Raw genomic sequence first — 56974 nt, forward strand, 5'->3', positions numbered from 1 at the left:
CTGCACCATGTCATCACGGTGGTGGCCCAGCGCGATCTTGGTACAACCCAGCTCGGTGGCGGTGCGGTAAAGAATGCCGCGACGCAGGCGCGAGCAGAGCGAGCAGGTGGTCTTGCCTTCCGGGATCTTCTCTTTGACGATGCCGTAGGTGTTCTCTTCCACAATCTTGTACTCGACGCCCAACTGCTCCAGATAGGCGGGCAGCACATGCTCCGGGAAGCCCGGCTGTTTCTGGTCGAGGTTGACCGCCACCAGCGAGAAGTTCACTGGCGCGCTCTGTTGCAGGTTCATCAGGATTTCCAGCATGGTGTAGCTGTCTTTGCCGCCGGAGAGGCACACCATGATGCGGTCACCCTCTTCAATCATATTGAAGTCGGCGATGGCCTGGCCCACGTTGCGGCGCAGGCGTTTCTGCAACTTGTTCAGGTTGTACTGTTCTTTTTGATTAACCACGTGTTTCTCTTGCATAGTTGTCACGCTCAGCCGCCACAATGCGGGCCAGTGAGCCGGGAGAGTCTGAAAGTGTCTAATGCGCTGTATGGTACGGATTGCCACGGCGAATGCCAGCGCGTTTTTGCTCTGGCAGGGAGGAAAATGGGCGATTGCGCCGGTCATTCGACAATTAATTACAACATACTATAAATTGAACGGCTTTGTCATGATGCCCGGTTCAGGGAAAGGAGACCCCATAAGGTGGCGGTACAGGCGAAAAGGGCGTTCAAAGGTGGGGTTGTCGAACAGGTAAACCCCGGCGGGCAGGCCAATTGGATAACCATAAAAGGGCGACGGGGAAAAAAGTCCGGCGAAAGGATCAGGTTTCGCCGGCAGAAAAACAGTCAGTATTTAACTGAAAAACAGTGGATGCTAATTACTTAGCTCAGGAACTATATAAAAGCGGATAATTACCGCAACTAAAATAAATGCCTGCACGGGCGTCCGGCTTAGTCAGCGGAAATAAAATGTTACCACAAGCCGCGCGTGACGCCGCTTCCAGGGCGACGCCCCGAAAATAGCTGGCAATGCTTTTCGGACATTCCTCACACCAGATTCCGCATCGGCTAAGCGCTTGATCTTGGGTGGGTAGCTCGCATGTCTGGCGGGTAGGGTGTTAGCGGGTTGTCAGGGGACGTAACTATTTTTAAGAGCAGGGAGAATTGATTATTCTTTTTTATCGCCGTTTGCATATTTACTCCCGCCGTAAAGGGCGCTAAAAATAGCGCTGGCGTATCCCTGTCATGCCGTCGGGGCGCCGCCCATTCCTTTACCCCGATGCAGGAGCAGGCCAATGAAATTCGCCGCCGGTCTATTATTCGCAGGCACTTTACTCGCACTGACTGGATGCAGCAGTCATGAAGATGATATGCAGTATGCCGATGAGCCGGCGCAGCAGGGCACCAGTGCCCACCTTAACCGGGCAAACCCGGCCTCGCTGAACTGTGGCCGGGTGGGAGGCCAACTGACGCTGGCGCGCCAGTTGGATGGCAGCACCATCGGCATGTGCCAACTGCCGAACGGCAAGCAGTGCGAAGAGTGGGCGCTGATGCGCGGCGGCTGCCCGGCTAATTAAGGCTCCTTGGTCAGCAAATTGGGGCAGGGCTGGCCGCTCGCGAGCTGCGCCACATTTTGCAATGTGGTCTCCGCGATGCTGGTCAGCGCCTCCTCGGTCAGGAACGCCTGATGGCCGGTAAACAGCACATTGTGGCAGGCGGAGAGACGGCGGAAGACGTCGTCCTGAATCACGTCATTGGACTTGTCCTCGAAAAACAGATCGCGCTCGTTCTCATACACATCCATTCCCAGCGCGCCAATCTTCTGCTGCTTGAGCGCCTCAATGGCGGCAGTGGAGTCAATCAGCCCACCGCGGCTGGTATTGATGATCATCACGCCGTTTTTCATCTTGCGGAAGGCATTGGCATTCAGCAGGTGGTGGTTCTCCGGCGTCATTGGGCAGTGCAGGGTGATAACGTCCGACTGAGCGTAGAGCGTATCGAGATCGACATACTCCGCGCCAATTTCCAGCGCCTGCGGCGTCGGGTAGGGATCATAGGCCAGAAGCTTCATGCCGAACCCCTTCAGAATGCGCATGGTTGCCAGCCCAATCTTGCCCGTGCCGATAACACCGGCGGTGCGGTTGTGCATATTGAAACCGATCAGCCCATCCAGCGCGAAATTGGCGTCGCGGGTGCGCTGGTAGGCACGGTGGATGCGGCGGTTGAGGGTCATCATCAGCCCGACGGCGTGCTCGGCCACCGCCTCCGGGGAGTAGGCTGGCACCCGCACCACCTGGATGCCCAGCTCGCGGGCGGCATCAAGATCGACGTTATTGAAGCCAGCACAGCGCAACGCCAGCACCTTCACCCCCTGGGATGCCAAATCCTCCAGCACCTCGCGGCTGGCGTCATCATTAACGAAAATACAGACTGCCTCACAGCCCACGGCGTTCTTGGCCGTCACCGGCGTCAGCAGAAAGTCAAAAAATGCCAGTTCAAAGTGAAAGCGCTGGTTCACCAGCTCCATATATTTGCGGTCGTAGTGTTTGGTACTGTAGATCGCCATCTTCATCGCTGCTCTCCTACCGTAAGCCAATAATAAAAGTCTACTGTGAAACTACCAGATGCGGCCGGTTGCCACCATCGGTTGCTGCCTTTTCGGCATCGTCGCCGTGCGCTGGCAGAGGAATGGTGTTAAGTATGGTATCTTGCAGCGTTTTTGGGAAAAAACAGGACAGGTGATGGGAAAAGGATGGAGGGCGCTGGCGTTGGGGGTGACTGGGCTGGCAGTGACAGGCGCGACGGGTTGGATGACCCTGCCTCAGTGGCTGCCGCGCGTGGCGCAGAACTGGTTGCCGGCTGGCACGCAACTGGTGTTTGACGCCCCGCTGGGCCTTGGCCGGCACGGATTGCGGCTCCCGGCCGCCCGGTTTATGGCGCAGGGCTGCACGCTGGCCTCCCTCTCTGGCTTGCGCGTGCGCCATCAGGCGCAGCGCTGGATCATCACAGCGCGGCAACTGACCCTCGACAGCGCCTGCTTCAGCCGCCTGCCAGCCAGTGGCGGGCAGGGCGCACCCTTCTCGTTGGCGGCCTGGCAGCAACGCCTGCCAGCGCTGGAGCTGGCGATTGACCGCTTCTCCCTGACCCCCTGGCAGCCCTACGCCGGTCGTTTGACCTTCAGCAGTGACGCGCGCGGCCAGCACCTGCACTTCCGGGCCGGCACCCGGCTGGCGCTGGCAGCCGATCTACAGGGGCCGCGCCTGACCCTCTCCCAGTTCGCCGTGACCCTGGCTGGCATGGCGGAACCCGTCGCCCTGACAGGCAGTATCACGTTGCCGGTTGCCTTTGACCGCCTGCCGCAACAGGGGCAAATCACCGCGCGGCTGAAGGTCGCGCAGGTGCCCACGCCGCTCAACGCCCGGCTGGCGTGGCAGGATGAGCAAGGGACGCTACAGGTCACGGCCAGTGACGACCAGCCACCGCTGCTGGCACTGCCGTGGCAACAACTCTCCGCCCGTCGCCTGACTGTCGAAGGGGGCAGCTGGCGCTGGCCCTACGCCGCCCAGCCGCTACAGGGTGGGCTGAGTTTTGCCCTCTCAGGGTGGGATGCCGCTACGCTGCGTACTGGTTTTGCAGGGCGGCTGAACATGGTGACCGCTGGCCACAATGGCCGCGCCAATGTGGTGCTCTCGGCCGGGCCGGGCACGTTAGGGCTGGCGGAGAGCGATCTGCACCTGCAACTCACCGGGCAGGCCAATGCCGCACAGCTTTCGGCGGCGGTCTCCATTCCGGCCGATCTCAGCGGCTCGGTACTCAGTCCGTCGCTGGCGTTGCGCAGTGGGGCGCTGGCCCGCGCGTGGGGCAATCTCTCGGCACAGCAACGGCTGGAGGAGGCGCGCTGGCCACTGGCGGGTGTGACACTGTCACTGGCAGGCGTCAGTGGCCCGTTGCAGGCGATCGTGCGGCTACGCGATCGCTACTGGGGCGCGGTGAAGTTGCATCTGGACGGCAAGGCGCAGCACTTCTGGCCCGACAGCGGCCGCTGGCAGTTCAACTTCTGGGGCAATGGCACCCTGCCGCCGTTGCAGGCGCGCTGGGACATGCGCGGTAAAGGGCGCTGGGAGGAGCAACGTCTGGGCATCGACACCCTCTCCACCGGTTTTAACCAGCTGCACTACGGGCTGATGACGCTGCACGCGCCGCGCCTGACGCTGGCGGAACCGCTGGTGTGGCAGCGCCCGGCTGACGCCTTGAGCGGGCGGCTGGCGCTCGCCACCGGCCAGATCCAGTTGGGCAGCGGTGGTTTCTTGCCGCCAGCTACGCTGGATCTGGCGTTGAAGGGGCAGTCGCCGCAGGCATTTCTCTGGCAGGGCGCGCTGGCGGCTGACCCGATTGGGCCGATACGGCTGCGCGGCCGTTGGGATGGCGAGCGGTTGCGCGGCGAAGGGTGGTGGCCGGAGCAACCAATGACCGCCTTCCAATCGCTGCTCGATCCGGCGCTGAAGATTGTGCTGCGTGAGGGGCGGTTCCGCGCCCAGACTGCCTTCTCCGCCGCGCGCGGTCAGGGACTGGTGGCTGGCGGCCACTGGGCGGTGGAACAGGGCGGTGCCTGGCTGAAGGATGGGCAGGTCAGCGATGTCGATTTTGTCCTGCCTTACCGGCTGGAGAACCACCGCTGGCAATTTGGCGCGCAGCAACCGGTGAGCCTGCACATTGGCCGGCTCGACAATCTGGTGACGGTGCGCGACATCCATGCCGAGCTACAGGGCAACTATCCCTACAGCGAGCATCTGCCGCTGACCCTGCGTAACGTCAGCATGGCGCTGCTGGGCGGGCAGGTCAGCCTGTCGGCCCTGCGCCTGCCACAGCACCAGCCAGCGATACTCACGTTGGAGCAGATTGATTTGAGCGAACTGTTTACCGCGCTGAAACCCAAGCAGTTCGCCATGTCCGGCAAGGTGGATGGCGAACTGCCGCTCTACCTGGAGGATCCGCGCTGGCTGGTGCACGGCGGCTGGGTACGCAACCACGGCCTGCTGACCCTTCGGCTGGCTCCCGAAATGGCACGGGCGCTGGCCAGCGGCAACTTCACCAACCGGCTGGTGGTGGACTGGTTACGCTACCTGGAGATCAGCCGCACCTCGGCTGACGTCAGCCTGGACAACCTTGGCCTGCTGACGCTTGCGGCCCGCATCGACGGCATCAGCCCCAGCGAAACCCAGCGGCGTAACATCATCCTGAACTACCACCATCAGGAGAATATCTTCCAGCTGTGGCGCAGCCTGCGCTTCGGCGACAATTTACAGGAGTGGCTCTCCGAACGGCTCTCCCAACCTGCGAGGACGCAACCATGATCACCCTGACCGGGCGTTTGCTGCCCCTGCTGTTGCTGGCCGGCTGTGTGCCGCGCATTGAACTGGCGACGCCGGCCCAACCGATCACCATCAACATGAATGTAAAAATCGAACATGAGATCCATATCCAGCTCGACAAGGATGTGGAGAATTTGCTGAAGAGCCAGAGCGATCTCTTTTAAGGAGCGGGGATGAGAACGTTTTTGATGGCGCTGTGCCTGCTGTGCAGCGGCGCGGCCCACGCCCTGACGCTGGATGAGGCGCGGGCGCAGGGGCGGCTGGGTGAGACGTTGGGCGGTTACGTGGCCGCCGTGGCACCAGACGCAGAGGCGGAGGCGCTGGCGGCACAGATTAACGCGGCGCGCCGTGAGCGTTACCAGCAACTGGCGGCGCGCAATCATGTATCACTGGAGAGCGTTGCGGGGCTGGCAGGGCAGAAGCTGGTGGAGCGCGCGCCCGCTGGCCAGTATGTGCGCGGCCTCAATGGCCTGTGGCTGAAGAAATAAAAAAGCGCGCCCTTGGGCGCGCTCTGCATCACGAAGCCGTGAATCAGGCGGAGATCAGCTGGGCAATCTCGCCCTTGGCCGCTTCCTGGGATTTGCTGGCGACTTCCGGGCCGTAACCCATGCCTTCTGCAAACACGTACTCGATATCGGTGATGCCGATGAAGCCGAGGAACAGGCTCAGGTAAGGCTTGAGCAGGTCAGCCGGGGTATCTTTGTGCATCCCGCCACGGGTGGTCAGGATCACCGCGCGCTTGCCTTTCACCAGACCTTCCGGGCCATTTTCGGTGTAACGGAAGGTGACGCCAGCACGGGCAATCAGGTCAAAGTAGTTTTTCAGCTGGGTCGGGATATTGAAATTGTACATCGGCGCCGCCATAACCACGATGTCATGGGCCTGCAACTCTTCAATCAGTTTGTTGGAGAGAGCCAGTGCCTCCTCCTGACGCGGGGAGAGCGGGGCGTCAGACGGACGCAGCGCACCCACCAGTTCGCCATCCAGTACCGGAATCGGCTCTGCTGCCAGGTCACGCACGGTGATTTCGTCACCTGCATGGGCCGCTTTCCACTCTTCGACAAAGAAGTCAGCCAGCTGATTTGATTGGGAGTAGGTCGCCAGGATGCTTGATTTCAGTACCAGAACTTTGCTCATTGTCTCTTCCTTCGTTTGTCAGGTCAGGGCAGCGCGCCCTTTGATGGTTCACACTGTAGGGGCAAACGCCCATCAGTAAAAGCGCAATATTTCGAGATCTATGTTCGATTTTATTGAACAAGCGCCCGTCCGCGTGAAGGGTGCCAGAGATCCGCCGCCCTGTGCTACCATAGGGTCAGCATGGCCCGCAAGGCTAACTTCTTCAGAATCAAGCGCCTGTCTGGCGCTTGCCAGCAACAAGGAACACCATGGTGAAATCTCCGCTCGCGGCACTGGCCCAGCAACTGCCGGACCTGATGCTCCGTGACCAACAACGCCTGCAGCGCCGCCTGCACGGCGCCCGCGGCGTCAACAACCCGCAGGCGCTGGAGGCCATCGCCGCTGAAATCGGCCAGGACATCGAGGCCGCGCGCCAGCGCGTCAGCCAGCGGGAAGCGGCGCGCCCGGCCATCACCTACCCGGACAACCTGCCGGTCAGCCAGAAGAAACAGGCCATTCTGGAGGCGGTGCGTGACCATCAGGTGGTGATTGTCGCCGGTGAGACCGGCTCCGGCAAAACCACCCAGCTGCCGAAGATCTGCCTGGAGCTGGGGCGCGGCATCAAGGGGCTGATTGGCCACACCCAGCCACGCCGGCTGGCGGCGCGTACCGTCGCCAACCGCATCGCCGATGAGCTGGAGACCAGCCTCGGCGGGGCGATCGGCTACAAGGTGCGCTTTAACGATCAGGTCAGCGACACCACACAGGTGAAGCTGATGACCGACGGCATCCTGCTGGCCGAGATCCAGCAAGACCGGATGCTGATGCAGTATGACACCCTGATCATCGATGAGGCGCACGAACGCAGCCTGAACATCGACTTCATCCTCGGCTATTTGCGCCAGTTGCTGCCGAAGCGCCCCGATCTGAAGGTGATCATCACCTCGGCGACCATCGATCCGCAGCGCTTCTCACGCCACTTCAACAATGCGCCGATCATTGAAGTCTCTGGCCGCACCTATCCGGTGGAGGTGCGCTACCGCCCGGTGGTGGATGACGCCGATGACAGCGAACGCGACCAGTTACAGGCGATCTTTGACGCGGTGGATGAGCTGGGCCGCGAGGGGCCGGGCGATATTTTGATCTTCATGAGCGGCGAGCGCGAAATCCGTGACACGGCGGACGCCCTCAACCGCCTCAATTTGCCGCATACCGAGATTTTGCCGCTCTACGCGCGCCTCTCCAACAGTGAGCAGAACCGGGTGTTCCAGTCCCACGCTGGCCGCCGCATCGTGCTGGCGACCAACGTGGCGGAGACCTCGCTCACCGTGCCGGGCATCAAGTATGTGATTGACCCCGGCACCGCGCGCATCAGCCGCTACAGCTACCGCACCAAGGTGCAGCGGCTGCCGATCGAGCCGGTCTCACAGGCGTCGGCCAACCAGCGCAAGGGGCGCTGTGGCCGTGTCTCCGAGGGCATCTGTATCCGGCTGTATGACGAGCAGGATTTCCTGTCGCGCCCGGCCTTTACCGACCCGGAGATTCTGCGCACCAACCTGGCCTCGGTGATTTTGCAGATGACCTCGCTGGGGCTGGGCGACATCGCCGCCTTCCCGTTTGTCGAGGCACCGGACAAGCGCAACATCCAGGATGGCGTGCGCCTGCTGGAGGAGCTGGGTGCCATCAGCACCAAGGAGAATGGCCACTACCAGCTGACGCCGCTCGGCCGCCAACTGGCGCAACTGCCCATCGACCCGCGGCTGGCGCGCATGGTGCTGGAGGCGCAGAAAAATGGCTGCGTGCGTGAGGTGATGATCATCACCTCGGCGCTATCGATCCAGGATCCGCGCGAACGCCCGCTCGACAAACAGCAGGCTTCCGATGAGAAGCACCGCCGCTTTGCGGACAAAGAGTCGGACTTCCTGGCCTTCGTCAACCTGTGGGACTACCTCAAGGAGCAGCAGAAGGCGCTCTCCTCGTCGCAATTCCGCAAGCTGTGCCGCAGCGATTACCTCAACTACCTGCGGGTGCGCGAGTGGCAGGACATCTACACCCAGTTGCGCCAGGTGGTGAAGGAGCTGGGACTGCCGGTGAACAGCGTACCGGCGGAGTACCGCGAGGTGCACTGCGCGCTGCTGACCGGCCTGCTCTCGCACATCGGCCAGAAGGACGCCGACAAACAGGAGTTCACCGGCGCGCGCAACGCCCGCTTTGTGGTCTTCCCCGGTTCGGGCCTGTTCAAGAAGCCGCCGAAGTGGGTGATGGTGGCGGAGCTGGTGGAGACCAGCCGACTGTGGGGGCGCATCGCCGCGCGCATCGATCCCGAGTGGATTGAGCCGCTGGCCCAGCACCTGATCAAGCGCAGCTACAGCGATCCGCACTGGGAGAAGGGGCAGGGCGCGGTGATGGCGACCGAGAAGGTGACGCTGTTTGGCCTGCCGATTGTCGCGGCACGGCCGGTCAACTACAGCAAGATTGACCCGGCGCTCAGTCGCGAGCTGTTCATCCGCCATGCGCTGGTGGAGGGGGATTGGCAGACGCGCCACGCCTTCTTCCGCGCCAACCTGAAGTTGCTGGCAGAAGTGGAAGAGCTGGAGCACAAATCCCGCCGCCGCGACATCCTGGTGGATGATGAGACGCTGTTCAACTTCTATGACCAGCGCATCAGCCATGAGGTGGTGTCAGCGCGCCACTTTGACAGCTGGTGGAAAAAGCAGCCGGCGGACAGCCTCAACTTTGAGAAGGAGATGCTGATCAAGGAGGGCGCGGCGAGCATCAGCGCGCTCGACTACCCCAACTTCTGGCATCAGGGCAACCTCAAGCTGCGCCTTAGCTACCAGTTTGAGCCGGGCGCGGATGCGGATGGCGTGACGGTGCACATCCCGCTACCGCTGCTGAACCAGGTGGAGGAGACCGGCTTTGAGTGGCAGATCCCGGGCGTGCGCCGCGAGCTGGTGATCGCGCTGATCAAGTCGCTGCCGAAACCGGTGCGCCGCAACTTCGTACCTGCGCCCAACTATGCCGAGGCGGTACTGGGGCGCGTAACGCCTCTGGCCATGCCGCTGCTGGATGCGCTGGAGAAAGAGCTGCGCAAAATGACCGGCGTGACGGTGTCACGCGAGGCATGGCAGTGGGATCAGGTGCCCGATCACCTGAAAATCACCTTCCGGGTGGTGGATGAGAAGAACCGCACGCTGCGCGAGGGCAAAGACCTGACGGCGCTGAAGCAGCAGCTGAAAGAGAAGGTGCAGGAGACGCTCTCCGCGGTGGCGGATGACGGCATCGAGCAGAGCGGCCTGCACATCTGGAGCTTTGGCGCGCTGCCAGAGCGCTATGAGCAGAAGCGCGGCGGCTATCAGGTCAAGGCGTTCCCGGCGCTGGTGGATGAGAAAGAGAGCATCGGCATCCGGCTGTTTGACAGCGAGCAGGAGCAACAGCAGGCAATGTGGGAGGGCACCCGCCGCCTGTTGCTGCTCAACATCCCCTCGCCGATCAAATACCTGCATGAGAAGCTGCCGAACAAGGCCAAGCTGGGGCTTTACTTCAACCCCTACGGCAAGGTGCTGGATCTGATCGATGACTGCATCGCCTGTGGCGTGGACAAGCTGATCGCGGACTTTGGCGGCCCGGCTTGGGATGAGGCCAGCTTCACCCGGTTGCATGAGTGGGTGCGCGCGCACCTCAATGAAACGGTGGTGGAGATCGCCAAGCAGGTGGAGCAGATCCTGACGGCGGTATTCAACATCAACAAACGCTTGAAGGGGCGGGTGGACATGTCGATGGCGCTGGCGCTGTCAGACATCAAGAGCCAGATGTCCGGGCTGGTCTACCGAGGTTTCGTGACCCGCAACGGCTGGAAAAAGTTGCCGGACACACTGCGCTACCTGAACGCCATTGAGCGGCGCATGGAGAAGCTGGCGACCGATCCGCACCGCGATCGTGCGCAGATGCTGAAGGTGGAGCAGGTGCAGCAGGCGTGGCAGCAGTGGGTCAACAAACTGCCGCCAGCGCGGGTCAATGACCCGGACGTGCGCGAGATCCGCTGGATGATTGAGGAGCTGCGCGTCAGTTACTTCGCGCAGCAGCTTGGTACGCCTTACCCGATCTCGGACAAACGGATCCTACAGGCTATGGAGCAGGTGGCGTAAAGCCCGCATTGGGGGCCAGCGCCGCCAATCGCGCCCGGATGGTGGTAACCGCCAGGGCGCGGTTATCAGCGCGGTAGCGATCGGCGGCCGAGGGGGCGGAGCTTTGCACCGCCACCAGCGACCAGCTGGCGTCCCCCTGTTTCAGCAGCAGCGGCGAGCCGCTGTCGCCGGGCAGGGTGTCGCACTGGTGCGAGAGCACGCCGCTCTGTGCCCAGCCGGTGACCAGACAGTTACGGTGGCTGTAGAGCGTATCCAAATGATCCTCCGGGTAGCCCGCCTGCGTCACCTGACGGCCAGCCGCTTTCAGCGCGGCGGTCAATTCCGCCTCGCTGCCTTGCCACAAAGGCAACGGCTTTAACGGCACGGAGACGCTCTCCGGCAGCCGGATCAACGCAAAATCCCACGACGCCGCCTTGGGCGGCACAATCCAGCCTTCGCCATCGGCCTTTAATCGCTTACCCAGCTGTTTGTCGACCAGCGTCTCCAATTTGGTGTACTCATAGCGCCATTTGCTGTTGCGGCTGATAAAACGGAGCGCCACCGCCTTGTCGATCACGCCCGGCGGGGCCAGCACGCAGTGGCCAGCCGTCAATGCCAGATGGGGGGAGATCAGGGTCGCGCTGCACAGGTTGCCGCTCAACGTCTCCACCTGACCAATCGCCTGCCACGGCCAGTTGGCAGGGCGGGGTGGGCGGGTGCGGTCATCATGCCCGAAGAACAGTTGCGTTTTTTCACTTGCCGAGGAATCGGCGTGCGCCAGTGGCGCAGATAACCCCAACCAACAGACGATGACTAACGACTTGCGCATAAGGATCTGGCCTTGAAAAAGGAAATTTTTAACATTTTTATAAAATAACTATAGCGGCATTCAGCCGGAGTATGAATTGGCGGCGGTTGATTTTGCGGGAAATTTTACCGGCTGGCTCACAAATAGCAGCAGGCGGCAATCAGGCCACAGAGGATCAGGGCGGCCAGGATGATCTCGAACAAGTAACGGCGCAGCATATCTCGCGAACCTTTTCACGCCTATGGCAGGTCTGAAGATAGTAAGGGCAGGGCAAAACAGCGTCCGTGAGTGATTGGTGTCGGCGTGTAACTGAATGTACAGGCAGGAAAAACCGAGGTTATCTCCTCTTTACCATTAGTAGTTACAACATACTTTTTATTTCATTATCGACTACATAAACCACATAGAAAGGGCCAGCAAGCTGGCCCCTCATCAACTACAGATAACGGCTTTCCAGATGTTGACGGAAATAGGCCGGATTCAACGGCTCACCGGTGGCATTGGTGATCAGTGCCGCCGTTGGGAAACGGCTGCCATGCTGCCAGATATTCTGGCGCAGCCACTCAAACAGCGCGCTCAGATCGCCCTCGGCAATGTCACGTTGCAAGGTTGGAATGGCACGGTTGGCGGTCTGGAACAGCTGCGCGGCATACATCGCCCCAAGGGTATAGGTCGGGAAGTAGCCAAATGCGCCATCGGTCCAGTGGATGTCCTGCATACAGCCATCGCGGTAGTTACCACGGGTATCCAGCCCCAGATAGGCCTGCATCTTCTCATCCCACAGGGCAGGGATGTCATCCACCTCAATCTCGCCCTCGACCAACGCCTTCTCAATCTCATAGCGCAGGATGACGTGCGCCGGGTAGCTCACCTCATCGGCATCCACCCGGATCAGCCCCGGCTGCACGCGCTGGTTAAGGCGCACGAAGTTTTCCACCTCCAGTGCCGGCTGGTTGCCAAACATGTGGGTCGCCAGCGGCTGCAACACCTTCAGGAAGGGTTCGCTACGGGAGAGCTGCATCTCGAACAGCAGGCTCTGGGACTCATGCACCGCCGTTGAGCGGGCAAGGGCGACCGGCTGGCCCAGCCACTCGCGCGGCAGGTTCTGCTCGTAACGCGCATGGCCGGTCTCGTGGATCACGCCCATCATTGCGCTCAGGAACTCCTGCTCATTGTAGCGGGTGGTGATACGCACATCTTCCGGCACGCCGCCGCAGAACGGGTGGGTGCTGACATCCAAACGGCCGCCGTCAAAGTTGAAGCCCAGCAGCGACATCACCTGCAACCCAAGCTGGCGCTGCTTCTCGAGATCAAACGGGCCGGTTGGCGTCAGGCAGGGTTCCGCTTGCTGCTTCGCCACCACTTTTTGCAGCAGGTCGGGCAGCCACTGCTTCAGATCGCCAAACAGGCCGTCGAGCTGGGCGCTGGTCATGCCCGGCTCAAACACCGCCAGCAGCGCGTCGTAACGGCTGGTGCCGCCCGCCTGCGCGCGAATCTCCGCCTCTTCGCGGGTCAGCCTGACCACCTCTTTCAGGTTGGCGGCAAATCCCTGCCAGTCATTGGCCGGGCGTTGGCTGCGCCAGGCATGCTCGCAGCGCGCCCCCGCCAGCGATTTGGCCTCAACCAGCGAAGCTGGCAGCAGCACCGCATTCTGGTAGGCGACCTGCATTTCGCGCAGGTTGGCCTGCTCCACATCGTTCAGCGTCTCCTGGTGCGCCTGTGCCAGCCACTGGCCCACCTCCGGCGCGGTCAGGATGCCGTGACACAGTACGCTCATCTCCGCCAGCGCCTCGGAGCGGGCTTGGTTGCCCTGCGGCGGCATCATGGTCTGCATATCCCAGCCCGCGATGGCGGACAGGTGGCCGAAACGCGACAGCCGGCTAAAGGTACGGTGCAAATGCTGGTAAGCAGAGGTCATGTCACTCTCCATAGTTAGTCAAAAAGGGCCGGGCGCTCACTGCGCGCCAGCCGTCATCAGGGGAAGGGCTGGCTTGATGGGCCAGCAGAAGCGGAAACTGGCACCGCCCAGCGGGCTGGTCTCCACCAGCACCCGGCCCCGAAAGGCCTGGGCAATGGAAAACACAATCGCCAGCCCAAGGCCGCAGCCGCCGGTGGCGCGATCGCGGCTGGGGTCGAGGCGCACGAACGGCTCGAAAATGCGCTGACGCTCCTCCAGCGGAATGCCGGGGCCGTCATCCTCTACCTGCAAACAGGCCTCATCGCCGTTCATCCACAGCGCGATGCGCAGGCGCTGGTTGGCATAACGCAGCGCGTTATTCACCAGATTGTCCAGCACGCGCTCCATCAGCCGCTGGTCAATCGCGCCATAGTCGCCCTGATGGGGAATATCCAGCGTCACCTCCCGCAGGGGGTTCACCAGCTGAATATCCTCCACCTTATCCGCCAGCCAGGCGGGCAGGTCGACGGCGTCAAGCTTCAGCGCCACCTGTGGCCGGTCGAGACGCGCATAGGTCAGCAGTTCATCAATCAGCGACTCCAGCTGGCCGATGTCGCGGTTCAGCGCCAGCTGCTCGCTCTCCTCCAGGTTCTCACTCATCGCCAGCCGGTAGCGCAAACGCACCAGCGGCGTGCGCAGTTCATGGGCGATGCCGTCAATCAGCTGTTTCTTGCTGGCGATCAGCGTGCTGATGTTATCGGCCATCTGGTTGAAGGCGACGCCCAGCCGGTTCAGGCTGGAGGTGGCGTCAAAATGGGTGCGCTCACTCAGGTGGCCGGCCCCGAGCCGCTGCGCCGCTTTCTCCAGCTGCATCAGGTCGCGCCAGTGCGGCCGCATCCAGAGAAACACCGGCAACGCCAGCGACAGACCGATAAACAGCAGCAGCGCCAGATCCAGCAGCCGCATCTCATGCAGATAGAAGAGATAGGGGATCGGCCCGACGACCAGCACATAGTGGCTGCGCGGCACCCGTTGCATAAAGGTGTACTCATCATCCAGCGCCACAATCTCCCCCAACCGCAGCCGGCGGTCGAGATCTTCCCCCAGCTTGCGCTTGCCCAGTGGCTCAATGTGCAGCTTGAAGGAGAGGTTCAGGTCGAGGGTATTGATGGTTTTGTTCCAGTCACGCAACGGGATTTCGCGTAGCTCGCTGCGCATCAGGTAGAGCGAGCTTTTCATCAGGTCATCCATCGACTGGCGGCCAGCGCGCTCTGCCGTGACTTTGTAGACCAGCCCCACCAGCATCGCCATCACCAAAAAGCAGACGAACAGCAGCAAGAAAAACTGGATAAAGAGCTTTCTCATTGCTGCGCCGTCTCCCAGGCGTTGGGGGCGAACAGGTAACCCTTGTTGCGCACGGTCTTGATGCGGAACGGGTCGAGCGCATTGTCATACAGCTTGCGCCGCAGGCGCGAGATGGCCACGTCAATGCTGCGATCCATGCCGTCATAGCTGACGCCGCGCAGCGTCTTCAATAGCGCCTCGCGATCCATAATCTGCCCGGCATGGGTGGCCAGTTCCCACAGCAGGTCGAAATCCGAGGTGGAGAGCGGGATATCCTCCGCGCCGAGCGTCACCTGCCGGTTGACCGGGTCAATGCACAGCAGGCCGAAATGCAGCGCATTGCGGGTCAGCAGCATGGGCGACTCCTCGCGTGCCGGTTGCTGGCTGTGCTGGCGCAGGTGCAGCCGCAAGCGGGCCAGCAGCACCGCCGGGGGCGTGGTCTTGAGGATATAGTCATTGGCGCCCATCTCCAGCGACAGGATATGGTTCATGTCGCTGTCGAGCGAGGTGAGCAGCACAATCGGGCCGGGATAGGTGGGGCGCAGGTCACGGCACAGCGTCATGCCATCCTTACCGGGCAGCATGATGTCCAGCAGCACCAGATCGGGCTTTTCATGCGCGATCACCGCCTGGGCGGTATCCCCGCGCGGCTCAACCACTACTTCAAAGTCATGTTTGCTCAAGTAGGCCGCGATCAGTTTGCCGACGTCCTGGTCATCTTCGACGTATACAATTTTATTCATGGTGTCATGGAAAGGGGGAAGCCCGGAATCATGGCCCCAGCATAGCGCGAGCCACCGGGGTATGCCATGCGTCAATGGTAATAGGGTATGAGTGGTTTAGGTTCTATTTCCAGTGCCAATATATAGTGACAATGAATCATTACAGTTAATCCAATTTATTGCGCTGACTGTTGCTAGCAAAAACCCGCGTAATTATGCCATTATAAGCGCCATAGCGTATGAAACGTCTTTTCAATGAACCATTTCAGAATGCCAAAACGGGCCAGGAGAGGAACAGGGGATGACGACCGATCGCCTTGCACCCGATGCGCGCAGTGAAAGAGTCTGCTTCAACTATATGGAGTATCTCTCAGCGTCATGCAAGAAACAGTGGCGTTTCGTGGATGCGATTTATGGCGTGATGCCGATCTTCGGTCTGGTACTGAAATCCAAAACGCCCAATGCCCAGTCGCGGCAGGAGCAACTCAAGGAGCTGGCACTGCAAGTGGTCTCCACGCAGGTGAGTGACGAGGTCAATATCGCGCGGCTGATCCTGCTGGCCAAACAGCAGGGCCTGACGCTGATCGATATCTGCCTGCCTTACGCGCTGACGCCAGAACAGCTGGCGGTGGTACGTGAGGAGTGCGAGCAGGATGTGGGCTTCGAGCAGCATGGCGAGTGCCTGACGGTGAGCCTCAACGCCGCCACCCACTAGCCAGTGCCGATAAAAAAAGGCCGTATCGTGAGATACGGCCTTTTTTGTTGGCGTGGATGACGCGATCAGTGCGCCATAAACCAGCCAGCCGGCACGCTTGCCAGCAGCAGCAGGGCGACGGCGGAAAGTTCCAGCCGATTCAGCGCGGTACGGTTCGGCTGTTCGCGGCGGGCGTAGAGGAACACCAGCAGGCCCGGCGCATAGAGCAGCACCGACAGCAGCAAGTGCACCAGCCCGGAGGCGTAGAGCATCCACAGCCCATACAGGCAGGCGCCGCTGGCCGCCAGGGTCAGGCCCCATGCGCGTTGCTGGCGCGCCAGCTTGAACAGGAAGGCACCCACCAGGAAGTAGGGCACCAGAATCATCTCGGAGGCGATGGTCAGCAGGTTGTTATAGTCGCTGCCGGTCAGCCAGATCAGCACCAGCGCCAGCTGTACCGAGCCATTGGTGATCCAGAGCGAAGGCGCGGGCGCGTCATACTGGTTCTGGCCGTGGAAGATGCGCGGGAACGCCCCTTGTGCCGCGGCCAGCAACGGCACTTCGGCGGCCATGATAGTCCAGCTCAGGTAGGCGCCGCAGACGGAGATGATAAGCCCAGCCGCGATGATCCAGCGGCCTGTCGGCCCCATCAAATCCACCATCAGGCCAGCCATCGAAGGGTTGCGCATCTCCGCCAGCTCCGCACGCGGCAGCACGCCGAGGGAGAGCAGGGTAATCAGCAGGTAGACGCCCAGCGCGCTCAGCACCGCCAGCATGGTGGCGCGGCCGACATCACGCTTGTTCTTCGCGCGGGCGGAGACCACCACCGCCCCCTCAACGCCAATAAACACCCACAGGGTAAACAGCATGGTGTCTTTCACCTGCTCCCACACCGGCTTGCCCAGCGCCAGTCCCGTGAAGTCCAGCTTAAAGGTCTCCAGCTTAAAGGCGAGGGCGGCCAGCACCACAAACAGCCCGAGCGGCAGCAGCTTCGCCAGCGTGGCGGCCATATTGATGCCCGCCGCGGTCTGGACGCCGCGCAGCACCAGCGCATGTACGCCCCACAGCAGCAACGACTCGCCAATCAGCGCTTGCCAGGTGTTGCCATCGCCAAAGATGACGTGCCCTGGTGAGTCAGTGAAGAAGCTGATCGCCGCAAACACGATCACCAGATAGGAGACGTTGGCGATCACCGCGCAGAGCCAGTAACCCCAGGCGGAGCAGAAGCCGACCAGCTCGCCGAAGCCCTCTTTGGCATAGGTGAAGATGCCGCCATCCAGATCTGGCCTCAATCTTGAGATCAGCAGCATGGCGAATGCGAGGAACAGAATGCCGACGCCCGTGATGCCCCAGCCCACCAGCAGGGCGGCGGGACTGGCCACGGCGGCCATATTTTGTGGCAGGCTGAAGACACCCGCGCCCAGCATGGAGCTGAGCACCAGCGCGGTCAGTGCGGTTAACCCTAATTTTTTTTCCAATGTCCTATTCCAATGCAGAATATATGACCAAGTGTTTAATCATCGCCAGCATAAATACTTATGCCTGCGGACTTATCTCGGGGGATTGCCCTGAAAAAGTGGGGCGATTCTACGGAGTGACGGCGGGTGATGCAATGACTGCCACCTAAAATTATGCATAAGAAGCGCATAAATAAACAATTTATGCAGTGCGTGGCAGAGGGGGCAGAAAAAAGGCAGCCCGTGGGCTGCCTGATCGCAGTGTGGCAGGGTTACTTGTAGAGGTCGGCGCTGATGGTCAGGTTGCCGCCGCTCTGGTTCTGCTCCCACTGGCGCGTGATGTGGTAGAACTTCGCGCCCTTGTCGGCGGCGCGCTTGGCCACCTCGGAGGAGATGTCCGTCATGCTGCCGAAGTGGCCGGTAAAGGTCACGGAGTCAAACGGCACCATCTGCGCGGCAGTGGCGTTGTTCAGCTCCTGGATTTTGGTGCCGTTCGGCAGGGTCACGGTGTAACGCTCGCCGGTGGAGCTTTGCGTCTCGAAGAAACGGCCAACGTTGCGGCTCGGGGTCTCGGAGGAGGCCACGCCGGGGATCTCAACCTGCTTCGCCGCCGCGCCGCCTGCGGCCAGTGCCGCCTTGCCCGCCTCGGAGTTAGCCGGGATCACGTTCGGGCTTTGCACCTTGCGCTCTGGCGCATCTTTTTTATAGACGTAGGCGGTGATGAACTGGTTGCCACCTTGGTTGGCGTCAATTTGGCGAATGATAAAGAAGGCGTAGGCACCTTTCTTCACGGCCGCCTTGGAGATGGCGTCGCTGATGTCCGGCTGGCTGCGGAAGAAACCGCTGACCGTCACGGTATCGTACGGCTCCAGGCGGTACGCTTCGGTTTTCGGCAGTTCGCGCACGCCATTGAATTCACGGTAGGTGCGGCCGTCGCTGGCCGGCTCCGGGGCAGTGGTGGTTTTGTAGAGATCGGCCGTGACCCGCCAGTTGCCGCCGTTGTTGCTGTTGCTGATGTCCTGGATATAGAAGGCATCCATCCCCGCCTTGTCCGCCCGCTTGGAGACAGCTTCCGCCGCTTCATTGATGGCGTTGAAACGGCCAGAGACGACAATGCGATCGCTGGCTTGCAGGGTCGCGGCTTTCTCAGGGGATAGCTCCTGCGCGGCATGGGCAGCGGACAGCGCAGACATTGAAAACAGGGCTGATGCGATGATCGTGTTCTTCAGCTTCATAAATAAATCCTTTCGCCTCGCGCATTGACTTAAGTCACGTGCTGACTTCTTGTTATGTAACAGTGATGTATAACAAAACGGCGTCAATTATTACATGTAAGTCAAGAAGTGTCTCAGCTATTTATGTTACAGGCCAGTGTGCGCCGGGCAAATTGGTTAAAAAACGCCATGCGCCAGGTTGGCAATAAGTTTGCAAAGATTTTGAGTAATTGTTGTTTTTTCTTGTAATTCACGAGGCAAAAAAGCGCGCTGCCTTCCAGTTTTTACAAATACCTGCCGCGTGGCGGGGGCATTTATAGATCAGCGGTCACAACTTCAGTAGCTTAAACCGGCTCTGCCGCAGGGAATTTCATAACCGGACGCGGGCTTTTCCGCCGGGCGCTGCACAGAGGCATCACCTTATAACCACCTTTCACAGGTAAAAGGATCATTATGCGCATTGGTGTACCTAAAGAGCGGACGACCAACGAAGCCAGGGTGGCTGCGACGCCGAAAACGGTGGAGCAGCTGCTGAAACTGGGGTTCAGCGTCGCCATTGAACAGGGGGCCGGACAGGCGGCCAGCTTTGAGGATAGCGCTTACCAGCGGGCAGGCGCCCAGACGGTTGCAGGCCAGGACGTCTGGCAGTCGGACATTATCCTGAAGGTTAACGCCCCGGACGAGCAGGAGGTGGCGTTGCTGCAACCGGGCACCACGCTGGTCAGCTTTATCTGGCCAGCGCAGAACCCGGAACTGCTGCAACGGCTGGCGGAGCGGCAGGTGACGGTGCTGGCGATGGACTCTGTGCCGCGCATCTCGCGTGCGCAATCCCTCGATGCCCTCAGCTCGATGGCCAACATCGCGGGTTACCGGGCGATTGTGGAGGCGGCGCATGAGTTTGGCCGCTTCTTTACCGGGCAAATTACCGCCGCTGGCAAGGTGCCACCCGCCAAGGTGCTGGTGATTGGCGCGGGCGTGGCCGGGCTGGCCGCCATCGGTGCTGCCGGTAGCCTGGGCGCGATTGTGCGCGCCTTCGACACCCGCCCGGAGGTGAAGGAGCAGGTGCAGAGCATGGGCGCGCAGTTCCTCGAACTGGATCTGCAAGAAGAGGCGGGCAGTGGCGACGGCTATGCCAAAGTGATGTCCGAGGCGTTCATTAAGGCGGAGATGGCGCTGTTTGCCGCGCAGGCGGAAGAGGTGGACATCATCGTCACCACTGCATTGATCCCCGGCCGTCCGGCGCCCAAGCTGATCACCCGTGAGATGGTGGCCGCGATGCAGCCCGGCAGCGTGATTGTCGATCTGGCGGCGCAGACCGGCGGCAACTGTGAACTGACGGTGGCGGATCAGGTGGTGGTGACCGAGAACGGCGTGCGCATCATTGGCTATACCGATCTGCCGAGCCGCCTGCCGACCCAATCCTCCCAGCTCTACGGCACCAATTTGGTTAACCTGCTGAAACTGCTGTGCAAACAGAAAGATGGCAACATTGAGATCGATTTCGAGGATACCGTGGTGCGCGGCGTGACCGTGGTGCGCAGCGGTGAACTCACCTGGCCGGCCCCGCCGATCCAGGTCTCCGCCCAGCCCAAACCAGCCGCCAGCCCGGCACCGGTCGCGCCAGTGGAGAAAGCGCCCCTGCCGCTATGGAAAAAGCTGCTGCTGCCGGGGGTGGCGCTGGTGCTGTTCGGCTGGCTGGCAGATGCCGCGCCGCGTGACTTCCTCTCGCACTTCACCGTGTTCGCGCTCGCCTGCGTGGTGGGGTATTACGTGGTGTGGAACGTGAGCCACGCGCTGCATACGCCGCTGATGTCCGTCACCAACGCCATCTCCGGGATTATCGTGGTGGGGGCGCTGTTGCAGATTGACCACGGCGGCTGGGTGAGCTTCTTCTCATTCATCGCGGTGCTGATCGCCAGCATTAATATCTTTGGCGGGTTTACCGTCACGCAGCGCATGTTGAAGATGTTCCGCAAACACTAAGGGGTCGCAGATGTCTGAGGGATTGGTTACGGCAGCATACATTGTTGCGGCGATTTTATTTATTTTCAGCCTGGCCGGCTTGTCGAAGCATGAGACATCCCGCCAGGGCAATATTTTCGGCATGACCGGGATGGCGATTGCGCTGATTGCCACCATTCTTGGCCCGGACAGCGGCAGCGTCGGCTGGATCATCCTGGCGATGATCATTGGCGGTGCCATCGGTGTCCATCTGGCGCGCAAGGTCGAAATGACCGAGATGCCGGAGCTGGTCGCCATCCTGCACAGCTTTGTCGGGCTGGCGGCGGTGCTGGTGGGCTTCAACAGCTTCCTCGATCACGGCGATGCGCCGATGATGCCAGTGATGGAGAACATCCACCTGACGGAGGTGTTCCTGGGGATCTTCATCGGGGCCGTGACCTTCACCGGCTCACTGGTGGCGTTTGGCAAATTGCGCGGCAAAATCTCGTCGCGCCCGCTGATGCTGCCGAACCGGCACAAGCTCAATCTGGCGGCGCTGGTGGTGTCGCTGGCGATGCTGATTATCTTTGTGCGCACCGACAGCGTCGGCTGGCAGGTGTTCGCACTGCTGGTGATGACCCTGATCGCGCTGGCCTTCGGCTGGCATCTGGTGGCCTCGATTGGCGGCGCGGACATGCCGGTGGTGGTCTCAATGCTCAACTCTTACTCCGGTTGGGCGGCAGCGGCAGCGGGCTTCATGCTCAGCAATGACCTGCTGATCGTCACCGGTGCGCTGGTGGGGTCGTCGGGTGCCATCCTCTCCTACATCATGTGCAAAGCGATGAACCGCTCGTTCATCAGCGTGATCGCCGGCGGCTTTGGCAGTGATGGTGCCTCGACCGGCGATGCCGAGGAGATGGGCGAGTACCGCGAAACCACGGCGGAAGAGGTGGCGGAGCTGCTGAAAGGCTCCTCCTCGGTGATCATCACCCCCGGCTACGGCATGGCGGTGGCGCAGGCGCAGTACCCGGTGCATGACATCACCGCCAAACTGCGCGCGCGTGGCATCCAGGTGCGCTTTGGCATCCACCCGGTGGCGGGCCGCTTGCCGGGGCACATGAACGTGTTGCTGGCGGAGGCCAAAGTGCCGTATGACATCGTGCTGGAGATGGATGAGATCAATGACGACTTCAGCGACACCGATACGGTGCTGGTGATTGGTGCCAATGATACCGTCAACCCGGCCGCGCAGGAGGATCCGCGCAGCCCCATCGCCGGGATGCCGGTGCTGGAGGTGTGGAAGGCGCGCAATGTGATCGTCTTCAAGCGCTCGATGAATACCGGCTACGCTGGCGTGCAGAATCCGCTGTTCTTCAAAGAGAACACCCAGATGCTGTTCGGCGATGCCAAAGAGAGCGTGGACGCCATCCTGCGCGCGCTGTAAGGGCAGGGCAAACGCAAAAAAGCAAAAGGGTCGCCGAGGCGACCCTTTTTTTATGGCCCGGCGCGTCAGCGCACCGGGTTATTCTCATTGGGCGGGGTGGGTTCCGCCGTTGGCATCGCCGGTTCCTGCGACTCCAGCACCATCGGACAGACAAAATCATCGGGCTTGATCGCCAGCAGGTCACACTTCAGGTGGTCAATCACATGCTCCGTGGTGTTGCCGATAAAGGCGGCGGAGATGCCGGTGCGGCCAATGGTGCCAAGCACCACCACGCCAGCCTGCAAGTGCTCGGCCAGATCCGGGATCACCTCCTCCGGCAATCCCTTCTCCACATGGGTCAGCTCCTCGCCCATCATGAACTTCTGCCGCAGGCTCTTCATCGCCAGCAGGTGCTGGCCGCGAATGGCGTCGTTGTAGACGCTGGGGTCAAAGTCGGGCAGCTCAATGGCAATATTGATTGGCGTGACCGGGTACGCACCCACCAGATGCACTTCGGTCTGGTTGACATTGCGCGCCAACTCCAGCGTCTCTTGCACCAGTTTCAAGTTAAGTGGATCGTGGTACGGCTCCTCGCTGGAGAGGTTGACCGCCACCAGCGCCTTGCCGTTCTCCGGCCACGGTTGGTCTTTCACCATCCAGACGGCGCAAGGGCATTTGCGCAGCAGGTTCCAGTCGGTGGGGGTAAAGATCACGGACTCCAGCCGGTCGTGCTGGTGGGTCATCTTCAGCACCAGATCATGGTGCTCAGCCAGCACTTCCTGAATGATCGCCTCATAGGGGCGGTTGTGCCAGACCACTTTGATCTCAATCGGGATGCCGGTCTCCACGTAGTAGCGGCACTGCTCCTTGATCCAGGCGGCGCGCTGGCCGATCACATCCTGGCGCATGGCAGCCCGTTCGTCTGGCGAAAGCAAGGTGGTCATTTCATATGAGAAATCATAGATAGACAGGAAGGCTTTGATCCTCCCGCCGTTGCGCTGCACCAGGTAGACCGCGCGCCGCAGGGCGGGCTGGTCATCCTGGTTGGGGTCAATTGCCACCAGCAGGTTCTGATACTTCGCCATAACTCCTCCTCACAGAGCTGTAAAACACAGACTGTCAGATCAAGAGTAACTCAACATTGGCGAACAGGACAGACGGAGAAGTGTGACGGATCAATAAATTGCTGGAATTTATCGATCCGTCAAAATGCATGACTTACAGGATTAAACGAAGGGCGGTTATGCCACTTTACGCGGGTTGCCAGCCATCTGCGCCAGCGCCTCGCCATTTTCAATGGTGATGTATTTGCCCTTGACGCTCAGGATGCCGCTCTTCTGGAAACGGCCAAGCAGGCGGCTGATGGTTTCGACCGTCAGGCCGAGGTAGTTGCCGATGTCGCCGCGGGTCATGGTGAGGCGGAATTCGCGTGGCGAGAAGCCGCGTTGGGCAAAGCGGCGGGAGAGATTATTGATAAAGGCCGCCAGCCGCTCCTCGGCATTTTTCTTCGACAGCAACAGGATCATATCCTGGTCGCCCTTAATCTCACCGCTCATCAGGCGCATCATCTGCTGGCGCAGGTTGGGCATTTTGCCGGAGAGGTCGTCGAGGGTATCGAAGGGGATTTCACACACCATTGAGGTCTCCAGCGCCTGCGCAAAGCTGGGGTGTTGCAGGTTGCTGATGGCGTCGAAGCCGACCAGATCGCCCGCCAGGTGGAAGCCGGTGATCTGCTCATCGCCCTGTTCGGTGATGGTGTAGCTTTTGATGGTCCCGGAGCGAATGGCATACAGCGACTTCAGTTCATCGCCCGCCTTGAACAGGGCCTGGCCTTTCTGGATCGGCTTTTTCCGCTCAATGATATTGTCGAGCTGGTCCAGCTCATGCTCATTCAGGGTAAAGGGGATACATAATTGGCTGATGCTGCAATCCTGGCAGTGGATGGCACAACCGCCAGACTGGATACGTCGAATGATGCGCTGTTTTTCCGGGATCATAATATTGGCTCAGTCGTGGTTTGATATTGGTCAATTTTACCAGCTTTTAAGGACACTGATAAGCCACACCAACTTTGTGCCATGTCAAAATATCGATACATAACCGAGGTTTAGCTATAGGCACATGAAAATTAAGACTTATTTTGCGTAGGGAGATTGCGCGGCGCTGTAATTGGCGTTTTTTTGTGCAAAAAATTCGTGACAGCCCGCACAAAAAAAAGAAAAAAGCGGCGTTATTCAGCAAAATTATTGCTTATTAAGGCCGCCATTAAAGCTTTAAATTTATTTAAATTAAATTTAACTGTTGCTGATTTTGCCTCAGGCTGGCGCCCTCGTGGCGCAATAGCCATGCCTTGCGCGTCACGCCACCGGCATAGCCGGTCAACACGCCCGCGCTGCCAATCACCCGGTGGCAGGGCACCACGATGCTGATCGGGTTGGCGCCGTTGGCCGCTCCCACCGCCCGCGAGGCTCCCGGTCGGCCAAGCCGTTGTGCCAGCGCGCCATAGCTAAGGGTCTCGCCGCAGGGAATGGTGCGCAACGCCGCCCACACCTGGCGCTGGAATTCGGTGCCGCCGGTGGCGGTGGGCAGGGTATCAATGATGCCCAGATTGCCATCGAAGTAATCGGCCAGCGCACGGGTAAGGCCATGCGGATCGCGCGCCTCGCGCAGCTCAACCCCCTGTCGGCCATAATGCAGGCCCAGCAGCCGATCCATCCGCTCCTTAAACTCCAGCCACTCAACGCTACGCAAATTGCCCTGTTCGTCCGCCACCAGCAGCAGATCGCCCAGCGGGGTCGCCAGCTTATCCATGAATAGTGTCAGCATGTGTGCTCTCCTGAAAAGGTCGGCCCAGCGTAGCACAACGTGCTTTGCAGTGCAGGGTTCACCGCCAAAGTGCAGGCGCTGCACCACTTTTCGCCATAAGCCAGCGCGTGGCCGCCATTTTGCTGGCGATTTGGCTGGCATAAGCTTTGCTTAATAGAGATGAGAGGCCGCGTTGCGGCGCATGGGAGGGGACTATGGCAGAGCAGGGCATGTTTACACATCCACAGCAGCGGGCGGCCTCGCACCTTGCCGCCGAGCCGCTTACGACGTCAGCGCCACCAGCCCGGCAGGTGCATCTGCCGGAACGCCGACTGGCGGGACACCTTTTTTTGGCCTGCACCCCGGAGCAGGCCACTGAAACGGAGCAACGTATGCGCAGCCTTTACCAACGCCTGTTGATTGACATCCGCCGCTTCCACCGGCTGGCGGCCCGCTACTCTGACGCCGACAACGGCGGCGCGCTCGGCTGGGTCACACGCGGCATGTTGCCGGCGGCGCTGGAGCGGGTGCTGTTTGCGATGGAGTCAGAGACCCTCAGCCCAATCTTCCGCACGCCGGAAGGGTTCCACGTCCTCTACTGTAGCGGCATCCGTCCGCACGGGGTCTGGCTACCGCCCGCCAGCGAGGCGTGACCATAAAAAAGGGCGCCGTAGGGCGCCCTGATTGTTGGCGAAGCGACTAGACGTCGCCAGCGTTGTCCTTCTCCACCGCGTCGTAGATGCGCTCCAGCATGTCCGGGAAGGCGGACTGGATACGGCTCCAGCTCGGGATGAAGGGTTTTTCGCTCGGCGTGTCAGTGAAGGCCGCGCCCGCTTCCATGATAGCGTTGGAGAACATCTCCACCGAGGACTCCTCACTATGGCGGTCGAAGGTCAGGCCGTTCATCCGTGCGTCATGGTCGAAGTCATCAATCATGTCCAGCGCGGTACGGTAGTAGGTGGCGCGCAGCACGCGGAAGGATTCGCTGGTGATCGGCACACCCAGAATCGCCATTTTGCGGTAGAGCGCCTTGGTAATGTCGATACTCATGCGTTGCAGGCCAGCGGTGGCGTCATCCTCGGACATCGGCTGGTGCTTGTGGTCGTAGTTGTCGGCAATGTCCACCTGGCAGATGCGCTTGGTGGAGGTGGTGCGGTGCAACTCCGACAGCACGCCAATCTCCAGGCCCCAGTCGCTCGGGATACGCAGGTCGTTCAGCACGTGGGTGCGCATCGCAAACTCACCGGAGAGCGGGTAGCGGTAGCTACGCAGGTACTCGAGGAAGTCAGAGCGGCCATAGACGCGCTCCAGCGACTTCAGCAGCGGGTAGACCAGCAGGCGGCCGACGCGGCCATTCAGTTTGCCGTTGGCGACGCGCGCGTAGTAGCCCTTACAGAAGTCGTAGTGGAAGTTCGGGTTGGCGATCGGGTACATCATGCGCGCCAGCATCTCACGGTTATAAGTGACAATGTCACAATCGTGCAGGCCGACGGCGGTGGTGCGGCGCGAGGCGAGGGTGTAGCCCGCGCAGAACCAGACGTTGCGCCCCTTGCCCGGCTCCTGCGGTGACAGCCCCTCTTTGGCCAGCTCCTCATCCAGCGCCTTCAGGCGCGGGCCATCATTCCACAGGATACGGTGGCGCTGCGGCAGGCGGCTGAAGAACTCACGGGCGAACAGGAACTGGTCGCGGTCGGCGCGATCCAGGCCGATGACGATCTCTTCCAGATAGCTGACCTTGCACAGCTCATCAACAATGTGGGTCAGCGCCGGGCCTTCCAGTTCAGAGAAGAGCGAGGGCAGGATCAGCCCCATGGCGCGGCGGCCAGAGAAGACCTGGAGGTCATACTCCAGCTCCTCCAGCTTGCGGCGGGAAAAGTTATGGAAGTTGGTGATCACACCGTCCTGATAAAAATCGCTCATACACTCTCCAATTTTAGAATAGATAAAAGTATTGGGTCTGAAGCAGTACGCGAATGCCAACGCGCGGCTTTCCCAGAGGCTGCGGCTCCCTTGCCGCTTCTCAGCCTTTGATAAAGTGGGACAGGCCCTGCTTCCAGCCTTGCGGGCCATGCAGCGTAGTGTGGAACACCCGCTCTTTGTCATCATGCTCCAGCGGCATTGGCTGGTTGTGGTGGCCAAGGATCACCACCGCCCGGTCAACGGCGTTGAGCATGGAGATATCATTCGGGCCGTCGCCCAGCCCGATGGTGACCATCGGGTGGCCACGCAGGCGGCGGTACTCGCCGGTCAGCCAGCTCACGGCCTGGCCTTTGCTGACGCCAGCGGCCATCACATGCCAGAAGCGCCCGCCACGGGTCAGCATCAGCCCCTCGTGGTGCAGGTACTCCTCAAACCGCTTCAGGTCGCTGTCGCTGCCGAACCACACCAGCGGCTCCGAGCCTTCCCGCATCATCGCCTGCCGCGCCTCCTCCTCTGGCAGGCCCGTCCAGTCGGCCACCTGCGCCGGCGAGACATCGCCAAATCCACGGCACTCAAAATCATAGCGCAGCCGCAGATCCTCAATGATTTTTCGGATTTCGCCATACTCGGCGCCAAACACCTTGCGCGGGTAGGCGATGTGGTCGCGCCAGCTCTCCGGCAGGGCGATCACCGAACCGTTCTCGGCGATGAACGGCGCATCCTCCAGTTTCAGCGCCTTTTGCAGCGCCGCCACCTCGGCGGCGGTCTTGCTGGTGGTGATCACCACCGGCACCTGATGCGCGGCCAGCCGCTCCAGCCAGCCTTGCGCCGGTTGCCAGCTATAGTCGTGGTGATCCAGCAGTGTTCCGTCCAGGTCAGTAAAGATCAGCAGTGAATTATCCAGATACGGCATTATCTCTCCCCAAATCATCCGCAGCGCCAATAAGGCTCTCCTGCGATCTCTGCATATCCTATAAAAGTATATACGCTATTCAGACAGGCAATGGTTAAGCTGTAAACAGTCAAATTCTGAATATTATCAGAGCCATTCCCTGCCTTTGGCAGTGGATGCTGTTGCGCAAAGGCAAACTGCCCACCGATCCTACAGCGTGGCTTATGGTTCAGCGGCAGATGCCATAGCCGCGCATCCCGAGGTGGAAGTGGTTGGCGTGGGCGGCGTTGTACTCCGGGCCAAGGGCGTTGCCGAAGAAGCCACAGCTCTCGCTGAAGACCTGATGGAGGTAGCCAGCGGCCGGCCCCTCCTGCGGCCACTGCTTCAGCACGCTGAGGGTGCGCCCGTCGGCCAGCCGGAAGGCGGAGATGTCCAGCGCCTCCGCCGTGGCGTGCTCGCTGAGCCGGGCATTTTCGCGGTGGTAGATGTTGCGGCAGGCGTAGCTGCCGAGGTGATCAATGCGCGTCAGGCGGCTGCCAAGCAGCGCCTCGGCCTGCGGGGCCGCCGTCTGGCTGACAAACATCGCGCTGCTGAGCGCCATCGGGCAGCTGGCGAGGAAACTGCTGCTGAGCGCCACCTTGCCAAAGCGTGTGACGCGCACCGGGTTGGGCAACGGGCACTTGCCGCCCATCGCGCCGGGCAGGGCGTAGCTGATGCGGCCGCGCGCCTGTGCCTGCTCCAGCACTTGCAAACAGGCGGCGGGATCTTGCTGCAACTGCTTAAGCTTATAACGGGTGATGAAGGTGGGCGGGTCATCCACCGTCAGCGGGCTGAAGGGGTTGTAGCCGGGAGGGATATAACGCTCAAGCTGGGCGCGCCAGGTGGGGAAGACCCACGGTGAGGCGGCCGTGCCTGCCGCCGCCAACAGCACCAGTCCCTTTATTGCCTGTCCCACTCCGTATGCCATGCGCTCCCCGTCCGGTTGTGTCCGCCGGCGTTGCCGGACGGTTGTCGCTTGAGTATAGACTGCCCGGCGCGGGGTATTTGCCGTATGCAACATCATGGCTACAATAGCCGCAGGAGGAAACCATTATGAGTGATGAAGAAGACCTGTTCAGTCAGGAGATGGCGGATGTGACCCCGCTGTCAGGAAAACGCAGTGTGGTTTACCTCAAAACCAGCAGCAACGCGGCCCGCCGGGAGGCGGTACAGGCGCAGCTCGAGGCGCTGGAGAACCCGCTGACCCAAGGGATGCTGGACATCATTCCCCTCGATGAGGCGCTGGACTACAAAGATCCCGGCGTGCAACAGGGGGTGCTGGACAAGCTGCGCAAGGGCAAATATCCCCCGCAGGCCACCCTCAACCTGACCCGCAAACCGGTCGCCACCTGTCGCGAGGAGCTGTTTGCCTTCTACCTCAGCGCGCAGGAGAACCAGTGGCGCACGCTGCTGATTGTGCATGGCCGCGGGCGCGAGGCGGGCAGCCACGCCAACATTGTGCGCAGTTACGTCGCCCGCTGGCTGAAACAGCTGGAGGAGGTGCAGGCCTACTGCGAGGCGCTGAAACAGGATGGCGGGGCGGGTGCCTGCTATGTGGTGCTGAAAAAATCGGCGCAAGCCAAGCAGCACAACTGGGAGATGCACGCCAAGCACAGCCGCTGAGACAAAAAACCGGCCACCGTGCCGGTTTTTTCCCTTTTGTTGACGCGGGGTTGCTGCAATCTGCCGCGTGATTTGTTGAAATCAGCGCCTCCTTTTTTTGCTGGACAACCACCTATGCCACACGCCTTCCTGATTCGCGCCCCGCGCCTGACCCTGCCGCTGCTGGCGGCCCTGTTACTGGCTGGCTGCCAGCGCGACGATCCGCCTGCCGAGGCGATGGTGATTGAGGGCCACATCTTCGGCACCACCTACCGCGTCAACGTCGCGGGGGTGGAGGCGGCGCAGCGCCCGGCGCTGGAGCAAGCGGTGCGGCAGGTACTGGAGCGTGACGATCGGGAGATCTCCACCTACAAGCCAGACTCCCTCATCTCGCGCTTCAACCGCTATCCCGGCACCGATCCGCAACCGATCAGCGCTGATATGGCGGATGTCATCACCACGGCACTGCGCATTGGCACCCTGACCCGCGGCAAGATGGACATCACCGTCGGGCCGCTGGTGAACCTGTGGGGCTTCGGGCCGGACAAGCAGCCGGTGAAGACGCCGACTGACCAGCAGATTGCGCAGGCACGCCAGCGGGTGGGGCTGCGCCACCTGACGGTCAGCGCGCGCGCCGACGGCCAGTGGCTGCAAAAGGATCTGCCGGGGCTGTATGTGGATCTCTCCACGGTGGGGGAAGGTTACGCCACTGACCATCTGGCGCGGCTGATGGAGCAGCGCGGCATCGGCAACTATCTGGTGTCGGTGGGCGGCGCGGTGCTGACGCGCGGTGTGAACGCCAGCGGCCAGCCGTGGCGGGTGGCGATCCAGAAACCCACCGACCGTGAGAACGCGGTACAGGCGATTGTGAACTTGCAGGGCCACGGCATCAGCACCTCCGGCAGCTACCGCAACTACTACGAGCTGGACGGCAAGCGCATCTCCCACATCATTGACCCCGACACCGGCCGGCCGATTACCCATAAGCTGGTCTCGGCCACGGTGATCGCCCCGACCGCGACGCTGGCGGACACCTGGGACACCGGCCTGATGCTGCTCGGCACCGAGCAGGCACTGGCGGTGGCGAAACAGCAAGGGTTGGCGGTCTATCTGGTGACCCGTGAGGGCGACCGCTTCACCAGCTACATGTCACCGCAGTTCAGGGCGTTCCTGCTCGACGAGGAGAAGTAGCGCTCAGCGCCGCTCCAGCCAGTTCTTCAGCCGCAGCGCGTCGGCATAGTGCGCATAGCGGTTCTTGCCGCCCATGATCACCATCAGCACCGGCTTGCCGTGGATCAGCGTGCGCACCACCATGCAGTGCCCGGCCTCATCGGTGAAGCCGGTCTTCTGCAACTGAATGCGCCAGTGGTGGTTGTGGATCAGCCCATTGGAGCTGTGGTAGACCAGCCGACCGTGGCCGGGGTAGACCACCTGGCCCTTGTCGGTGGAGAAGCGGCGGATCAGCGGGTAGTGCCAGGCGGCGCGCGCCATGCGCGCCACATCCCGCGCCGAGGCGACATTGCGCGGCGAGAGGCCGGTCGGGTCGAAGAAGTGGCTGTGGCGCATCCCCAGCGCCCGCGCCTTGCGGTTCATCTGGCGCAGGAAGCCGGGGCGGCCGCCGGAATAGTAGCGGCTGAGCGCCGCTGCTGCCCGGTTCTCCGACGACATCAGCGCGATGTGCAACATATCGCGGCGTGACAGCACCGAACTGACGGTCAGGCGCGAGCCGGTCTTCTTCAGCAAATCACGGTCGGCGGGCTTCACCTGAATGCGGTTGCCCAGCGGCCGGTGGCTGTCCAGTACCACCATCGCGGTCATCAATTTGGTCAATGACGCCAGCGGATAGGCGTGCGCGCTGTTTTTGCTATACAGCGTGCGGCCGCTGACGGCATTGATCACATAGATGGAGCGCGACTGGAGCCGCGGCGGGTGGGCGGCGGCGTGCGCCAGCATGGGTGGCAGAAGCAGGGTCAGGAGCGGCAACAGCAGGAGAGCACGGGCAAACAGGCGGCGGGGCAACAGGGAGCAAGACATGGGAAAGGCGGTTCACTCAATCATAAGGGATTAATTAATAAGTTAATTAATACAGTTAAGGGTGACGCCAGTCTGCCGACCAATGATGGAGGAAAAGTGAAGCCATGCCCCAAGGGGGCACGGCAAAGTGTGTGCAACCGGCACAGGGTGTATGGAAATTTTTCAGCCGTGGCAAAAACGGCTCAGGGTTACGCCTTCTCCTCCTCAAACACAATGCCGAGCTGGCGACGCACCTCATCAATGGTCTGCATGGTCAGCAGGCTGTCAGAGAGCGGGCGCACCGGCGACTCCCTCAGCCCCTCGCCGATGCACCAGGCAAAGTGCTCCGCCTCATGGTAGAGCTGCTGGTAGCGGTTGCTCTCCTCTTCCCACACCAGCCGCTGTTGGCGGTCGCGGTGGATCAGGGTGAAGGGGCCGGGGGCGTAGAAGCAGTCCGGCAGCGTCAGCGTCGCCTCACTGCCAGCAATCAGCGCGCTATTGGTGGTCTGGCTGAACAGCGTGGTATGGATGACCGACTGCGCATGACCCGCGTGGCGCAGCAGAATCGATGCCTGCCCATTGACGCCGCCCGGCGCCGGCTCGCCCATCGCCAACACCTGCGTCGGCGCGCCGAGGATTTTGGTGGCGAAGGCGACCGGGTAGGTGCCGAGATCCAACAGCGGCCCGCCAGCCAGCGCCGGGTTCATGATGCGGTGGTCAGGCGTGAAGGATTCGCCGTTGTCCGCCAGAATGGTGTGCACTTCGCCCAGCAGGCCATCGGCCAACACCTGGCGCAGCACGTCAAATTTCGGCAGGAAGTCACTCCAGAACGCCTCCATGCAGACTACCCCCCTGGCAAACGCCGCCTCGGTCAGCGCCTGCACCTCCTGCGCATTCAGCGCCAGCGGCTTCTCCACCAGCACATGCTTGCCCGCATTGATGGCGGCCAGCGCCGCCGGGAAGTGGTGGTTGTGCGGCGTGGCGATATACACCGCATCAATGTTGGGGTCGTTCACCAGCGCGCCGATGCCGCCGCCGTGGGCGCGCGGAATGCCAAAGTTGTCAGCGAAAGCCTGCGCATGGTGGCGCGTGCGTGAGCCGACCGCCACGATCTTCTGGTGGGTGTGTTGCAACAGGGATTGGGTGAAACGTTCCGCGATCCAGCCTGGCCCAAAGATGCCCCATCGCAATGCCGGGATACGGTTGGCGGGCAGCGCCCGCGGGGAAGGGAGTCGTGTTGGAAGTGCCATGGGTTCTGTCCTGTCCATAAAAAGGTGGGGTAAGAACCCTTAACCTAATCCAGAAGCACGGCACTTTTGAAACTTAAAATCCAAAAAATGGTAAAATGAAATAAAAATTTAGAATGTGATCACACTCTCCTGCAACGGGTGCTACTGATCATGCAGGAAGTGTTGGTTAAGTGTGGCTTGCAAACTGAGCATCGCCTCTTCGGCATGGTGCATATGCTCGCTAGTAATTCGGTATACCTCGTCGGCATTTTTTTCCCGAAATGCCTCGATAACCTGGCGTTGCCACTGGATACCCTGCGCGCGGGCCACCGGGTGCGGCAACAGGTAGATATCTTTACAGACCGCCAACTCCTTCAGCAACCGCTGCAGAAAACGGCAGTAAAACGCCAGCAATTCATTCTCGGCGTAACTTGCCACCACGCCGTGGAAATCCAGCTCCGCCATGCGCTGTGCCCAGCGCGCGCCTTCACTCTCATCCCCCGGCGGGGGATCGTAGACCGCCAGCAGCTCATGCAGCCGCCGAAACCCGGCCTCATCGATGCGGCCAATGGCGCTGACCGCCGCCTGTGGCTCCAGCGTCCGGCGCAGGGCATAGATATCACGGATGCCGATGTTTTTGGCGAACAGGTAGTTGGAGAGCAGGGTCATGGCGCGAGCCTCGGGCATACTCTCAATAAACGCGCCCCCGCCCGGCCCGGTGCGGGTGCGGATCAGTCCCTGTACTTCCAGCGCCTTCAGCGCCTCCCGTACAGTACTTTTGCCAGCAGAGTACTGGATGATCAGATCTTTCTCTTGCGGCAACCGGTCGCCCGGCTGCAACTTTTGCACAATGATGCTCTCTTTGATCGCATCAGCAATTTCATCAGTACGTTTACGACGAACCTCAGGTTTTTCATCTTGAGCACACATTACGCTATCCCCAGAAGCCAACGTTAAGGAACACATTTCAGGTTGTAACAGCTACAGATCTTTCAGTAATACAACGCAAAACAAGGGACCGCTGGTTTTGCCCTGGATGGCCACGGTCTGGCCGAAGCCTGCGAAATCATCACTACTTTTGAGGGCGAGGCCATAATGCGGAATGAAGTTGCATTTTTGTAGCAATTTCAAAAATGGCATTCCTATGTTGTGAAAGACGACACATTTTTAGCGGAAAATTCTACATGAATTCCTAATTGTACAATTATTTATTCATATAAATCCGGTAGTTAGAAAGAGCAGCTGCGTGGGGGATATACCACAAAAGGGTGAGGGAACGGAATAAAAAAGGTGGGATATCAGCGCCAGTCAGGTGAACCGGCGCTAATCATTAGAGGGGAATGATGGGCAAGCGCTGCTGAACAATTGGCCCGCACAGGATTTTATAGCCATCGCTGTCGAAGCTTTTGGCGGTGCGTTTCAGTGACGCCGCCTGTGCCAAATCCTCCACCGATCCGAGATAGAACCAGTTATGGATGATGTGGTATTGCTTCATGCCGGGCCGCTCCTCCACCAGCGCGATGGCGCCGGGGTAGGGCCAGCACACCACCTGCACCGAGGCCAGCGCGTCCAGCAGGCGCTGATTATGCGCCTCTGGCGTCTCCTTGCCGCAACAGGCCCCGGCGCAGCGACCAAGGCTGGCGCGGAAACAGGCGCGCCCGGCGCGGGTCGCCTCCAGCCCCAACAGGCCGTGGCAGAGCTGGTACTTATCCGCCAGCGTCAGCAGGGTCTGCTGGGCGGCGCGGCGGCTGGAGTAGAGGCCATACAGCCCCATCGCGTGGGAGAAATCGATCTCCTTGGCGTAGACCACCTCCGGCTTGCCATTGAGGATCTGTAGCGAGCAGAGCTGGCGGTTGTGGCGCAGCCGTTTGTTGTGCAGCGGCTGTTGCTCCTTGATCATCTGCGCCTCCAGCAGCAGTGCGCCCACCTCGCCCGCGGTCGGGATAAAGGTGATATGCCGCGACTGGCGCAACATGCGCGCCTCCTCGACGGTGCGCAGGTGCGACAACACCCGGCTGCGGATATTGACACTCTTGCCGATATAGAGCGGCATCACGTCGCTCTCACCGTGGAATACATAGACGCCGGGGCACTTCGGCAGCGCATCCAGCGAATCCCGCAGGTGCTCGGGATATTGGTAGATTGCGGCCGGCTCGAACTCAAGCCGGTGCGCGGAACCGCGTCTGGCCAAAACGTTTACTCCATCACTGTAATTATATCCAGCCTATCAGAAGCGATGCATTTGCGGAAGGGTGTATAACTTTTGTCCGCCACAATTTCTGCGCCCTGCTGGCAGGCGGCGCATGGTCTATCCTGTCAGGAGCAACCGATTCGCGCACGAGGGAGAACCACCTATGGCTTTGATCATTTTGGAACAACCCGACCAGACGGTCTATGGCGTGCGGGTAGTGGGGCCGTATGAACGCAGCATCATGCAGGGCTTCATCCAGCTCACCCGCTGGCGCAAGGCGCGCAACCTGAGCGGCGGCAACATTCTTACCCTTTATTGGGACAACCCGCTGACGGTGGCCAACGAGTCACTGCGCGCCGACGTGGTCTTCACGCTGGAGGAGGATGCGGAGCCGCTGGCGCTACAGAAACTCAACCGGGGCAACGTGCAGGTTAAGGAGCAGGTGATCCCCGGCGGCATCTACGCCATGTGGCGCACCCGCGTCTTCAAGACCGACTTTGTGAAAGCGTGGCGCGAATTTTATGAGCGCCACCTGGAGGAGAGTGAGTACCGCCCCTGCGTCGGCGCCTGCTATGCACGCTACCTGAACGAAGGGACGGAGGCGGACTACTTCGACATCGAGATCCACCAGTCGGTCTGCCTGCGGGCGTCGCTGGCCTCCGGCGCGGTGCAGCCCTTTGTCTCAGCGTGACGAAGGCGGCAGCACCAGCTGCTGGCGGCGGTTATAGAAGGTGCGGTAGGCCAGGTAGCAGGCGATGATGGCGGCGAGGCTGGCGGTGGAGAGCAGCATGAAGGTCACCATGATCTGGTACTTGATCGCCTTGACCGGATCAACGCCCGCGAAGATCAGGCCGGACATCATGCCCGGCAGGCTCACCAGCCCGACGGTCTTGGCCGAGTCCACCGTCGGGATCAGCGCCGCGCGGATGCTGTCGCGCAGGATGGTGCGCGCCGACTGGCGCACCGTCGCCCCGAGGCTCAGCATCTCCAGCACCTGTTGTTGCTGGTCGCGGAACCGCTGGTGGAGCTGGGTGTAGCACAGCCCGACCGCCACCATCGCGTTGCCAGCAATCATGCCGGTAATCGGGATCACCTGCATCGGCACGAACGCAATTGAGCCGGTGGCGATCAGCGTCGCCAGCGTCAGGCCGGTGCCGACCCCAATTGCGGTGAAGGAGACGGCAAAGCCGTGGCGCAGGTTACGGCTGCGCTTGCGGGCGTTCAGCGCGGCGTTGACGCAGATAAACAGCACCATCAGCAGCGTCAGCCACAGGTTGTCCAGCGCGAAGATGTACTTCAACACATAGCCGACCATCGCCAGCTGCACGATGGCGCGGCCAATGCTCCAGAGGATGTCACGCTCCAGCCCGAGCTGCTCGCGGCGGCTAATCAGCAGTGCGATGAGCACCAGCCCAAGCGCCATCATCAGCGACTCATTGGTTATGGTGTGCTGGTTCATGCCACGCCCCCGGCCGTCGGGCGGCGGCGAAGGCGTTGCTGATCGAGCCATAGCTCGCGGCTGGCGTGGCGCGCCTCCTGCGGATCATGGCTGACCCACAGCACCGCCGTGCCATGCCGGGCCGTCTCGGTGCGGATCACGTCGCCCACCCGCCGTTTGTTCTCCTCATCTAGCGCGCTGGTCACCTCATCCAACAGCAGCAGTTGCGGCATCACCTGTAAATTGCGCAGCAGCGCCACCCGTTGCCGCTCCCCGCCGGAGAGCGCCGTCGGTGCCTTCCCCAGCACGCCCTCGGGCAACGCCATCTCGGCCAGCCCGTGGCGGATGCGCGCCTCATCCACCGGCTGGTGGCGGATGTGGTAGGGGAACGCCAGGTTGTCATAGACGCTCTCGCCGAACAGCTGCGGCGTCTGGAAACCGTAGGAGACCGCGCGGCGGTAGGCGGTGGGTTCAAGGCTGGCGATGTCCTGCCCCTCAAACACAATGCGCCCCTCGTCCGGGGTGAGCATCGCGGCGATCAGTTGCAGCAGCGTGCTTTTGCCACTACCAGAGGGGCCGCGCAGCATGACAAACTCGCCAGCGGCGAGGGTGAACGAGAGATCCTGCAACAGCGGCACGCCGTTGGGCGCATAACTGACGCCGTTAAGCCGCAGTAGCGCGGGGGGAAGGGCCATGAAAACTCCTGTCTGGCGAGGCCGCCCCGTGGGGCGGCCAGATATGGGCGGCCGACAGCATAGACGTTTTCCCCGCGCAGGCCAATCGGCCGTGGCTCAGGTGCGCGCCGCTTGCGGCACAATCAACCGTTCCGGCTCGCGCCGCAGGATCACCTCGCCGTGGCGCACCGAGAGGCGCGCCTTGGCCTGACGGCGCAACGCCTCGTAGTCGCTTTCCGCATCCAGCACCACCAGGTTGGCCGGGCGGCCCACCTCCAGGCCATACTGGTCGCCAAGCTGCATCACCTTGGCGCTGTGGTCAGTGACAAAATCGAGGCAGCGGCGCAGATCCTCAAAGCCCATCATGTGGCAGATGTGCAGCCCGGCATCCAGCACCCGCAACAGGTTGCCATTGCCGAGTGGATACCACGGGTCTTTGATCGAGTCCTGCGCGAAACAGACGTTCAGCCCGGCGCGATCCAGCTCCGCCACCCGCGTCACGCCGCGCCGTTTCGGGAAGGTATCAAAGCGCCCCTGGAGATGGATGCTCTCGGTCGGGCAGGAGACAAAGTTCAGCCCGGCCTTTTGCAGCAGGCGAAACAGTTTGGCGCAGTAGGCGTTGTCATAGGAGCCCATCGCCACCGTGTGGCTGGCGGTGACCCGCGCCCCCATGCCGCGCGCCCGCGTCTGCTCCGCCAGCACCTCGAGGAAGCGGGAGTGCGGGTCATCCGTCTCATCACAGTGCACATCCACCAGCGCGCCGGTGCGCTCCGCCAGATCCATCAGGAAGGTGAGGGCGCTGATGCCCTGTTCGCGGGTGTGCTCATAGTGCGGGATGCCGCCCACCACATCCGCGCCGCGCGCCATCGCCTCCTCCATCAGCGCCCGTCCCTGCGGGAAGGAGTCAATGCCCTCCTGCGGAAAGGCGACGATCTGCAAATCGATGCGATCGCGCGCCTCGTCCCGCACCTCCAGCAATGCTCCCAGCGCGGTCAGCGACGGATCGGTGACATCCACGTGGGTGCGCACATGCTGGATGCCGTGGTCACGCAGCATATCCAGCGTAGCGTGGGCGCGCAGCTTGATGTCCTCATGGGAGAGCGTCGCCTTGCGCTCTGCCCAGCGCTCAATGCCCTCAAACAGCGTGCCACTCATATTCCATGCCGGTTCCCCGGCGGTCAGCGCCGCATCCAGATGGATGTGCGGCTCCACCAAGGGCGGGATCACCAGCTGGCCACCGGCGTCGAGGGCCAGCGCCTCCGGGGCCAGTTCGCCATGCTGCGGCTCAATGGCTGTGAAACGCCCCTGTTCAGCGCACAGGGTGTAGAGTCCGCTGCGGTGGCGCAGCTGGGCGTTGATCATCTTCATCGGCATCTCCTGAGTGGGTTACGGCGTCTACAGGGAGTGTAGCCAACCGGCAGGATTGATGAGTTTTTCACCGGTTTCAGCGACGTCATGCAAGCCGTTTCACAAACTTCAGTAGATTTGCTTCACATTTTTTCACTCTGTTCTATAGGTTAACTGTTAGCTGAAAAGGGCTGACAGGTGAGAAAAGATCGTTGCCGGCACACCGGGGGGATGGGGATGGAGATTGACCTGTATGAGGTAAACGCCTTCAGCCACCGGCCACAGGGCGGCAATCCGCTCGCGGTAATGCTGCTGGATGAGTGGCTGGGGAGCCTGGCCTTGCAGATACTTGCCAGCAAGGGGGGCAAGCCGGAGACGGCATTTGTGGTGCGGCGCGGGGAGAAGTGCGAAATTCGCTGCTTCTCTGCCCAGCGTGAGATTGACCTGTGTGGCAGCGCCATTCTGGCGGCGGCCGCGGTGATCATGGATTTCTTTGACCGCCGGTTGCGGCGGATGGATTTTGTCCATCCACAGGGCACGGTGGGGGTGTGGCGGCATGGCGGCAAGCTCAGCCTGGATCTGCCACAGTGGACGTTGAAGCCGCGCCTGCATCCCGGCCCCACGCTGGCGGCGCTGGGCGTGGAGCAGGGCGAGGTGTGGCAGAACCGGGATATCGTGGTGATTCTGGAGAACCGGGAGCAGGTGGCGGCGTTGCGGCCAGATTTCAGTCGGCTGGCGAAGCTGCCCTCGCCGCTGGTGGTGGTCTCGGCGTCCGATGGCGGGCAGGGCTATGTGCTGCGCGCCTTCAGCCCGGCGGCTGGCATTCCCGAGGATGCCGCGACCGCCACCGCCCACTGTGCGCTCGCGCCCTACTGGGCGAACAAGCTGGGCTGCCCGCACTTGCACGCCGAGCAGCTCTCGCCACGCCGGGCGGAGTTTGAGTGTGAGCTGCTGGGCAATCGGGTGATTGTCGCCAGCCAGGTGTTGCAGGTGCGCCATAAATTGCTGACGCTGCCCGAGGGCATGAACTTGCCCTTTTCCCATTAACCGCCGGCAGGCAATCGCCTGCCGGCCCCTTCCGCTATTCACGCCACGGCTTTACCCATCGGTTTACGGTGCGCGACCGCTCAATAAATAACCAATCCGTTTAATTAACGTTTATAAAAGAAATTCCCGCCTTAACACATTCCGGCTTATTTCCCGCCGCGCATTATTACAAAGCAAGCTAATTATCCTCACCGTTGTTATAAATAGCCCGGTTGCAGGCACACTCTATTTCCTGCGTCAAATTCTATTTAGGTAGACCACTGTTGGTATCCTCACAAAATTAGCAGTGGGCAGGCTGTTACTCTGTAACAAAAAGACATGCTTTTGCACCAAAACAGGGCATTGCACCGCCATCAGGCAGGGCTATAGACAAAAAAATAGGGTATACAGTCACTTATTTGCTATAGCCTTATTAACATTTTGTAACATTGCTTTTCACAAAAATGTCAATCGTGTGGTTATTTTTTCATTTTAACTTTTTGTGCGTAATGCTATGGTTGCTTTCGCTTACACAACCAAGCAATTATAAACAAATCGGCAACCATCCGTTTAAATATCTATTTAATACAGTGCGCGCTGCTTTTTCCCGGTAATTATCGGGCCGGGAAAGGCTTGCCTGAAATAAGCAGCGACCACCACGCACGGGATGCCAGCCGGAATAAATCGCATCACAAAAACCACAATGACCAAAGAGTCAGAATTTAAATCAAGGAAACGCAATAATGATGAAGCGCAGTGTGCTGGCCCTGGCAATCTCCTTAATCGCCGCCTCAGGCATGTCGAACGCGGCCGAAATTTATAATAAAGATGGCAACAAGCTCGATTTATATGGGCGTGTCTCGGCCAAGTATGTGTTTGCCGATGACGCCAACGCGGACGGCACCTATGTCCGTTTCGGCTTCAAAGGGGAGACCCAGATCACCGACCAACTGACCGGCTACGGCCAGTGGGAGTATAACGTCCAGGCCAATAACTCCGAGGGCAGTGATGCCCAGACCGGCAACAAAACCCGCCTTGGCTTCGCTGGCCTGAAGTTCGGCAAATATGGCTCCTTCGACTATGGCCGCAACTATGGCGTGGTCTATGACGCCGAGGCCTATACCGACATGCTGCCAGAGTACGGCGGCGACACCTGGTCCCAGACCGATAACTACATGACCGCCCGCTCCACCGGCCTTGCCACCTACCGTAACCTCGACTTCTTCGGGCTGGTAGAGGGCCTGAACTTCGCCGTGCAGTATCAGGGCAAGAATGACCGCGACGGCAGCAGCGTCGAGCAGCGCGGCAATGGCGACGGCTATGGCTTCTCGGTGGAGTATCAGGACATCGGCGGCTCCGGCATTGGCGTCGCGGCGGCCTACTCCAACGCCAACCGCACCGCCAACCAGAAGGTCTCCGCGATTGGTTCCGGCGACACCGCCGAGTCGTGGACCAGCGCCATCAAGTATGACGCCAATCAGGTTTATCTGGCGGCCATGTACGCTGAAACGCGCAACACCACCCGCATCTCCGGCACCACTGACGGCGGCGTGGCCATCAGCGGCTATGCCAACAAAACCCAGAACCTGGAAGCGGTGGCCCAGTACCAGTTCCTTAACGGCCTGCGTCCCTCCATCGCCTACCTGCAATCCTGGGGCAAGGACATTGAAGGGGTAGGCGACGCCGACCTGGTGAAATATCTGGAAGTGGGCGTGACCTACTACCTGAACAAGAACATGTACACCTATGTGGATTACAAGGTGAACCTGCTGGATGACGATAACGCGCTGAACCTGTCGACGGACGACGTGGTCACGGTGAACCTGACCTATCGTTTCTGATGCAGTGCTGAGTTCGTTACCCTCCCTGTGTCTGAGCGGGTAATTAGCAAGCGGAGCCTCTGGCTCCGCTTTTTTTATGGGGGAAGACCCGCCGGGCGGCGGGTGGGGGCTTAACGGGCGTTCGCCAGCGGGGCGATGGATTCGCGTTTGATGCTCTGCACCGGGATGCGGGCGACGCAGTTCTCCTGCGTCTCCTCTTTCAACATGCGGATCAGCAGCTCGACGGCGGTGCGGCCGAGCTGGCCAGCATCCTGACGGATAGTGGAGAGGCGTGGGGTGATCAACTCCGCGTAGTTGGCGTCATCAAACCCGACAATCGACATATCCTTCGGGGCGCTCAGCTGGTGGGCGCGCAGGCCATCCAGCAGGCCGAGCGCCAGATAGTCACTGCCCGCGAAAATGGCAGTCGGCGGCTCCGGCAACGCCAGCAGGCGGTCGATGGCCGTCTGGCCAAACTCACGCGTGTAGTCGCCGCACAGCACCAGCTCTGAATGGTAGGCGAGGCCCGCCTGCTCCAGCGCCTGCCGGAAGCCCTCGCGCCGCTCGCGCACGCTCATCAGCGCGTCTGGCCCGCCGACATAGGCGATACGCCGGTGACCAGCGTCAATCAGTTGCCGCGTCGCCAGCTGTCCGCCAGCGACATTGTCAGCGAACACTTTGGGCACCTCAGCGCCCGGCACATCCTCATCGATCAGCACAATATTGCTCTGGCCCTGTAGCTCCGCCAGCAACCGGCCATCATCCGGCTTGTTGGTGGCGAACAGCAGGCCATCCACCTGGCGGGTATCCAGCCAGCGGATGAATTGGCTCTCTTTCTCCAGGTTATTGCGCGTCACGCACAGCACCAGGCTGTACTGGTGCGCGGAGGCCGCCGCTTCCGCCGCCTCTGCCAGTTCGGCAAAGAAGGGGTTGCTGATTTCAGGCAACACCAGCCCGATGGTCTCGCTGCCACCCTTGCTCAGGCGGCGCGCCAGGCTGTTGCCACGGTAATTCAATGTGCTGATAGCATCCTCAATCCTTTGCGTCGTCTGTTGCGGCAACACGATACTGTTGTTCAAGTACCGTGAAACCGTGGCCTTAGACAAGCCAGCCAGACGAGCCACATCCGATAGAACCACCCGTTTATTCGCCATAAAAGTTCACTCTGTCAGCGGTTTAATGTGTATTGCTACCTCTATTGTTAGCACAAAATGTCAGGCGATTTAACATTATCTGCTCTTACCACTAACGTAGCGGCACCACTCGCAGCATAAATGCAGGCGACAGGCAGGCAAACGCTTACCTTGCACGCCAGAGCGCAAGCCACTGGCCGCATAGCTTGTAGCCCGATGGACTATGTTACATCAAGGTTAAAAATTAGTTTTTGGCGGTCACTTGTTGAGGTGAGGTTTAGGATTAAACGCAGAGATTCGGTGAACATGACTTGAACCGTTTCAACTGCGGGCAGGGCGGGAAATGTGGTTTTTGGCGCGCCAGCCAAGAAAACAGGCAGCGCGCCCGGTGGTCACTTTTGTTCATCGGCGATGATGGAGATGCGGCCGTTGGTCTCAAGGATGGCGTATTTGATCTGGCTGGTCTGCTCCAGTCCCTGCTGGCGCGCCACCTCCATTACATCCTCCAGGTCAATGCGCAACTGCTGCATCCGCTTGTCGAGCGTGCGCCCATGCTCCACCAGAATCACCGGCGAGCCGTCCAGCAGTAAATCAGCAACGGGTAGCCGGTGCTTGAGCTGGGAGAAGAGGATATCCATCGCGATCAGGGTGCCGATGGTAATGAAGGCCCCGGTCAGGGAGAAGTCACTGCCCAGCAACGCCTGCTGGGTCGCCTCACTGATGATCAGCAACAGGATAAAATCAAACGAGGTCATCTGCATGACGGTGCGCCGGCCAGCAATCTTCAGCACCACCATCAAAAAGAGATACATGCAACCCGCACGCAATACCATATCCATCTCTGTTCTCCTGTCAGGGGTAGACCCATTGCTCAAACACCAGTGGCGGATGGCCCGCCAGTACCGCCTCATTGCGGTAGTGGCCGAAGGATTTCGGCTGCACCGTCAGGTAGAGGGCGGTGGAGGGCGAGGCGCTGGAGGTGGGCAGGGTAATGATCATCTCGTTGCCGGTGGTGACCATCTGCGCGGTCTGCGGCTGGAGCGCCACAATCTCATAGTGGCTGGCGAAGTCACCGCCGAGCCGCACGAGCGCCGGTGTCCGCCCGTGGGGCCAGACATGCAGCACCATCTGGCTCTCGGACTGCTGGCGGGCGAAGCGGTCATACTTCATCTGCACGCTGCGATCCGCATTCAGATCCACGCGGTCACTGAGCCAGCCGCTGGAGAACAGCCCAAGCAGCGCCGCCCCGATAAAGCCAAACAGCAGCAGGGTGCCCACTCTCTCCAGCCACAGCGCGCGGCGCAGCCAGTGCATATTCTCCTTCACCGGGTAGTGGCGGCTGGTGAACTCATCATCCTCATCAGTAGGCATGGCATCTCATCCATTGGGTAGGGGTGTGATAAGCGTAGCCCAGCGGCCGCGGCAGATCCTTGCCGCACAACGAAAAACGGCCAGCATAAGCTGGCCGTGGTAGACAAAAGGAGGGGTTACAGCTTGCGGTTGTCGGCAGTGACGCCCACAGCACGCGGCTGGGTACGACGGCCCCAGGCACCGGTGGCGCCAGAGATGATGCCGCCGATGATCAGCATAAAGAAGCCATACCAGCTGGCAGTGGAGACACCCTTGGCAGCGGCATCAGCGGCTTCACGCGCTTTCTGCTCGGCCTGTGCCTTCAGCTCCTGGTATTTCTGGTACGCCTGCGCATAGGTCTGCTGCGCGCGCTGGACGATGGCATCCACTTCCTGATCGGATTTGCCGGTACGGGCTTTGATGATGTTTTTCAGGGCATCCAGATCAGCGGCCTGCAGGGTGCTGTTGTTACGGCTGATCACGCCGCTCAGCCACTGGTTCAGTGCCTGATTCGGATCCTGGTTCGGGTTCTGGGCAACGTTGTTGGCCTGATTCTCGGCGTTGTTCGCCTCAGTGTTGGCCTGCTGCTCCAGGTTCTCCGGTTGCAGCTCTGGTTTGCCAGTCTGGCGCAGGGTGGTTTCCAGCTCGCCTTGCAGGTCATCCAGGTTGATGTTGGCCTGTTGCAGCTGGTCTTTTACCATCTGGGTCGCCTGCGGGGTGACATTGGCAATGCCGCTGCCCATGGCGCGCAGGCCGGAACCGGCCACGTTTACCGCGCCGCCGACGGCGGAGGAGATCAGCGCAATCATCAGGTAAGTACAGACGAGTGTGTTAACGCCCCACACCAGCAGGCCGTGCAGCATCCCTTCACGCTGGGCCAGACGGCCCGCGATGTAGCCACCCACCGCAAAGGAGAGCAGTACGGTAATGACCATCCAGACCAGCGCGCCAGTGCTCAGGCCGCTGAAGGGGTTGCCCTCCTGCAACGGATCGATGGTGGCGGCGCCAATCGCCGTACCCAGCATCGAAAGCAGCAGGTAAGTCACCATCGACAGGATCACGCCGGCGAACACCGCGCTCCAGGAGATCCGTTTCAATGGCGTCAGCGGCGCGTTCGGGGCGTACCCGGCGCGGTTATCCTTGGTCAAGTCGGCATCGTAATTGGTCATAATGTTGTTCCTCGCAATTTTCCGTGGGTACCCAGAAATTGGGTCTGAACTCCTCTGCTGCCCAGTGGCCCGCGCCCGGCATACGCCGTGGTCTGGAGGGTGTTGCTCTGAATTATTCCCGCCACGGGACAGTGTTTTTCACGCATTACAGGGTTAAGCGTAGACAGTCCCGCCATTCATGCCATTGGCGGCAAAGTAAAATTTGCCGGGTTTGCATTAGGCCGTGAGTAAGGTGCTGATTGTTAAACGATGAAATTTAAGAAAAATTCTCGAATTGTGAGGAACTTAACAGAACGTTCAAATAGTCCATAAAATCCGTCGTTTCCGTCACAATCCTGCCGTCGCCCCGGTGGGCGGCGGCACAATCTCCTGCCATGCCGCCAGAGGGGTGAGGGAGCGCCCGGTGGCGCGGGGCCGGGCAGGGTGCAGGGGCCACGCGCCGGTGTTATGGTGCCTGTTTTACTGAGATGACCAGAGGGAGAGGGATATGGACAAAGCGCGCAGCCGCGCCGGGCAGCCGGGCATCCAATGGCGGGATCTGTCGCCGTCAGCGATCATTGCCGGTTTTGTGGCGGTGCTGGTGGGCTACACCAGTTCAGCCGCCATCATTTTTCAGGCGGCGGAGGCGGCGGGTGCCACCCCGGCGCAGATTGGCGGCTGGCTGGCGATGCTGGGGCTGGCGATGGGCCTCTCTTCGCTGGGGCTGTCGCTCTATACCCGCGCCCCGGTGCTAACCGCCTGGTCAACCCCCGGCGCGGCGCTGCTGGCGACCAGCCTGCCGGGCATCGGGCTGAATGAGACGATTGGCATCTTTATCTTCGCCAATGCCCTGATCCTGATCAGCGGCGTCACCGGGTTGTTCGCCCGCCTGATGAACATCATTCCGCCCGCGCTCTCTGGCGCGATGCTGGCGGGTATCCTGTTGCGCTTTGGGCTGGGGGCCTTCGCCCCGTTGCAGGGAAACCTGGCATTGGCCGGTGGCATGTGTCTGGCCTACTTTCTGGCGCGCCGCTGGCTGCCGCGCTTTGCCGTGCTGCTGGCGCTGGCCGCCGGGCTGGTGATTGCCGCCCTACAGGGGAGTATTACTTTTTCCCACCAACCGCTGGCGCTGGCGACCCCGGCCTTTATCCAGCCAGCGTTCAACCTGCACAGCCTGATTGGCATCGGCATCCCGTTCTTTGTCGTCACTATGGCGTCACAGAATGCGCCGGGTATCGCCACCCTACAGGCGGCTGGCTACCGGGTGCCCATCTCGCTGCTGATCAGCGCCACCGCACTGCTGGCGCTGCTGCTGTCGCCGTTCGGCGGTTTCTCGGTCTGCATCGCCGCCATCACTGCCGCCATCTGCATGGGGCCGGAGATCCACCCCGACCCGGCGCGCCGCTATATGGCTGCCGTCGCCGCCGGGCTGTTCTACCTGCTTGCCGGGCTGTTTGGCGGCTCCATCGGTATGCTGTTCAGCGCGCTGCCCGCGCCGCTGATCCAGACCATTGCCGGGCTGGCGCTGCTCAGTACGCTCTCCGGTAGCCTCAGCCGGGCGTTGCAGGAGGAGCAGGGGCGTGACGCCGCCATTGTTACCTTCCTCATCACCGCCTCCGGGCTGACGCTGTGGGGCGTCGGTGCTGCCTTCTGGGGATTGGTGGGCGGTGTGCTGGTCTGGCTGCTGCTGCCACGCACGCGTTAAGGCAGAGGCGGCGGATGGCGTCTATCCTTACACCTTGAATTCATGGACATCCAACCCGGAGAGACGCTGATGGCTGATTCACACGACCAATCCCACCATAACCCAGGGCTGGACGCCTTCGAGGAGCTACAGAATTTGGTGCACACCCTGCATCACCACGGCGTGCTGCGTTTCGCCAACGAGGTAGTCTCCGCCAACAATGCCATTGCCGGGGCGCTGGTGGATGGGCTGAACAAGCCGGGCACCCTCAATGCGGTGCAGAACCTCTCAGTGCTGATGCAGGCGCTGTCGAGCGTGCCGCCTGAAACCTTCTCCCGCGTGGTGTTCGCCATGAAGGAGGGGATGGAAGCGGTCGGCCGCCAGCCGCCGGCCAGCGAGGCACAGGCACCGGGGCTGACCGGCTTCTATCACCTGCTGAATGACGAGAGCGTCTGGCGCGCCGTGACCCCGATCCTCAATGGCCTGCGCGCCTTTGCCGTCAGTATGGAGCAGCCCACCCCGCGACCTGCGCCGCCCTTCACCGGCAAGCCCGGTAGCCTGTGACCCCGCCGCGCGCCCGGCACACCCCCGTGGCGCGCGGAAATTTCACTTATGTAACATTTAAACACTCTGAAACATTCCAACCAGTTCATTAGCAACCTTTTAATAGGCGCTCACCCCCCAGGCCGTTATCCTTGCCGCCTTTTACCCTATTCTGCGCCATGCTCCGGCCGGCACGGAATCACGGCAGACAGGTACCCCCTCCGGCATGGCCCATTTTTCGCACCATCAGGCACCGTTTCGCGACTATCCCGCAGAATCCCGTCTCTTTATCCGCCGCGCGCTGGTGGCCTTCGTCATTGTGTTGCTGCTCACCGGGGTACTGATAGCCAACCTCTACCGCTTGCAGGTGAAAGAGCATGGCTTCTACCAGACCCGCTCCAACCAGAATGACATCAAGATGCTGCCCATCGCCCCCAGCCGCGGGCTGATCTATGACCGCAACGGCATCCCGCTGGTGCGCAACCTGACGCTCTACCAAATTGAGGTAACGCCCGGCAAGGTGCCGGATCTGGAGGCCACCCTGAAGGCGCTGACGCCGATTGTTGACCTGACGCCGGAGGAGATTGCCGAATTCCATGATGCCGCGCGGCATACCAGCCGTTATAAACCGGTAACGCTGAAGATGGAGCTGACCGACAGCCAGGTGGCGCGCTTTGCCGTCAACCAGTTCAAGTTCACCGGCGTCACTGTCGATAGCTACCAGCAACGCGAATACCCCTATGGCGGCCAGCTGGCGCACGTGGTGGGGTACGTCTCCAAGATCAACGACCGCGACGAACAGCGGCTGGAGAAGGAGGGTGTCGCGGAGAACTATGCCGCCGACCACAATATCGGTAAGCAGGGCATCGAGGGGTACTATGAGAGCGTGCTGCATGGCAAGACCGGCTACCGCGAGGTGGAAGTGGACAACCACGGCCGGGTGGTACGCCTGCTGAAGGAGCAGCCCCCGCAGGCCGGGCAGAATATCTACCTGACCCTCAGCCTGCCGCTGCAACAGTATGTGGAGTCGGTGCTCAAGGATCAGCGCGCCGCAGTGGTGGTGGAAGACCCGCGCGACGGCGGCATTCTGGCGATGGTCTCCAGCCCCAGTTACGATCCCAACCCCTTTGTGAAGGGCATCAGCTATAAGGCCTATAAGTCGCTGCTCACCAACCCGGATTTGCCGCTGATTAACCGGGTGACGCAGGGACTCTATCCACCGGCTTCCACGGTGAAGCCCTATATGTCCATCTCCGCGCTGTTTGCTGGCGTCATCACCCCCTCGACCTCCTTCTTTGGCGCGCCAAGCTGGGTACTGCCCGGCAGCCATCGCCACTACCGCGACTGGCTGAAGAGTGGACACGGGATGCTGAATGTCACCAAGGCGATTGAGGAGTCCGCCGATACCTTCTTCTATCAGGTGGCCTATGAGATGGGGATTGACCGCATCCATGAGTGGCTCAGCAAGTTCGGTTATGGGCAGCCCACTGGCATTGACCTGAATGAGGAGTACCAAGGGGTATTGCCCAGCCGGGAGTGGAAACAGCGCGTGCACAAGAAACCCTGGTATCAGGGCGATACCGTGCCGGTGGGGATTGGGCAGGGCTACTGGATTGCCACGCCGATCCAGATGGTGAAGGCGCTGACCACCCTGATCAATAACGGCAAGGTGAAAACGCCGCACCTGCTCTACTCAGTGAAGGCGGGCAACCATGTCACGCCCTATCAGCCACCGGCTGGCCCGACGGCGCAGATTGGTGACCCGCGCTCACCTTACTGGGGCATCGTCAAGGCGGCGATGTTCGGGATGGCGAACCAACCCAATGGCACCGGCTATAAGCTGTTCCATACCGCGCCCTATGGGATTGCCGCCAAGTCCGGTACCTCACAGGTGTTCAGCCTGAAAGAGAACCAGACCTATAACGCCAAGATGGTGCCGGTGCGGCTGCGTGACCATATCTTCTATACGCTGTTCGCCCCCTATAAGAATCCCAAGGTCGCGATGGCGCTGATCCTCGAGAACGGCGGCGGCGATGGGGTGGTGGCTGGCCCGACGGCGCGTGCCATTTTCGACCATATCTTTGACCCGTCCCATGCCGATAGCGCGGCCAACCAACAGATTGTCGATCCGGCCCGCTAGGCCCACGGTGCCTGCTGGTGATTAATCCGGCAGGCATTACCTTTCCTCGTCCTTTCTTACAAACAGCAACGGAATTGACCGGCAGGGCACGGTAATCCGCTGTAATCTAATAATAATCTTAAATCTGGCCACGCGACCCTTTCCGTGGCCCGTGCCGCCACGTTGAGTCACTTCTGGAAATAGCATGAAAAAGATCCGTCCGGGCCTCTCCGGCAAAAAACCGGCGTCCTCTCCCCGCGCACCCGCCTCCGCCAAAAATTACTCCTCCGCGCGCTTTGCCTGGATCTGCGCCGGCATTTTGGTCTGCTTCTTCCTGCTGGTGGCGCGCGTCGGTGACCTGCAACTGCTCAATGACAAGCAGCTCAATGATCAGGCCGACCAGCGTTCGGTACGCAGCGAAGTGTTGCCCGCCACCCGTGGCATGATCACCGACCGCAATGGCGAGGCGCTGGCGGTCAGCGTCGCCTCGCGTGACATCATCCTCGACCCGAAACATATCCTTGAGGCGGATACCCAGCTGGATAATGAACGTTGGCAGAGTTTCGCCAGCGTGCTGAAGATCCCGCTGAGCCAGTTGCAGCAGATGATCCGCGATAACCCGCGCAAGCGCTTCCTGTTCGCCGCCCATAAGGTCGATACCGAGATCGCTGAGTATGTCACCAAACTGCACCTGACCGGTGTCTCCACCCAGCAGGACTTCAACCGCTTCTACCCAATGGGGCAGGACGCCGCCGCGCTGGTGGGGATTGTCGGCATGGATAACCAAGGGCTGGAGGGGATTGAGCTGGGTTTCAACCGCCTGTTGCAGGGCAAGCCCGGTTTGCGCGTCTACCAGAAGGATCGGCACGGCGCGGTAATCAGCCTGCTGAAGACGGTAGACCCGGTGGCCGCACCCAACGTGACGCTGAGCATCGATAAGTTCATGCAGTATGTGCTCTATTCACATATCCGCGATGGCGTGCTGCTTAACCAAGCCGATTCCGGCTGCGCGGTGCTGGTGGACGTGAACACCGGCGAGATCCTTGGCATGGCGAGCTACCCGTCATTCAACCCGAACAACCTGGCGGATACGCCGCCGGAGAATATCCGCAACGTCGCCAGCAGTGACAGCTTCGAGCCGGGTTCGACCGTCAAACCGCTGGTGGTGATGACCGGCTTGGCGAAACACCTGATCAAGCCCGATTCGGTGCTTGATACCCACCCGTACCGGGTCAATGGCCACCTGATCCGCGACGTTGGCAACTGGCCGGAGCTGACCGTCACCGGCATCCTGCAAAAGTCGAGTGACATTGCCGTCTCCCACATTGCGCTGGCGATGCCAGCCAGCGTGCTGGTCAACGTCTACCACGGCTTTGGCTTGGGCCAGCCAACCAACCTCGGCATGGGCAACGAGAGCAGCGGCTACTTCCCGCTGCACCGTGAGGTGTGGTCAGACATCGATCGCGCCACCTTCTCCTTTGGCTATGGCCTGCGCGTCACGCCATTGCAGATGGCGCGCGAGTACGCCGCCATCGGGGCCTATGGCGTCTACCGCCCGTTGTCGATCACCAAGGTCACGCCGCCGGTACTCGGCAAGCAGGTGATGGACCCAGAAATCGTGAAAACCGTGATCCACATGATGGAGAGCGATGCGCTGCCGGGCGGCAGTGGCCTGAGCGCCGCCATTCCGGGCTACCGTCTGGCGATCAAGACCGGTACCGCCGAGAAGATGGGCAAGAGCGGCAAGTATGATGGCGGCTACATCAACTACACCGCCGGTGTCGCGCCCGCCAGCAACCCGCGCGTGGCGCTGGTGGTGATGGTCAACAACCCCAAGGCGGGCAAGCACTTCGGCGGCTCGGTAGCCGGGCCGATCTTCGGCAAAATCATGGCGCAGGTGATGGAGCACATGAACATCCTGCCGGATGCCCAGCAGCTGAACGTGGTCTCGACCATCAAGGGGTGACCGCCTTCCCAGAGCAGCGTCTACACTGTAAAGGCCAGCCCAGCGGGGTTGGCCTTTTTCTTATCATGGGGAGGAAAGGATGAATGATCGTATCGGCGTGCTCTCCGGGGACATCACGCGCCTGGAGATAGACGCCATTGTGAATGCCGCCAACAGTTCGCTGCTCGGCGGCGGCGGGGTGGATGGCGCCATCCACCATGCCGGCGGGCCAGAGATTTTGGAAGCCTGCAAACGCATCGGCGGCTGCAAAACCGGTGACGCGGTGATTACCCGCGGCGGCCAGCTGCCAGCGAAATGGGTGATCCATGCCGTTGGCCCGCGCTGGCAGGGCGGCGACCGGGGCGAGATGGATTTGCTGCGCAGCGCCTACCTTCGCTGTTTTGATCTGGCGGCAGAGTATGGCATCCGGCGGCTGGCGTTTCCCAACATCAGCACCGGCATCTATGGCTTCCCGAAACAGGCGGCGGCGGAGATTGCCATCGACGTCACCCGCACCGTGCTGAGCAGCAATACCACGATTGAGGAGGTGCTGTTCATCTGTTTCGACGCGGAGAATGAGGCGATCTACCGGGAGTTGCTGGACCAGCCGGGCGCACAGACCTGACCACGCGTGACGTTGTCACAAAAAGTCAGGGGCAGGGGCAGTATGACGCACTTTTTTACGCTTCCATTGAGGCCAGTTATGGCAAAGCGGTCGCCTCTGCCATGTGTTTATCCTATACTTCCATGGCAAAAATCCTAAATTTCCATGCGCATGACAGGCGTGCAACAAGGGTGAGTAATGAGTAACCGTGCTATCGAACATGTGGTTTTGCTGGATGCCAACCATCAACAAATTGGGATCATGGATAAATCGCAGGTTCATACCGCGCATACCCCGCTGCATCTGGCCTTCTCCTGCTATGTATTTAACGCGGACGGCCAGTTGCTGGTGACGCGCCGCGCCACCAGTAAAGTGGCGTGGCCGGGTGTCTGGACGAATTCGGTCTGCGGCCACCCACAGCAGGGCGAGGCGATGGCCGATGCCGTTCGACGCCGCTGCCTTTATGAGATGGGCCTGCCGGTGGAAGAGGTGGAGCTGGTCACCGACAACTTCCAGTACCGTGAAGTGGACGCCTCCGGCATCGTGGAAAACGAGTACTGCCCGATCTTCCGCGCCTTCAGTGACGCGACGCCCGCACCGCGCGCCAGCGAGGTGATGGACTACCAGTGGGTCGATCTGGAGGCGCTCTATCAGGGGGCCGATGCCGCCCCTTGGGCCTTCAGCCCCTGGATGGTCAAGCAACTCGCGCTGCTGCGCACGCTGGAACACTTCACGCCCGCCACCCAGCCGGTGCAAGTGGGCTAGGGCGGCCACCGCCACCGCCAGCAATGACAACGGGAGCCTGGCTCCCGTTTTTTTATCATCTTCGACACCGCCTTTTTTACGCCTGCTTCTCTTTCCCGTTGGGATAACTGCCCCTCCACAGCGCGCTATTTTTCACGTAGCGACACCAGAATTGTTCGTTTTGCCAGCGCCTTTTTGCCGATGACCGCCGCGTTTGGCTGCTTTTCCGCCAGATTGCTGCATTAATCAGCCGATCTGCCTGATATTCAGGCATTTTCTTCTATAGTTAAACAGGGCTGCCCTGGCCAGCTAGCAGGAAGCCTATCTTTCACTGTCCGTCCGTGATGGGAGGGCCGCGCGGCCATCCTCTTTGATAAGGAGTTTGTGAATGACGTCCAATGGCACCTCACGGCCATCCACGCCTGCCGTGGCGCTGTATGAGCTACTTAACCCTATTCCCTACGGCTTGTTTGTCGCCGCCTGGATTTTCGACATTATTTACATCATCAGCACCAACATCTTTTGGACGCAGGCCGCCAGCTGGCTGATCGCCATTGGGCTGGTACTCGCCATCATCCCGCGGCTGATCAATCTGGTGCAGGTGTGGGTTGGGCACGCCTACCCACAGGGTTCGCCAATCAAGATCCACTTCTGGGCCAACCTGCTGGCCATCATCCTCGCCATCTTTAATGCCTTCATCCACAGCCGGGATGCCTATGCCGTGGTGCCGATGGGCGTGATCCTCTCCACCCTGGTGGTACTGCTGCTGGCGTTCGCCAACCTGCAACTGGCCCTGCGCGAACCCCGTTCCTCTGACATTAAGGCGGTGACCCGATGAGAACGACACATCTGCTTTCCTTGCTGGCCGCCTCCCTGATTCTGGCTGGCTGCGACGACGGCTCCACCCTCGACCCCAATAAGCAGGTAGGGCCGAACCCGGAACTGCCGGAGGCGAAGAACTTCCTGCTGCCACCGATGCAGGTGCCAAGCGGCGTGCCGTGGAAAGAGGGGGAGACCCCCAAGGTCGCGGCAGGGCTGAAAATTGAAAGGATCGCCGAGGGGCTGATGCACCCGCGCCAGCTCTACGTACTGCCGAACAACGATATTCTGGTGGTCGAGGGCAACGCGCCGGAGGGGCAGATTGGCCGGCCGAAGCAACTGATCATGGGGCTGGTTCAGCAATCCTCCGGCAAGGGCGGGCAAGGGGGCAACCGCATCACGCTGCTGCGCAATACCAGCGGCGATGGCCGCACCTGGGAGAAGCATGTTTTCCTGGAGAATCTGCACTCGCCGTTTGGCGTGCAGTTGGTGGGGGACACGCTCTATGTCGCCAATGCCGACAGCCTCTGGAAATATCGCTACCAGACCGGCGAGACGCGCATCACCGATCCGGGCGTTGAACTGGCAGACCTGCCGGGCGGCCCGATCAACCACCACTGGACCAAATCGCTGCTGGCCAGCCCGGACGGCAGTAAACTCTACGTGGGCATTGGCTCGAACAGTAACATCACCGAGAACGGCATCGGCGCGGAGTTCCGGCGGGCGGCGATTCTGGAAGTGGACGCCGCCACCGGCGCGAGCCGCATCTTCGCCAGCGGCCTGCGCAACCCAACCGGGATGCAGTGGGAACCGCAGAGCGGCAAGCTGTGGGCGATCGTCAACGAGCGGGATGAGATTGGCGCGGACTTGGTGCCAGACTACATGACCTCGGTGCAGGATGGCGGTTTCTACGGCTGGCCCTACAGCTACTTCGGCCAGCACATCGATGAGCGCGTCAAACCTCAGCGCCCGGATCTGGTGGCGAAGGCGATCAAACCGGATTACGCGCTCAGTTCACACGTCGCGCCACTCGGCCTGTGGTTCTACACCGGCAACAACTTGCCCGCCGAGTACCGCGGCGGAGCCTTTGTCAGTGAGCACGGCAGCTGGAACCGTAAACCCCTCAATGGCTATCGCGTGTCGTGGGTCGCGTTCCAAAACGGCCAGCCGGTCGGGGAACCGAAGCCGGTGGTGACGGGCTTCCTGACAGATGATCAACAAGAGGTCAGGGGCCTGCCGGTTGGGCTGGCGCAGGATAAACAGGGCGCGCTGCTGGTCGCGGATGATGCTGGCAACATTGTCTGGCGCGTCACCGCCGCAGGCACGCCATAATCTGCCGCTACACCAAGACCATACCGGGCCATGCGCCCGGTATTTTTTTGCCTGTGGAGTAGGGGAGTCAGGAGTGCGCGTCGTGCTGCGCCGCCCGTTTTTGCAGGCGTTCACGGATCACCAGATGGTTGGCGGCCACCACGGCGGCCAGCAACAGGCAGTAGAGGGCGATGATCGCGATGGCCCATGCGGCCAGTCGGCTGTCGAGCCAGGCACCGGCCAGTGCGGCCAACAGCCAGGCAAGCCAGCGCAACCCGAGTCCGCCAGCACTGCGCCAGCTGCCACGCGCCAACGCCCGACCGAGCCTGACCAAGGTTCCAGTGATAAAGGTCACGCCCGGTTCACTGCCGCGTACCTGATTCAACAGGCCCATGGCGATTGCGATGACCAGCACCATCAGCGGCGGATATTGCGGAGCCGTCGCCAGCCAGGCGATCGCCAACAGCAGCGCCACCAATACCAGCAACAACGGCGAACGCCAGCTGCCGGCGCGCCGTCCCAACCAAGCCCCGGCAGTGGTGCCAAACAGGAAAGCCACAATCACACCCAGCAAGGGCAGCGCTTTTTGCAGATCGCCTTGTTGCAGTGCCTGACCCAGCTTGGAAGTATCGCCCGTGACATAGACGGCCAGCAGATCTTTGCTGTGCAGGTAGAGGGTGGCATCCGTCAGCCCGGCGGCGATCACCAGCAGCCAGATAAAGGGCGTAGTCGCATCAAGGCGAAAAGGTTTTACGGTCTGCATGGCGTTTCCTGATCGGGCACGCCAACTGGCGCGTTAATGGAAGGTCGATCTCTTTATAGTCAAGGGTCAGCCATGACGCCATTTATCTTGGAAGAGCAGGGAAGTACCAAACCGGCATAACAGGCCAGCCCATTACGCACCCCCCAATGCAATTTAACATAATATACATTATGCGTACTATTATAATCCTTTGTCTCTCCGGCAGTTTTCGGCCATGCCCGGCAATATGCCCACCCCCCGAATTTACCCATGCCTCTCCAGCGCGATTATCGATACCCGTTTATCAAAACCAGCTTCCGGCGTTTTTTCATGATGATACCGCTTGCCCTGAGGATGCATCCCGTTTCAATGATGCCCACGAATCCAATATGACCAACCGGCGCGGCGTCCCTCTGTCCAGCCTGTACCAATCTCTTCACTACCGATCGCGCTACGTGAAATCCAGATGACAAAGGCACGCCATCTATACCATCCAGAATCTTGGCACTCTCTGCTGTTCAAGACGTTTAAGAGCGGAACCAGCATGGCGCGTAAACTTAACATCATTGGTTCTCGACAAGTTAACGGGGAAATGTCAGTGGCTGCTACATAACAATCTCCTTTTTTGTGACGTTGTCACCAAGCAACCTGCCCTTGCCTTTTTGGGTGGAAATACTCTTCTGCTAGGCTTTGGCTTGCTTTTTTATTTTATGTTAAAAGTTTGTTGTAACTAATAACAGAGATGGTTTTGATTAACACCTTAAGCTTAAAATGTTCTTAACAACCCTCTACTTTCTTTGGGAAATGTTATTTTAAAAATAATTTAATAAATATTAACGCATTCAAGAAATGAATGCTGCTTTGCAATTTCCAACATGTGATAACGCGATCTCCACAGCATATTTTCGTCATCCTAAGCTATTGCCCTTCGAGACCTTCGCCCTCCATTGATTAACTTACGCTGACCCTAAACAATATTTCCTGCAAGGCGGAAACATTCAAAAATAAATTAAAAGGAAAAATTGGTGCGTAACAAAAATCTTATTCTGCTGGCCGGGTTATGCCTGCTTGCCAGCAGTTCACTGGCGCTGGCCGGCACCATTGAGGCCATCAATCACACCAAATGGGCCATTAACCATTTCAGCGTGGACGGCCAGTCCGGTATCGATGTAATCAGTCCCTTTCAGGGAGGTGGCGGCGGATGTTGCTATATGGCCCCTACCCAATGGAAACCTGGCATGACGGTCCGCGTGGACTGGGAAACCGGCGTGGCCTTTGCCGATGATGTGCCGGAAATACCTAAACCAAAGCGTCCTAATCTGGATCATATGGATGCCAAAACAGCAGATTCAGTTGCCTTGCAATACGCTACAGAATTGCAAAAGTGGCAATTAAAAATTAAGAGCATGAGTAAAACACATACCCAGCAGGTACCGCTTCCTCCCTACACTTCAGGCCAGAAAAAGTGTGGCATTACCGTCCACTTCCTGCCCTGCGATGCCGTCAAAGTCACAACCAGTTGCGCTGACTATGGCTCCCCTGACTACCCAATTAAAGAGCCCGTCCATATGAAGGAACCGGCCGTATGTCCGAAATAACGCTTAGTCGGGTCTGGTACCCGACCGAATTCTCGGAACAAACCGAGTCACCTATGTCTTTCTGCAATATATATTTATTTTCAGGTTTATCAAAACACGTTAAATTCATTCAGAGCATCAATGTCATTTTTCA

50 protein-coding genes (1 of these 50 cut by a window edge) are annotated in these 56974 nt (G+C 60.6%); 23 read left to right on the top strand and 27 right to left on the bottom strand.

Annotated elements, in window-relative coordinates; genetic code table 11:
• On the bottom strand, positions 1 to 468 hold the 5' portion of the coding sequence (ttcA, locus tag C1N62_RS08135) for a tRNA 2-thiocytidine(32) synthetase TtcA (RefSeq protein ID WP_137763153.1). Its footprint begins 465 nt before the window's first position; only the first 468 of its 933 coding nucleotides appear in the window; its start codon is at positions 466 to 468; its stop codon lies beyond the left edge, outside the window.
• Positions 469 to 1285: 817 nt separating this feature from the next.
• On the opposite strand from ttcA, the gene C1N62_RS08140 reads away from it, so the two are divergent.
• Positions 1286 to 1567 carry a DUF333 domain-containing protein gene (locus C1N62_RS08140; protein ID WP_137763154.1) on the top strand — a complete coding sequence of 94 codons (282 nt, stop codon included), beginning with the start codon at positions 1286 to 1288 and terminating at the stop codon, positions 1565 to 1567.
• Here C1N62_RS08140 and C1N62_RS08145 read toward each other — a convergent pair.
• Entirely contained in the window at positions 1564 to 2562 is a 999-nt protein-coding gene (locus C1N62_RS08145) for a 2-hydroxyacid dehydrogenase (RefSeq protein ID WP_137763155.1), read from the bottom strand. The genes C1N62_RS08140 and C1N62_RS08145 overlap by 4 nt on opposite strands.
• 169 nt (positions 2563 to 2731) lie before the next feature.
• Between C1N62_RS08145 and C1N62_RS08150 the strand changes: the two genes are divergently transcribed.
• Genes C1N62_RS08150 through C1N62_RS08160 form a run of 3 tightly spaced genes read left to right on the top strand, consistent with a single transcriptional unit; the run spans position 2732 to position 5850 of the window.
• Complete coding sequence (locus C1N62_RS08150; RefSeq protein ID WP_137763156.1) at positions 2732 to 5344, top strand: YdbH family protein; 2613 nt, start codon at positions 2732 to 2734, stop codon at positions 5342 to 5344.
• Positions 5341 to 5526 (top strand): YnbE family lipoprotein, encoded by a 186-nt coding sequence (locus tag C1N62_RS08155; protein WP_137763157.1) that lies wholly within the window; start codon positions 5341 to 5343, stop codon positions 5524 to 5526. The genes C1N62_RS08150 and C1N62_RS08155 overlap by 4 nt, the downstream gene beginning before the upstream one ends.
• A gap of 9 nt (positions 5527 to 5535) precedes the next feature.
• Entirely contained in the window at positions 5536 to 5850 is a 315-nt protein-coding gene (locus C1N62_RS08160; RefSeq protein ID WP_137763158.1) for a YdbL family protein, read from the top strand.
• 43 nt (positions 5851 to 5893) lie between these two features.
• On the opposite strand, the gene C1N62_RS08165 is transcribed toward C1N62_RS08160, so the two are convergent.
• Entirely contained in the window at positions 5894 to 6499 is a 606-nt protein-coding gene (locus C1N62_RS08165) for an FMN-dependent NADH-azoreductase (RefSeq protein WP_137763159.1), read from the bottom strand.
• A 296-nt stretch (positions 6500 to 6795) separates the two neighbouring features.
• Between C1N62_RS08165 and hrpA the strand changes: the two genes are divergently transcribed.
• A complete protein-coding gene (gene hrpA, locus C1N62_RS08170; protein WP_240775769.1) occupies positions 6796 to 10626 on the top strand; it encodes an ATP-dependent RNA helicase HrpA in 3831 nt (1276 codons plus the stop codon).
• On the opposite strand, the gene C1N62_RS08175 is transcribed toward hrpA, so the two are convergent.
• The 4 genes from C1N62_RS08175 to rstA form a co-directional block, all read right to left on the bottom strand.
• Positions 10607 to 11434: a serine protease gene (locus tag C1N62_RS08175; protein WP_137763161.1), complete on the bottom strand. Its 828-nt coding sequence runs from the start codon at positions 11432 to 11434 to the stop codon at positions 10607 to 10609. The genes hrpA and C1N62_RS08175 overlap by 20 nt on opposite strands.
• A gap of 415 nt (positions 11435 to 11849) precedes the next feature.
• A complete protein-coding gene (locus tag C1N62_RS08180; protein ID WP_168195838.1) occupies positions 11850 to 13331 on the bottom strand; it encodes a carboxypeptidase M32 in 1482 nt (493 codons plus the stop codon).
• A gap of 36 nt (positions 13332 to 13367) precedes the next feature.
• Entirely contained in the window at positions 13368 to 14675 is a 1308-nt protein-coding gene (gene rstB, locus C1N62_RS08185) for a two-component system sensor histidine kinase RstB (protein WP_137763163.1), read from the bottom strand.
• Entirely contained in the window at positions 14672 to 15397 is a 726-nt protein-coding gene (gene rstA, locus C1N62_RS08190; protein WP_137763164.1) for a two-component system response regulator RstA, read from the bottom strand. The genes rstB and rstA overlap by 4 nt, the downstream gene beginning before the upstream one ends.
• A 280-nt stretch (positions 15398 to 15677) precedes the next feature.
• Here rstA and C1N62_RS08195 point away from each other — a divergent pair, with 280 nt between their 5' ends.
• On the top strand, positions 15678 to 16091 hold the full coding sequence (locus C1N62_RS08195) for a hypothetical protein (RefSeq protein ID WP_137763165.1): 414 nt from the start codon (positions 15678 to 15680) through the stop codon (positions 16089 to 16091).
• A 65-nt stretch (positions 16092 to 16156) separates the two neighbouring features.
• On the opposite strand, the gene C1N62_RS08200 is transcribed toward C1N62_RS08195, so the two are convergent.
• The gene (locus C1N62_RS08200) at positions 16157 to 17548 is read right to left on the bottom strand and encodes an amino acid permease (protein ID WP_137763166.1); all 1392 of its coding nucleotides are present in this window, start codon (positions 17546 to 17548) and stop codon (positions 16157 to 16159) included.
• A 251-nt stretch (positions 17549 to 17799) separates the two neighbouring features.
• Positions 17800 to 18762, bottom strand: coding sequence for a DUF1471 family protein YdgH (gene ydgH / locus C1N62_RS08205; RefSeq protein ID WP_137763167.1), 963 nt, complete (start codon positions 18760 to 18762; stop codon positions 17800 to 17802).
• A 432-nt stretch (positions 18763 to 19194) separates the two neighbouring features.
• Between ydgH and pntA the strand changes: the two genes are divergently transcribed.
• Positions 19195 to 20724: a Re/Si-specific NAD(P)(+) transhydrogenase subunit alpha gene (pntA, locus tag C1N62_RS08210; RefSeq protein WP_137763168.1), complete on the top strand. Its 1530-nt coding sequence runs from the start codon at positions 19195 to 19197 to the stop codon at positions 20722 to 20724.
• Positions 20725 to 20734: 10 nt separating this feature from the next.
• Positions 20735 to 22126 (top strand): Re/Si-specific NAD(P)(+) transhydrogenase subunit beta, encoded by a 1392-nt coding sequence (pntB, locus tag C1N62_RS08215; protein WP_137763169.1) that lies wholly within the window; start codon positions 20735 to 20737, stop codon positions 22124 to 22126.
• Positions 22127 to 22191: 65 nt separating this feature from the next.
• Here pntB and uspE read toward each other — a convergent pair whose 3' ends face one another.
• The 3 genes from uspE to ogt all read right to left on the bottom strand — a co-directional run bounded on the left by uspE (position 22192) and on the right by ogt (position 24931).
• Positions 22192 to 23190 carry a universal stress protein UspE gene (gene uspE / locus C1N62_RS08220; RefSeq protein WP_137763170.1) on the bottom strand — a complete coding sequence of 333 codons (999 nt, stop codon included), beginning with the start codon at positions 23188 to 23190 and terminating at the stop codon, positions 22192 to 22194.
• Positions 23191 to 23346: 156 nt separating this feature from the next.
• Positions 23347 to 24102 carry an FNR family transcription factor gene (locus C1N62_RS08225; protein ID WP_137763171.1) on the bottom strand — a complete coding sequence of 252 codons (756 nt, stop codon included), beginning with the start codon at positions 24100 to 24102 and terminating at the stop codon, positions 23347 to 23349.
• A 286-nt stretch (positions 24103 to 24388) separates the two neighbouring features.
• Positions 24389 to 24931, bottom strand: coding sequence for a methylated-DNA--[protein]-cysteine S-methyltransferase (gene ogt / locus C1N62_RS08230; protein WP_137763172.1), 543 nt, complete (start codon positions 24929 to 24931; stop codon positions 24389 to 24391).
• 209 nt (positions 24932 to 25140) lie between these two features.
• Between ogt and C1N62_RS08235 the strand changes: the two genes are divergently transcribed.
• The gene (locus C1N62_RS08235; protein ID WP_168195839.1) at positions 25141 to 25563 is read left to right on the top strand and encodes a peptidylprolyl isomerase; all 423 of its coding nucleotides are present in this window, start codon (positions 25141 to 25143) and stop codon (positions 25561 to 25563) included.
• Positions 25564 to 25609: 46 nt separating this feature from the next.
• Here the strand turns inward: C1N62_RS08235 and C1N62_RS08240 are convergent, their stop codons facing one another.
• The 3 genes from C1N62_RS08240 to C1N62_RS08250 all read right to left on the bottom strand — a co-directional run bounded on the left by C1N62_RS08240 (position 25610) and on the right by C1N62_RS08250 (position 28689).
• Positions 25610 to 26830: a glycosyl transferase gene (locus tag C1N62_RS08240; protein WP_137763174.1), complete on the bottom strand. Its 1221-nt coding sequence runs from the start codon at positions 26828 to 26830 to the stop codon at positions 25610 to 25612.
• A gap of 100 nt (positions 26831 to 26930) precedes the next feature.
• Positions 26931 to 27743, bottom strand: coding sequence for a mannosyl-3-phosphoglycerate phosphatase-related protein (locus C1N62_RS08245; RefSeq protein ID WP_137763175.1), 813 nt, complete (start codon positions 27741 to 27743; stop codon positions 26931 to 26933).
• Between the two features lie 208 nt (positions 27744 to 27951).
• A complete protein-coding gene (locus C1N62_RS08250; protein ID WP_137763176.1) occupies positions 27952 to 28689 on the bottom strand; it encodes an extensin family protein in 738 nt (245 codons plus the stop codon).
• Between the two features lie 125 nt (positions 28690 to 28814).
• Here C1N62_RS08250 and smrA point away from each other — a divergent pair, with 125 nt between their 5' ends.
• Together smrA and apbE are read left to right on the top strand one after the other, a co-directional pair.
• A complete protein-coding gene (gene smrA / locus C1N62_RS08255) occupies positions 28815 to 29384 on the top strand; it encodes a DNA endonuclease SmrA (protein WP_137763177.1) in 570 nt (189 codons plus the stop codon).
• A gap of 114 nt (positions 29385 to 29498) precedes the next feature.
• Positions 29499 to 30554 (top strand): FAD:protein FMN transferase ApbE, encoded by a 1056-nt coding sequence (gene apbE, locus C1N62_RS08260; protein ID WP_137763178.1) that lies wholly within the window; start codon positions 29499 to 29501, stop codon positions 30552 to 30554.
• Positions 30555 to 30557: 3 nt separating this feature from the next.
• On the opposite strand, the gene C1N62_RS08265 is transcribed toward apbE, so the two are convergent.
• The 4 genes from C1N62_RS08265 to cho form a co-directional block, all read right to left on the bottom strand.
• Positions 30558 to 31397, bottom strand: a complete 840-nt coding sequence (locus C1N62_RS08265) for a serine hydrolase (RefSeq protein ID WP_137763179.1) — start codon at positions 31395 to 31397, stop codon at positions 30558 to 30560.
• Between the two features lie 188 nt (positions 31398 to 31585).
• Positions 31586 to 32626: a Gfo/Idh/MocA family protein gene (locus tag C1N62_RS08270; protein WP_137763180.1), complete on the bottom strand. Its 1041-nt coding sequence runs from the start codon at positions 32624 to 32626 to the stop codon at positions 31586 to 31588.
• Positions 32627 to 32767: 141 nt separating this feature from the next.
• Entirely contained in the window at positions 32768 to 33535 is a 768-nt protein-coding gene (locus C1N62_RS08275) for a FadR/GntR family transcriptional regulator (RefSeq protein ID WP_137763181.1), read from the bottom strand.
• 400 nt (positions 33536 to 33935) lie between these two features.
• Positions 33936 to 34796: an excinuclease Cho gene (gene cho / locus C1N62_RS08280; RefSeq protein WP_137763182.1), complete on the bottom strand. Its 861-nt coding sequence runs from the start codon at positions 34794 to 34796 to the stop codon at positions 33936 to 33938.
• A gap of 163 nt (positions 34797 to 34959) precedes the next feature.
• On the opposite strand from cho, the gene C1N62_RS08285 reads away from it, so the two are divergent.
• Positions 34960 to 35487: a GyrI-like domain-containing protein gene (locus tag C1N62_RS08285; protein ID WP_168195840.1), complete on the top strand. Its 528-nt coding sequence runs from the start codon at positions 34960 to 34962 to the stop codon at positions 35485 to 35487.
• On the opposite strand, the gene fetB is transcribed toward C1N62_RS08285, so the two are convergent.
• From fetB to codA, 3 genes are all read right to left on the bottom strand, one after another.
• On the bottom strand, positions 35479 to 36255 hold the full coding sequence (gene fetB / locus C1N62_RS08290) for an iron export ABC transporter permease subunit FetB (protein WP_137763184.1): 777 nt from the start codon (positions 36253 to 36255) through the stop codon (positions 35479 to 35481). The two genes, C1N62_RS08285 and fetB, sit on opposite strands and share 9 nt — an antisense overlap.
• Complete coding sequence (locus C1N62_RS08295) at positions 36252 to 36929, bottom strand: ATP-binding cassette domain-containing protein (RefSeq protein ID WP_137763185.1); 678 nt, start codon at positions 36927 to 36929, stop codon at positions 36252 to 36254. The genes fetB and C1N62_RS08295 overlap by 4 nt, the downstream gene beginning before the upstream one ends.
• A gap of 96 nt (positions 36930 to 37025) precedes the next feature.
• Positions 37026 to 38276 (bottom strand): cytosine deaminase, encoded by a 1251-nt coding sequence (gene codA, locus C1N62_RS08300; protein WP_137763186.1) that lies wholly within the window; start codon positions 38274 to 38276, stop codon positions 37026 to 37028.
• 216 nt (positions 38277 to 38492) lie between these two features.
• Here codA and C1N62_RS08305 point away from each other — a divergent pair, with 216 nt between their 5' ends.
• The gene (locus C1N62_RS08305; protein WP_168195841.1) at positions 38493 to 39302 is read left to right on the top strand and encodes a PhzF family phenazine biosynthesis protein; all 810 of its coding nucleotides are present in this window, start codon (positions 38493 to 38495) and stop codon (positions 39300 to 39302) included.
• Between the two features lie 722 nt (positions 39303 to 40024).
• On the top strand, positions 40025 to 41122 hold the full coding sequence (locus C1N62_RS08310; RefSeq protein ID WP_305036964.1) for a porin: 1098 nt from the start codon (positions 40025 to 40027) through the stop codon (positions 41120 to 41122).
• Between the two features lie 110 nt (positions 41123 to 41232).
• On the opposite strand, the gene C1N62_RS08315 is transcribed toward C1N62_RS08310, so the two are convergent.
• From C1N62_RS08315 to C1N62_RS08330, 4 genes are all read right to left on the bottom strand, one after another.
• A complete protein-coding gene (locus C1N62_RS08315) occupies positions 41233 to 42255 on the bottom strand; it encodes a LacI family DNA-binding transcriptional regulator (RefSeq protein WP_137763188.1) in 1023 nt (340 codons plus the stop codon).
• A 371-nt stretch (positions 42256 to 42626) separates the two neighbouring features.
• Entirely contained in the window at positions 42627 to 43073 is a 447-nt protein-coding gene (locus C1N62_RS08320; protein ID WP_137763189.1) for a DUF421 domain-containing protein, read from the bottom strand.
• Between the two features lie 13 nt (positions 43074 to 43086).
• Positions 43087 to 43605, bottom strand: coding sequence for a hypothetical protein (locus tag C1N62_RS08325; RefSeq protein ID WP_137763190.1), 519 nt, complete (start codon positions 43603 to 43605; stop codon positions 43087 to 43089).
• 116 nt (positions 43606 to 43721) lie between these two features.
• Positions 43722 to 44753, bottom strand: a complete 1032-nt coding sequence (locus C1N62_RS08330; protein WP_240775754.1) for a TIGR04086 family membrane protein — start codon at positions 44751 to 44753, stop codon at positions 43722 to 43724.
• Positions 44754 to 45240: 487 nt separating this feature from the next.
• Between C1N62_RS08330 and C1N62_RS08335 the strand changes: the two genes are divergently transcribed.
• The 8 genes from C1N62_RS08335 to C1N62_RS08370 all read left to right on the top strand — a co-directional run bounded on the left by C1N62_RS08335 (position 45241) and on the right by C1N62_RS08370 (position 54522).
• Positions 45241 to 46437, top strand: coding sequence for a benzoate/H(+) symporter BenE family transporter (locus C1N62_RS08335; protein WP_137763191.1), 1197 nt, complete (start codon positions 45241 to 45243; stop codon positions 46435 to 46437).
• Between the two features lie 69 nt (positions 46438 to 46506).
• Positions 46507 to 46980, top strand: a complete 474-nt coding sequence (locus C1N62_RS08340) for a DUF1641 domain-containing protein (protein ID WP_137763192.1) — start codon at positions 46507 to 46509, stop codon at positions 46978 to 46980.
• Between the two features lie 205 nt (positions 46981 to 47185).
• Positions 47186 to 49099 (top strand): penicillin-binding protein 2, encoded by a 1914-nt coding sequence (gene mrdA / locus C1N62_RS08345; protein ID WP_137763193.1) that lies wholly within the window; start codon positions 47186 to 47188, stop codon positions 49097 to 49099.
• 184 nt (positions 49100 to 49283) lie between these two features.
• Positions 49284 to 51044 (top strand): penicillin-binding transpeptidase domain-containing protein, encoded by a 1761-nt coding sequence (locus tag C1N62_RS08350; protein ID WP_137763194.1) that lies wholly within the window; start codon positions 49284 to 49286, stop codon positions 51042 to 51044.
• A gap of 79 nt (positions 51045 to 51123) precedes the next feature.
• Positions 51124 to 51648 (top strand): O-acetyl-ADP-ribose deacetylase, encoded by a 525-nt coding sequence (locus tag C1N62_RS08355; protein WP_137763195.1) that lies wholly within the window; start codon positions 51124 to 51126, stop codon positions 51646 to 51648.
• A gap of 177 nt (positions 51649 to 51825) precedes the next feature.
• Positions 51826 to 52392, top strand: coding sequence for an isopentenyl-diphosphate Delta-isomerase (gene idi, locus C1N62_RS08360; protein WP_137763196.1), 567 nt, complete (start codon positions 51826 to 51828; stop codon positions 52390 to 52392).
• A gap of 367 nt (positions 52393 to 52759) precedes the next feature.
• Positions 52760 to 53209 (top strand): DUF2231 domain-containing protein, encoded by a 450-nt coding sequence (locus C1N62_RS08365; protein ID WP_137763197.1) that lies wholly within the window; start codon positions 52760 to 52762, stop codon positions 53207 to 53209.
• Positions 53206 to 54522 carry a sorbosone dehydrogenase family protein gene (locus C1N62_RS08370; protein WP_137763198.1) on the top strand — a complete coding sequence of 439 codons (1317 nt, stop codon included), beginning with the start codon at positions 53206 to 53208 and terminating at the stop codon, positions 54520 to 54522. The genes C1N62_RS08365 and C1N62_RS08370 overlap by 4 nt, the downstream gene beginning before the upstream one ends.
• A gap of 67 nt (positions 54523 to 54589) precedes the next feature.
• On the opposite strand, the gene C1N62_RS08375 is transcribed toward C1N62_RS08370, so the two are convergent.
• Entirely contained in the window at positions 54590 to 55264 is a 675-nt protein-coding gene (locus C1N62_RS08375; RefSeq protein ID WP_137763199.1) for a DUF1275 family protein, read from the bottom strand.
• Positions 55265 to 56268: 1004 nt separating this feature from the next.
• On the opposite strand from C1N62_RS08375, the gene C1N62_RS08380 reads away from it, so the two are divergent.
• Positions 56269 to 56841 carry a DUF3304 domain-containing protein gene (locus tag C1N62_RS08380; RefSeq protein ID WP_137763200.1) on the top strand — a complete coding sequence of 191 codons (573 nt, stop codon included), beginning with the start codon at positions 56269 to 56271 and terminating at the stop codon, positions 56839 to 56841.
• Positions 56842 to 56974: the final 133 nt, after the last annotated feature.

The organism is Nissabacter sp. SGAir0207 (genome assembly GCF_005491205.1).
Lineage (GTDB): Bacteria > Pseudomonadota > Gammaproteobacteria > Enterobacterales > Enterobacteriaceae > Chimaeribacter.

Excerpts from the sequence above, each read along its gene's own strand:
- C1N62_RS08240 (WP_137763174.1), bottom strand. The coding sequence starts at position 26,830 with ATGAGCGATTTTTATCAGGACGGTGTGATCACCAACTTCCATAACTTT.
- codA (WP_137763186.1), bottom strand. The coding sequence starts at position 38,276 with ATGAAGATGATCAACGCCCAGCTGCGCCACCGCAGCGGACTCTACACC.
- C1N62_RS08350 (WP_137763194.1), top strand. The coding sequence starts at position 49,284 with ATGAAAAAGATCCGTCCGGGCCTCTCCGGCAAAAAACCGGCGTCCTCT.
- rstA (WP_137763164.1), bottom strand. The coding sequence starts at position 15,397 with ATGAATAAAATTGTATACGTCGAAGATGACCAGGACGTCGGCAAACTG.
- C1N62_RS08320 (WP_137763189.1), bottom strand. The coding sequence starts at position 43,073 with ATGGATATGGTATTGCGTGCGGGTTGCATGTATCTCTTTTTGATGGTG.
- C1N62_RS08325 (WP_137763190.1), bottom strand. The coding sequence starts at position 43,605 with ATGCCTACTGATGAGGATGATGAGTTCACCAGCCGCCACTACCCGGTG.
- mrdA (WP_137763193.1), top strand. The coding sequence starts at position 47,186 with ATGGCCCATTTTTCGCACCATCAGGCACCGTTTCGCGACTATCCCGCA.
- C1N62_RS08160 (WP_137763158.1), top strand. The coding sequence starts at position 5,536 with ATGAGAACGTTTTTGATGGCGCTGTGCCTGCTGTGCAGCGGCGCGGCC.
- C1N62_RS08310 (WP_305036964.1), top strand. The coding sequence starts at position 40,025 with ATGATGAAGCGCAGTGTGCTGGCCCTGGCAATCTCCTTAATCGCCGCC.
- C1N62_RS08340 (WP_137763192.1), top strand. The coding sequence starts at position 46,507 with ATGGCTGATTCACACGACCAATCCCACCATAACCCAGGGCTGGACGCC.
- ogt (WP_137763172.1), bottom strand. The coding sequence starts at position 24,931 with ATGCTGACACTATTCATGGATAAGCTGGCGACCCCGCTGGGCGATCTG.
- C1N62_RS08250 (WP_137763176.1), bottom strand. The coding sequence starts at position 28,689 with ATGGCATACGGAGTGGGACAGGCAATAAAGGGACTGGTGCTGTTGGCG.
- C1N62_RS08145 (WP_137763155.1), bottom strand. The coding sequence starts at position 2,562 with ATGAAGATGGCGATCTACAGTACCAAACACTACGACCGCAAATATATG.
- C1N62_RS08265 (WP_137763179.1), bottom strand. The coding sequence starts at position 31,397 with ATGTCTTGCTCCCTGTTGCCCCGCCGCCTGTTTGCCCGTGCTCTCCTG.
- C1N62_RS08375 (WP_137763199.1), bottom strand. The coding sequence starts at position 55,264 with ATGCAGACCGTAAAACCTTTTCGCCTTGATGCGACTACGCCCTTTATC.
- C1N62_RS08295 (WP_137763185.1), bottom strand. The coding sequence starts at position 36,929 with ATGGCCCTTCCCCCCGCGCTACTGCGGCTTAACGGCGTCAGTTATGCG.
- C1N62_RS08285 (WP_168195840.1), top strand. The coding sequence starts at position 34,960 with ATGGCTTTGATCATTTTGGAACAACCCGACCAGACGGTCTATGGCGTG.
- idi (WP_137763196.1), top strand. The coding sequence starts at position 51,826 with ATGAGTAACCGTGCTATCGAACATGTGGTTTTGCTGGATGCCAACCAT.
- C1N62_RS08315 (WP_137763188.1), bottom strand. The coding sequence starts at position 42,255 with ATGGCGAATAAACGGGTGGTTCTATCGGATGTGGCTCGTCTGGCTGGC.
- hrpA (WP_240775769.1), top strand. The coding sequence starts at position 6,796 with ATGCTCCGTGACCAACAACGCCTGCAGCGCCGCCTGCACGGCGCCCGC.
- ydgH (WP_137763167.1), bottom strand. The coding sequence starts at position 18,762 with ATGAAGCTGAAGAACACGATCATCGCATCAGCCCTGTTTTCAATGTCT.
- C1N62_RS08245 (WP_137763175.1), bottom strand. The coding sequence starts at position 27,743 with ATGCCGTATCTGGATAATTCACTGCTGATCTTTACTGACCTGGACGGA.
- C1N62_RS08275 (WP_137763181.1), bottom strand. The coding sequence starts at position 33,535 with ATGTGTGCTCAAGATGAAAAACCTGAGGTTCGTCGTAAACGTACTGAT.
- C1N62_RS08235 (WP_168195839.1), top strand. The coding sequence starts at position 25,141 with ATGTTTACACATCCACAGCAGCGGGCGGCCTCGCACCTTGCCGCCGAG.
- apbE (WP_137763178.1), top strand. The coding sequence starts at position 29,499 with ATGCCACACGCCTTCCTGATTCGCGCCCCGCGCCTGACCCTGCCGCTG.
- C1N62_RS08335 (WP_137763191.1), top strand. The coding sequence starts at position 45,241 with ATGGACAAAGCGCGCAGCCGCGCCGGGCAGCCGGGCATCCAATGGCGG.
- C1N62_RS08150 (WP_137763156.1), top strand. The coding sequence starts at position 2,732 with ATGGGAAAAGGATGGAGGGCGCTGGCGTTGGGGGTGACTGGGCTGGCA.
- C1N62_RS08370 (WP_137763198.1), top strand. The coding sequence starts at position 53,206 with ATGAGAACGACACATCTGCTTTCCTTGCTGGCCGCCTCCCTGATTCTG.
- C1N62_RS08165 (WP_137763159.1), bottom strand. The coding sequence starts at position 6,499 with ATGAGCAAAGTTCTGGTACTGAAATCAAGCATCCTGGCGACCTACTCC.
- C1N62_RS08175 (WP_137763161.1), bottom strand. The coding sequence starts at position 11,434 with ATGCGCAAGTCGTTAGTCATCGTCTGTTGGTTGGGGTTATCTGCGCCA.
- C1N62_RS08195 (WP_137763165.1), top strand. The coding sequence starts at position 15,678 with ATGACGACCGATCGCCTTGCACCCGATGCGCGCAGTGAAAGAGTCTGC.
- uspE (WP_137763170.1), bottom strand. The coding sequence starts at position 23,190 with ATGGCGAAGTATCAGAACCTGCTGGTGGCAATTGACCCCAACCAGGAT.
- pntA (WP_137763168.1), top strand. The coding sequence starts at position 19,195 with ATGCGCATTGGTGTACCTAAAGAGCGGACGACCAACGAAGCCAGGGTG.
- C1N62_RS08270 (WP_137763180.1), bottom strand. The coding sequence starts at position 32,626 with ATGGCACTTCCAACACGACTCCCTTCCCCGCGGGCGCTGCCCGCCAAC.
- rstB (WP_137763163.1), bottom strand. The coding sequence starts at position 14,675 with ATGAGAAAGCTCTTTATCCAGTTTTTCTTGCTGCTGTTCGTCTGCTTT.
- C1N62_RS08330 (WP_240775754.1), bottom strand. The coding sequence starts at position 44,753 with ATGACCAATTACGATGCCGACTTGACCAAGGATAACCGCGCCGGGTAC.
- smrA (WP_137763177.1), top strand. The coding sequence starts at position 28,815 with ATGAGTGATGAAGAAGACCTGTTCAGTCAGGAGATGGCGGATGTGACC.
- C1N62_RS08355 (WP_137763195.1), top strand. The coding sequence starts at position 51,124 with ATGAATGATCGTATCGGCGTGCTCTCCGGGGACATCACGCGCCTGGAG.
- pntB (WP_137763169.1), top strand. The coding sequence starts at position 20,735 with ATGTCTGAGGGATTGGTTACGGCAGCATACATTGTTGCGGCGATTTTA.
- C1N62_RS08365 (WP_137763197.1), top strand. The coding sequence starts at position 52,760 with ATGACGTCCAATGGCACCTCACGGCCATCCACGCCTGCCGTGGCGCTG.
- C1N62_RS08140 (WP_137763154.1), top strand. The coding sequence starts at position 1,286 with ATGAAATTCGCCGCCGGTCTATTATTCGCAGGCACTTTACTCGCACTG.
- fetB (WP_137763184.1), bottom strand. The coding sequence starts at position 36,255 with ATGAACCAGCACACCATAACCAATGAGTCGCTGATGATGGCGCTTGGG.
- C1N62_RS08225 (WP_137763171.1), bottom strand. The coding sequence starts at position 24,102 with ATGATCCCGGAAAAACAGCGCATCATTCGACGTATCCAGTCTGGCGGT.
- C1N62_RS08305 (WP_168195841.1), top strand. The coding sequence starts at position 38,493 with ATGGAGATTGACCTGTATGAGGTAAACGCCTTCAGCCACCGGCCACAG.
- C1N62_RS08180 (WP_168195838.1), bottom strand. The coding sequence starts at position 13,331 with ATGACCTCTGCTTACCAGCATTTGCACCGTACCTTTAGCCGGCTGTCG.
- C1N62_RS08155 (WP_137763157.1), top strand. The coding sequence starts at position 5,341 with ATGATCACCCTGACCGGGCGTTTGCTGCCCCTGCTGTTGCTGGCCGGC.